30 protein-coding genes and 3 pseudogenes (1 of these 33 cut by a window edge) are annotated in these 40,649 nt (G+C 54.7%); 11 read left to right on the top strand and 22 right to left on the bottom strand.

What is annotated here, in order from left to right; translation table 11 throughout:
- Nucleotides 1-413 (bottom strand): Hcp family type VI secretion system effector (locus C7534_RS20435; protein ID WP_109786846.1); only part of this gene is annotated, 413 nt, incomplete at its 3' end.
- Nucleotides 414-1,206: 793 nt separating this feature from the next.
- Between C7534_RS20435 and C7534_RS20425 the strand changes: the two genes are divergently transcribed.
- The 3 genes from C7534_RS20425 to C7534_RS32620 all read left to right on the top strand — a co-directional run bounded on the left by C7534_RS20425 (nucleotide 1,207) and on the right by C7534_RS32620 (nucleotide 4,600).
- Nucleotides 1,207-2,466, top strand: a complete 1,260-nt coding sequence (locus C7534_RS20425) for a DUF1173 family protein (protein ID WP_109786841.1) — start codon at nucleotides 1,207-1,209, stop codon at nucleotides 2,464-2,466.
- Nucleotides 2,467-2,647: 181 nt separating this feature from the next.
- Nucleotides 2,648-3,790, top strand: coding sequence for a hypothetical protein (locus tag C7534_RS32625; protein ID WP_177412255.1), 1,143 nt, complete (start codon nucleotides 2,648-2,650; stop codon nucleotides 3,788-3,790).
- A 33-nt stretch (nucleotides 3,791-3,823) separates the two neighbouring features.
- Nucleotides 3,824-4,600: a hypothetical protein gene (locus tag C7534_RS32620; RefSeq protein WP_177412254.1), complete on the top strand. Its 777-nt coding sequence runs from the start codon at nucleotides 3,824-3,826 to the stop codon at nucleotides 4,598-4,600.
- Nucleotides 4,601-4,899: 299 nt separating this feature from the next.
- Here the strand turns inward: C7534_RS32620 and C7534_RS20410 are convergent, their stop codons facing one another.
- From C7534_RS20410 to C7534_RS20365, 7 genes are all read right to left on the bottom strand, one after another.
- Nucleotides 4,900-5,463 carry a hypothetical protein gene (locus C7534_RS20410; protein WP_109786839.1) on the bottom strand — a complete coding sequence of 188 codons (564 nt, stop codon included), beginning with the start codon at nucleotides 5,461-5,463 and terminating at the stop codon, nucleotides 4,900-4,902.
- Nucleotides 5,464-6,045: 582 nt separating this feature from the next.
- Nucleotides 6,046-6,648, bottom strand: a complete 603-nt coding sequence (locus tag C7534_RS20400; RefSeq protein ID WP_146206180.1) for a hypothetical protein — start codon at nucleotides 6,646-6,648, stop codon at nucleotides 6,046-6,048.
- 178 nt (nucleotides 6,649-6,826) lie between these two features.
- Nucleotides 6,827-7,693 (bottom strand): prohibitin family protein, encoded by an 867-nt coding sequence (locus C7534_RS20395; RefSeq protein WP_109786836.1) that lies wholly within the window; start codon nucleotides 7,691-7,693, stop codon nucleotides 6,827-6,829.
- Nucleotides 7,694-9,441: 1,748 nt separating this feature from the next.
- Nucleotides 9,442-10,413, bottom strand: coding sequence for an XdhC family protein (locus C7534_RS20380; protein WP_109786835.1), 972 nt, complete (start codon nucleotides 10,411-10,413; stop codon nucleotides 9,442-9,444).
- A gap of 2 nt (nucleotides 10,414-10,415) precedes the next feature.
- Nucleotides 10,416-11,660, bottom strand: a complete 1,245-nt coding sequence (locus C7534_RS20375; RefSeq protein ID WP_109786834.1) for a cytochrome c — start codon at nucleotides 11,658-11,660, stop codon at nucleotides 10,416-10,418.
- Between the two features lie 2 nt (nucleotides 11,661-11,662).
- On the bottom strand, nucleotides 11,663-12,202 hold the full coding sequence (locus C7534_RS20370; RefSeq protein ID WP_109786833.1) for a (2Fe-2S)-binding protein: 540 nt from the start codon (nucleotides 12,200-12,202) through the stop codon (nucleotides 11,663-11,665).
- Nucleotides 12,195-15,026 carry a xanthine dehydrogenase family protein molybdopterin-binding subunit gene (locus C7534_RS20365; RefSeq protein WP_109786832.1) on the bottom strand — a complete coding sequence of 944 codons (2,832 nt, stop codon included), beginning with the start codon at nucleotides 15,024-15,026 and terminating at the stop codon, nucleotides 12,195-12,197. Before C7534_RS20365 ends, C7534_RS20370 begins: the two co-directional genes overlap by 8 nt.
- Nucleotides 15,027-15,947: 921 nt before the next feature.
- Between C7534_RS20365 and C7534_RS20360 the strand changes: the two genes are divergently transcribed.
- Complete coding sequence (locus C7534_RS20360; protein ID WP_109786831.1) at nucleotides 15,948-16,538, top strand: DedA family protein; 591 nt, start codon at nucleotides 15,948-15,950, stop codon at nucleotides 16,536-16,538.
- 320 nt (nucleotides 16,539-16,858) lie between these two features.
- On the opposite strand, the gene C7534_RS20355 is transcribed toward C7534_RS20360, so the two are convergent.
- The 9 genes and pseudogenes from C7534_RS20355 to C7534_RS33320 all read right to left on the bottom strand — a co-directional run.
- The gene (locus tag C7534_RS20355) at nucleotides 16,859-17,500 is read right to left on the bottom strand and encodes a MarC family protein (protein WP_218278083.1); all 642 of its coding nucleotides are present in this window, start codon (nucleotides 17,498-17,500) and stop codon (nucleotides 16,859-16,861) included.
- A gap of 399 nt (nucleotides 17,501-17,899) precedes the next feature.
- The gene (locus C7534_RS20350; protein ID WP_109786830.1) at nucleotides 17,900-18,571 is read right to left on the bottom strand and encodes a Bax inhibitor-1/YccA family protein; all 672 of its coding nucleotides are present in this window, start codon (nucleotides 18,569-18,571) and stop codon (nucleotides 17,900-17,902) included.
- A gap of 318 nt (nucleotides 18,572-18,889) precedes the next feature.
- Nucleotides 18,890-19,345: a glycine zipper 2TM domain-containing protein gene (locus C7534_RS20345; protein ID WP_109786829.1), complete on the bottom strand. Its 456-nt coding sequence runs from the start codon at nucleotides 19,343-19,345 to the stop codon at nucleotides 18,890-18,892.
- A gap of 657 nt (nucleotides 19,346-20,002) precedes the next feature.
- Nucleotides 20,003-21,142 carry an HlyD family secretion protein gene (locus C7534_RS20340; protein ID WP_109786828.1) on the bottom strand — a complete coding sequence of 380 codons (1,140 nt, stop codon included), beginning with the start codon at nucleotides 21,140-21,142 and terminating at the stop codon, nucleotides 20,003-20,005.
- A complete protein-coding gene (locus tag C7534_RS20335; RefSeq protein ID WP_109786827.1) occupies nucleotides 21,139-22,803 on the bottom strand; it encodes an MFS transporter in 1,665 nt (554 codons plus the stop codon). The genes C7534_RS20340 and C7534_RS20335 overlap by 4 nt, the downstream gene beginning before the upstream one ends.
- 122 nt (nucleotides 22,804-22,925) lie before the next feature.
- Nucleotides 22,926-23,093, bottom strand: a pseudogene (locus C7534_RS33325) (hypothetical protein); the annotation flags it as partial.
- Nucleotides 23,094-23,111: 18 nt separating this feature from the next.
- The gene (locus C7534_RS20330; RefSeq protein WP_109786826.1) at nucleotides 23,112-24,776 is read right to left on the bottom strand and encodes an acetolactate synthase large subunit; all 1,665 of its coding nucleotides are present in this window, start codon (nucleotides 24,774-24,776) and stop codon (nucleotides 23,112-23,114) included.
- A 52-nt stretch (nucleotides 24,777-24,828) separates the two neighbouring features.
- Nucleotides 24,829-25,773 (bottom strand): AEC family transporter, encoded by a 945-nt coding sequence (locus C7534_RS20325; protein ID WP_109786825.1) that lies wholly within the window; start codon nucleotides 25,771-25,773, stop codon nucleotides 24,829-24,831.
- Nucleotides 25,774-26,016: 243 nt separating this feature from the next.
- Nucleotides 26,017-26,134, bottom strand: a pseudogene (locus C7534_RS33320) (IS5/IS1182 family transposase); the annotation flags it as partial.
- Nucleotides 26,135-26,840: 706 nt separating this feature from the next.
- Between C7534_RS33320 and C7534_RS20320 the strand changes: the two are divergent.
- The 4 genes and pseudogenes from C7534_RS20320 to C7534_RS20305 form a co-directional block, all read left to right on the top strand.
- A pseudogene (locus tag C7534_RS20320) lies at nucleotides 26,841-27,034 on the top strand (transposase domain-containing protein); the annotation flags it as partial.
- A gap of 383 nt (nucleotides 27,035-27,417) precedes the next feature.
- Complete coding sequence (locus C7534_RS20315) at nucleotides 27,418-27,894, top strand: hypothetical protein (RefSeq protein WP_177412253.1); 477 nt, start codon at nucleotides 27,418-27,420, stop codon at nucleotides 27,892-27,894.
- Between the two features lie 301 nt (nucleotides 27,895-28,195).
- Nucleotides 28,196-28,867, top strand: a complete 672-nt coding sequence (locus C7534_RS20310; protein WP_109786824.1) for a hypothetical protein — start codon at nucleotides 28,196-28,198, stop codon at nucleotides 28,865-28,867.
- Nucleotides 28,860-29,066, top strand: coding sequence for an AbrB/MazE/SpoVT family DNA-binding domain-containing protein (locus C7534_RS20305; RefSeq protein ID WP_109786823.1), 207 nt, complete (start codon nucleotides 28,860-28,862; stop codon nucleotides 29,064-29,066). The genes C7534_RS20310 and C7534_RS20305 overlap by 8 nt, the downstream gene beginning before the upstream one ends.
- A 440-nt stretch (nucleotides 29,067-29,506) precedes the next feature.
- Here C7534_RS20305 and C7534_RS20300 read toward each other — a convergent pair whose 3' ends face one another.
- Nucleotides 29,507-29,956 carry an antitoxin Xre/MbcA/ParS toxin-binding domain-containing protein gene (locus C7534_RS20300; RefSeq protein WP_109786844.1) on the bottom strand — a complete coding sequence of 150 codons (450 nt, stop codon included), beginning with the start codon at nucleotides 29,954-29,956 and terminating at the stop codon, nucleotides 29,507-29,509.
- 387 nt (nucleotides 29,957-30,343) lie between these two features.
- A complete protein-coding gene (locus C7534_RS20295; protein WP_158283929.1) occupies nucleotides 30,344-31,951 on the bottom strand; it encodes a TnsD family Tn7-like transposition protein in 1,608 nt (535 codons plus the stop codon).
- A gap of 684 nt (nucleotides 31,952-32,635) precedes the next feature.
- On the opposite strand from C7534_RS20295, the gene C7534_RS20290 reads away from it, so the two are divergent.
- From C7534_RS20290 to C7534_RS20280, 3 genes are read left to right on the top strand one after another with little or no spacing between them, the layout of a single operon-like run.
- Nucleotides 32,636-33,598, top strand: a complete 963-nt coding sequence (locus C7534_RS20290) for a transposase (RefSeq protein WP_109786821.1) — start codon at nucleotides 32,636-32,638, stop codon at nucleotides 33,596-33,598.
- Nucleotides 33,595-35,604, top strand: a complete 2,010-nt coding sequence (locus C7534_RS32875) for a transposase (protein WP_109786820.1) — start codon at nucleotides 33,595-33,597, stop codon at nucleotides 35,602-35,604. Before C7534_RS20290 ends, C7534_RS32875 begins: the two co-directional genes overlap by 4 nt.
- Entirely contained in the window at nucleotides 35,601-36,953 is a 1,353-nt protein-coding gene (locus C7534_RS20280; RefSeq protein WP_109786819.1) for a transposase, read from the top strand. The genes C7534_RS32875 and C7534_RS20280 overlap by 4 nt, the downstream gene beginning before the upstream one ends.
- 404 nt (nucleotides 36,954-37,357) lie before the next feature.
- On the opposite strand, the gene C7534_RS20275 is transcribed toward C7534_RS20280, so the two are convergent.
- The 3 genes in view from C7534_RS20275 to C7534_RS20265 are tightly spaced (at most 6 nt apart) and all read right to left on the bottom strand, a layout consistent with a single transcriptional unit that may run on beyond the window.
- Nucleotides 37,358-38,686 (bottom strand): TolC family outer membrane protein, encoded by a 1,329-nt coding sequence (locus C7534_RS20275; protein WP_109786818.1) that lies wholly within the window; start codon nucleotides 38,684-38,686, stop codon nucleotides 37,358-37,360.
- 1 nt (nucleotide 38,687) lies between these two features.
- On the bottom strand, nucleotides 38,688-40,028 hold the full coding sequence (locus tag C7534_RS20270) for an HlyD family type I secretion periplasmic adaptor subunit (RefSeq protein ID WP_109786817.1): 1,341 nt from the start codon (nucleotides 40,026-40,028) through the stop codon (nucleotides 38,688-38,690).
- 6 nt (nucleotides 40,029-40,034) lie between these two features.
- A protein-coding gene (locus C7534_RS20265; RefSeq protein WP_046030880.1) for a type I secretion system permease/ATPase crosses the window boundary here: on the bottom strand, nucleotides 40,035-40,649 show its 3' portion. The gene runs 1,122 nt beyond the window's last position; 615 of the gene's 1,737 nt are visible here — the last part of the coding sequence; the start codon falls outside the window, past its right edge; it ends in the stop codon at nucleotides 40,035-40,037.

Here is a 40,649-nt window from a genome sequence, read left to right as displayed (position 1 = left end):
AAGTGCGAGTTCGACGGGTCCTGGCAGTTGTGCATTTTGTTGTTGATGGCGACGATGATCGCGTCTTCCAGTTTGGTGGTGTAGTAGTGCTCTTGGGTACCTTGAGCCGAAGTGCGGTACCACTGGATAACGATTTCGCTCATGCGCTCGCCGGAAGTCAGTGCGGCTTGCAGCAGTGGCGAGGCTTTGTCGTAGACCTTGGTGATGACCACTGGCTTGTGAACGCGCTGACCGGTTGGCTGGCCGGATTGCGGGTCACGCGGGATGATCACGTCGTGGCTGAAAGCCTGAACCATGACCTGGTCTTCGTGGCCTTCCTGGTAGGTGTTGCCAACCGAGTCGGCAGTGAATGCGCCGGCGGTGATCAGACCTTGTTTTTCGCCCATGACGGACATGTACGCTGGTGTAGCCATGGATGTGCTCCTTGCTAAAAGTTAAGGGTGCCCGGGAGGCGGTATCGCCCGGTGGGTACCTGACTGTTATCAAGGTTCATGCCATGGATTTATTTATCTATATAAATCAGCGAGTTGATTAGAATTTTCGCTAGGGAGGACGGATTTTTGAGGATGGGAGCCGCGTAAAGTGCGCAAGAAGTTGCGCAGTGGTGCGCAACTTCTTGCGCACTGGGCTAGAGGCCTTTGGTTGTAAGGTCTGTAGCGCTTTTCGAGGGTTTTAGGAGAATCAACTGCGCAACTTCTTGCGCATAATGGCTATTCGATATCTATAGCGACTTAATTCCGGACCAAGCGGTATAGGCAAGTATCGAAAGCCACCGGTACGACCGGCTTAAGAAACTCAGGTCTGGTGGGTTTCCCCATTCAAGCCTGCTCATACATTCTGACAAACTATCGTTCCATTCTCGCTCGGCACGTACCCGGACCCTACGAGCGCCGGACCTGCGTGATTCGCGCCACCGACGACACCTGGCACCGCCCCTTCACCACTCTAGAAATGGCCCACTCGCAGAGCCCGCCCGACCTTAGCGCCTGGAGTGGTCGTTGCGCCCACAAGGCCGTGGTATCTGGTTAGACTTCCCGGATTCCAAAGTGGTCCGGTGCTGAAGCTCCGATGCCAAGGCCAGCGTGCATCAACGCAACCGAACCAAGTGCGTTGAGAAAGCTGCTCCCCTGTTCTTTATAAGTTGCTCGTTTAGGAACTGGAGGCCCGGCCAGACCACTACAGAGGACGGTGAATCGAGGATGCATCATGCGTAACTACTCAATCAAGATCGCTAATACGGGCGAGATTTTCCCGCCCTCTAAGCAATTCGGCAAAGCATGGTTAGAGGCACTTGAGAAAGCTCACCGGAACACACATGGCCTTTGTCTGTGCTTGGACGATCACCATGAACGACCTGTGTCCATCAGGCGTAAGGGGCAAAACCTGCACCTAGCCCGTTTCCGCGATACGAGCCATCGCCATCACAAAAAATGCCGGTTCTACGCACCCAGCAATCAACAGAATGGACTGCAAGGGTATACCAGGGAAGCGGTTCAAGATCGCGAGGACGGCGGCTTGAGTATCCGTTTGGCACGGTCATTGACACCTCCCCGAGAGGCGGCTGGCGAGAACCCGAACCATCCCGCTGCACCCAAAGTTCGCGCTCCCGGAGAGCGCCGCAACACGATGAGTTTGGGGGCCTTGCTAGACTTGCTATGGACCGAAGCAGACCTGAACACTTGGCATGGCGACCAGCCCAGCAAGCGCTGGGATCAGAAAGTCGGTAATGCACTCCTGCGCCAGGCAGAGAGGTTTCATATCGGCCATCGGACGCTGGACGAGGCGCTGCTGCTGCCCGCGAAGAAGGACGAACACGAACATCAGCGCAACCAATCCGTGGTCAACAATGCCTACCAGAGCGGCTTACGTTTGGTGGCCATCGGGCCACTGGCTCGTTTCGATCCTGCGCGGGACGAGGAACTGTCTCAGTTGCGCCTCGGGGCTCCCTTTGGCATACCCAGGCTCCTGTTGGACGAGGCAACAAGCGTGTCGCTCCGACGCAGCTATGCCAATGAGCTTGGCGCTTGGCAGCGCGGGGACAAGGTGTACGCCATCGTCCAAATGGCACTGCAGGCCAAAAATCCGAAATCGTTCGCCGACACCGCTGATGTACTCAGTGTCAGCCTTTTACGCCTGAGCGCTCGGTTCATTCCTCTGGACTCAAGCTACGAAGGAGTGTTGGAGCAGCAGTTAGTTGACTCCGGGCGCAGCTTCACCAAGCCGATGAAGTTCGACCACGACGATTCAGTCTTTCCGGACTTCTGGCTGCTGGACATGGGGTGCGACTACCCCGTCGAAGTGTTCGGCATGAACACCCCGGAATACCTGCAGCGTAAGGTCGCCAAGTTCGACCATTACGAAAACTCCCAGAAATACCCGAAAGGTTGGTGGTACTGGGATGTATTTGAGCATGGCGAAACTCCACCGCTACCTATCCCCGAGTTGGACGGGGACCAGCTTAACTGACATAGCCGGGTCGCGAACTCAATCTGCTCCGTCCCCTTGCCGAGTTTGATTCCTATAAAAGATTCGATGGAAAGTCCTGAGCTGGTCGCAAACGGAAACCGGGCCGCCGCGTGCTACCGGTCGTCTAATGGCACTCCGATAATTCCTGTGCTAATACCCTTAACGGATAAGGAGCAAGGACATGGCTATTTACGAGGAAGTGCTGGCATGGGCAGACAGGCTGCCACCATGGCGTCAAGACGCCTTGCGGCGCCTGTGTATTCAAGGAGCCTGGAATGAAGCGGATCTTGGAGAGATTCTAGAACTTGCCAAACAACATCATGGAATCCGCAGCGCAATCGAGCCTACACCGCAGCCGATCAGGTTCGCCGCAGACCATTTTCCAACAGAGGCGAATCAGGGCAGGACTGTCGTTCTCACGTCGCTACATACGCTTCTTCATGTCGGGAAAATTCCGAGCGACCAGGCACTGGAGTTTCAGTCGCAGGGGCTCACGATCGCGTACGGTGGCAATGGCACTGGCAAGTCCGGGTATGCGCGCGTGCTGAAACAAGCGTGCCGAGCCAGGAGCCCCGGCACGGTATACGCGAATGCCTATGACCCGAACTTCCAGCGGCTTACACCGAGCGCCACCATCAACTTCGAGTTGGACGACGTCCCCGATCAGACGCTCTGGAGCGGTCAACGCGGTCACGTCCCGCGGCCCGAACTCAGAGGTATCTCCGTCTTTGATGGTGAGTGCGCGCGTCACTACCTTCAGGCAAGGGAAGCGGCAACCTTTCAGCCGGTCGCCTTAACCTACCTCCAGCAACTGGCCAATGGTCTCAATCAGGCGCTACGTCCAGGGCTACAGGCAGAAATCACTGGTCTAGCTGTAGACATTACACCGTTTAACGTCATCCCCACCGATACAGAGGCCGGCCGGACGGTGCATCCGATTAGCGCGGCCACGGATCTGACGCGGGCGCGCCAACTAGCGACGCTGACTCAGGGTGAGCAAATAGAACTCGCTCGCCTGCCTCAGGAAATCAGTGAGACTGACCCGGCGGCCAAGGCGACGAACCTGGACAACGCCGCGACGAAGGTTGATGAGTTAGCTAATAACATCGCGGCCGTCGCCAACGTCGTGTCTGATGATGCGATCAACACCACGCAGTCGGTGCATCGAAGGCTGGTGGAGGTCGAGGTGGCTGAGCTTGCCGCATCCGCCCTGCTGCAGGCGGAAGATGTCACGCAGCTGCTTCCGGGCACGGGCCAAGGCCCTTGGGCGCTTCTGTTCAACGCCGCACGCGAGTACTCGACCAGCTCGGCGTATCAGGAATAAGATTTCCCTGTCACCGACGAGGGCACAGTCTGCGTGCTCTGCCAGCAAGAGCTGAGTCCTGCCGCGAAGGATCGTTTGCAGCGCTTTGATCGGTATGTCCGAGACACGGCGTCCGAAGCTGCCCGGGACGCGCGCAACGACTGGCAACAGATTGTACGCGACGTGGGCCAGGCGATCGTCACCCTCACCGTCTCCCAAGTCATGTTGGATAACTTGGGCGGTCGAATAGCAACGCTGCCGGGCGACACCCAAACCTTCCAGGAAGAATTGCTCTCACGGCTTCAGTGGCTCAGAACAGCCGTTGCGAATGGGGACTGGCTAAACAGGCCAGCATATCGCGGCGCGAATCCGACTGCTTCGATCCGCCAGATCGCGGATATTCTGCGCGCCGAGGCAGTCGGATTGCGCGCCAACCTTGATGCGGAAGCCCTGGCAGCTAAGAGGCTTCGTCTGAAGGAATTGGAAGCACGGCGGCTGCTTTCCGTGCATATCGAAAGCGTTGCGCAAGTAATTGAGAATCTCGCCCACAGGGCGAAGCTTCAAAGCTGCCTTGAGGATATCGGCAACACGCGCCCAATTAGCTTGCTTGCTGGTCATCTCTCTAGGACGTACGTCAGCGAAGCGCTTGCCGCGAGGATGAACGATGAACTCAGTAGGCTGGATCTTTACCACATTCGGGCCGGGGTCAGTTCAACCGGTGATGCGGGATCAGTACGCCTTGGGATCCTACTTCACGAATGCCAACTCGATCCGCATCTTGTACTAAGTGAGGCAGAGCAGCGCATCTGTGCGCTCGCGAACGCCGACTGAAGCGATTCCCCCAATCCATCGTAGCCCCGCGCATACACGACCAAAGTTAGGTGCCATAGCTCTCTTCACCTCCACGAGCGATGCTAGTCCCCAGCAAATGACGAAATAGATGAAAAAGTCGAGCAGCAACGGGACAACGGCTATCGTGTAAGCCAGCGACGTGGCCAGACTCGGGGTGTACCAGGGAAGAGGAAAGCCATAGCTCATCGTCGAGGGTTCGCCATCCCAGGACGTCACGGTGCGCATGGTCACACAGGCAAACAGCATCACGGCGGAGAGCAGGCTTTTGCTGAGCCTACTCATGGCGATTCGGCAAAGGATTGGGTGAGCGTCCACGTCGTAATATCCAAGGCTAACGCGTCGACTACCGCGTCGATCATGCTGCATTCCGTCGAATCAGCGGTGATTTCAGACCACTTTAAGCTCCCTTCGCGAAGGGCACGATAGTGCGCTGTCGGTTGTCCAGGTTGTTCGAACTCGGCATCGGCCATCACGATGGTGGGGCCACCAATACTGATGGTCACCACGTCTACGATGGTTAGTTTTAGCCGAGCAGTCTTCGGGCTGGCATCACGCGCGGAAGGCATGAGTTTAAATCGCCTCTCCAACCGATCGTAGACGGCTGAATACAACAAGTTGAGCACCCCGCACGCGTCATCGGCTTCCGATAGCTGATCACCTTGAGGTGAAACACCGTACACAACGGCAGGCAGCAGCAACGTGATGTCTTGCGCGGGTACAACCGTTGGCTTCGCAAACGTGCTGTCAGCCGCAGATACTGATGGGGTGGAGATCAGTATCTGCGGCGAGCTGCAAGCCGTCAAAAATAAAATCATGGCTATCGTGATGTAAGCACTGCGCATCAAATGTCATCCCTAGGGTGTATTGCAGTGCGTAGCCACTCCGCATAGCGCCGTACATGAGCGAACTCGCTCGACGCCGCGCGAACGCAGGCGGCAGAGGTTTGCTTCAGGTCGAGGTGAATCGCTAAGCGAAGCTGGTCTTTGAACTGCTCGGAGAATTCCCCAGATTGGAGGCGCTGCAGAATGCAAACCAAGAGCTTGGTTTGGTTTGTTCGACTCAATGCGCAGTGCTTCAAACGGCGAGACATCAGGGCCCTTATCCTGCCGTGTCCATTACTTTTGGTTTCGGCTACAACGAATTCGACGCAGCAATCTATGGTCACCGATTCTTGCGCGATCATCCTGTCCGCGAGTCCTCGGAGTTCCTGCTTAGAAAATAAGGAGAACTCGGCGGGACCAACGGGAGTCCTCAGCATGTGATCTTCCAGGTTCTGATGTCTAGAGGGCCAGGGATCGGCTGGGTCGCAAAGCCATGGATTTGCGCAGTACGGTTGAGAGCAATGGAAAGGGGCTCCCCCTGCTTTAAATTCCGAATTCTGAGGCGCCGCCCCTAGTTTCAATCTGAAACAGAGGCGCGTGCTTTCAGCCAGCAATTGTTTGAAGCTTGAGCCAGAGGAGGACGACGATGGCAGCCCCGGACAACAAGACCGAACCTATGATGATCGGAAGGTGTCGGCGGGCGCTTGCGAAATCATCAGCCCTAAAAAGCTTAAAATCCGTGTCATCTTTAAATCCATATAAGCGGCATACTCCGCGGAAGTCGTCTGCGGAAAATCCAGTCCAGCCGTACTCTCTGACAATCCGCCCCGTTTCTCTATTCAGAATAGCGATAGATAATGATGCCTTTTCCTCTAAAAAAGGAGCATTTATGGTTTTGTGCAAGCGAGGCATAAGGCTAAATTGTTGCAGGTCAAACCTCTTACTGAAACCAAATAATGTTCGAATAACAATTTCTTGCGGGGTGAATTTAAATTCCGATATAAAAATATAATCTTTACGAAACAGAATAACTATTCCAAACCCTAAAACTAATGTCGCAATATAAAAAAATGACGAGTTAATTGTACTGTCGAATAAAAATCGGTAGCCATAATTAAAACCTACAGAGGCAAGACCGACCATTAATATCAATATTACAGCATGATAAATAAAACACTTCAGTCTTTGTGACACTAGAACAATCACTGCCATATCCTTCTTTAATTAAGTTGGTAATATTTTTAATATGGGGGTGTAAGCCGAGACCCAGAAAAACTTCATCGTTTACGTACACGTTTTGTCCCTGAAAGGGTGCCGTTTTCGCGCGTGATTCAGCAGTGTCGGAAATCACTTGTGGGTTTGGGCGTACAACGCCTAAATGCACTTACTGTCTTTTCACGTCAAGATAGGGCACCACAGAGTTGGGAAGCATCGTCGTTGGTAGTTTTCCATCCCAACGCTCGGCTTTGGTTAATTCCACCAGGTTCTGATTACTGGACAATGCCGCCGCTCGCGCCTTAATCGCATCAGCCTCTGCATCACCGCGCAAACGCGTCGCTTCAGCTTCCGCCTTGGCCTGAGCCAGAACGGAGTCTGCCCCCGCCTGGGCCATGGTGGTCTGAATTTGAGCTTGAATTTTTTCTGTCGCAAGCATTTGCTCGCGAGTTTTCACTTGGACTTCAGCATTCATGCGCTCCTCAATGGATCGCTCATAGGCATCGGAAAAATCGATGTTCTCGATCTGGACACTATCGATGATTACCGGTGCATCAATTGAAGACTTCAGCGCTTCCGCAACGTCGGTCACAAACTGCCCTCTGTCTTGAACGGCACGAATAGCGGTGTAACGACCAAATATATTTTCTACCTGGGTAGGAACTTGGCGGCTGATGACGCGTGAAACCATGTTCTCAACATCGCCATACCCCCGGTACAAATCTGCTACTTGACTTGGCTCGACATGCCATGACACCGAAACGTTCAGTGTGGCCGCCTGCTGATCCATGGAATAGGCCGTCAACGATTCATAACGCGTAGTTTGATTCTGAACACTGATTAGCTTTACAACTTCGATTAACGGAATTTTGAATGCCAAGCCTGGCTCAGCGGTGCCGACCAACGCGCCATTTCGCAGAACCACCCCTCGTTCTTTTTCATCAATGGTGTAGAGCGCGGAGGAAGCGGCGAACACGGTTAATAACATGGCTGTTGCTATTGTTGGATATTTTAAAGAATTTATGCTGATCGACATATTGGAAAATACTCAATGATTCGGTGGTGTACACTTCGAACAGTGCAAGTAATCTGCTGGTTAAGTAGAAGACTTCGCCGAACGCTTACGCCCGTCCCTACACTGATAAGCTTTATTAGCTTATCTAATGATGTTGGCCTTCCCAGCAGCTATGACTGGTCAGCATAAAAGATCGCTTTCTGAGACGCGCGACGGCTTGCGCCAAGCGACACACTGATTGTGCCAAACGTTCCTCCAAGAGAGAGCGCCCGAGCTCGCTCAGGCGCTAAGCCTCAGTAGATTCACTGTTCCGTTGGTCTTTGGGGGGGGCATGATCGATCTGGATGCGATTGTGGCTAGGGTCTATCGCTGACTAAATTTTGGAGGTTCCGGCTTACCCTCCTATTGCAGCGATGTGGCATTGGATAAGGCAGTACATGAACTACTGGCCGATATCAGCCAAGAGGCCCTGATGCGCAATTGTTCCATTGAGGCGGATGCCTGGGAAGAAGGCCCTGAGCGGCGGTGGTAGGGCTTACATTGGTTTTTGGTTCCATTGCTCCCCAAACCCCAGGTTGCATGCGCCGCTGATCGCCCACGTGATGGCGCAAAGTGTCCAGTCTTCTGAAAAATCATTCTTTAGACTTGGCAGGCGATGCCGAACGTCATCGATGGGGTTGGGGGCTCAATGGAACAGCCAGTGCACTTAGGGTGTCATTTCGCCCCCAGCCAGAATTGTCCCGAGGAAGGTTATGCTCGATTTAAAAACACCAACCATGCTTACCGCCCAGAAACGGATCATCTGTACAACATGCAATGGCTTCATTGAGCCAGGCCAACAGTACCAACTCCTTTCTGGAAGTCGGGAAGGTTACCTAACTTCGTTAAAAACCTGCCTGCCCTGCCTTAAGGGTAAGCGTCCGATCAACACTCCTTGATGAACTGAGAGGTCTTTGGGGGACGTCACGGTATGAAGTTCGGTTTGCGGTCTGCACCGGTACAGACGGCTTGCCAAAGCCAAAGCAAGAAACGCATCGCCTACCGAGTTAGGGCCTTGATGTCATCTCCAAACTCACAAACGTAAAGTTGCAAATCGTAGTAACCACCTCGATCGTGGCACTGGTCGACCATAACGGACAAAAAGATGCAGAGTCCAGTCCAGCATACAACTGCCAAAAGTCCGGCCACCAAAATGAATTTGACAAAAAGCCCCAAGGCTTTCTTGCGCCGCGTCCCAGCTCCGTTAATCGCAGACATGCGACGCGACCCTCACTTCATCGTTGCGGAACGAGGTGGTCCACTGTTGCAACAGTACGTTCATTGCGTCTTCTGGCCTTTGTCACGTGAGATTGGTTTACGGCGTCCCCGGCGACCGAACCGGAGAGGTGCATGACTTGCGGCATCGGTTCGCCATTCGCACGCCGGTGAGCTGGCAACGCCAATGCCGAAGCGTTGATCCGCACGGCCAAGTAGTGGGGGCGCAACGGAACAGAAAATGCACTTAAGCCCAGTCCCAGCCCGCAAACTCGTATGCTGTCAGGGTGGTCAGATAAAACGACCGTTTTATGAAACCGCTTTAGAGATGTCCTGGAATGGACGTAAATACCCGAAAAGAGGTGTCGAAAACTAGTTTCACTAATGAAAGTTCGCCAATTCACAGTTTTGAATGATTAAGTCGTACTTTAATCAGGGCTTACGTTTGTTTCGGGTCCATTGCTCCCGGGCCCCCGAATTTAATCCGCCTCGACCGATCGCAACTTGCGCGGCGTTCAAAGGTGCTCGCGGATAATTCCGCTGCGGATGCGCAAGATATCGGCCAGTACCGCCAGGGCGATTTCGGCGGGGGTCTTGCTGCCCAGATTGAGGCCGATCGGGGCGTGGATGCGCGCCAGTTCCGGTTCGCTCAAACCACCGATGCGACGCAACCGTTCGAAGCGTTTCTGTGAGGTCTGCATCGAGCCCATCACACCAATATAGAAGGCATCGGTGCGCACGGCTTCCATCATCGCCAGATCATCGATGCGCGGGTCGTGGGTCAGCGCCACCACCGCTGTATCGCTGTGGCAACCGCCTCGGGCGATGAACAGTGATGGCAGCTCGCGGCGAATCTCCACGTTTTCCAGCACCACGCCGTCCAGCGCCTCTTCACGTGGGTCACAGAGAATCACTTCGAAGCCCAGGCCCACCGCGAACTCAGCGCACACCTGGGCCACGCTCGAATAGCCGGCGAGCACCAGCCGCTGGGCGGCACCGATGCGCAGACGGACTTGGCTGGCATTGCGTTCGACTCGAGGGCCGTGTTCCCGGTCTGCGATCAGTTGCCGAGTACCGTTGGCCAGGTCAACTTGGCGGATCAACCGACGCTGACCCAGCAAGGCAGACTCCAGCTCGCGCAGGTGCGCCTGCACCTCGCAGTTCGGGTCGAGCTTTTCTACGAGCACATCCAGTATGCCGCCGCAGGGCAAGCGCACTTGGCTGCGCGGGTCATCGCCTTCGCCATAGCGCACCACGGCGACGGCATCGGCGAAGGTACCTTCGGCCACCCGGGCAAGGAAGTCGTCCTCCACGCAACCGCCGGAGAGGGAGCCGATGCACTGCCCGGCGGCGTTCACCGCCAGCAGCGAGCCCGGCGCACGTGGCGCCGAGCCGTAGGTGCACAACACCGTGCAGAACCACACACGCTGGCCGGCGGCGGCCCATGCCAGCGCGCGGCGTATTACTTGCAGATCCAGATGCTGCATGGTCAGTGTGCCTTGTGCTCGGTCGTGACCTTCGCCTGTAACTGCTGTACCAGGCTGGTGGACAGCGCACCCGGTTGACCGCCCCAAGCTTGTTGCAAGTAGTTGAGCAGATCAGTCAGCTGTTCGGCATTGAGTTTGTCGGCGAAGCCCGGCATCGGTTGCATGCGTTCGAAGCCTGCGAATTTCTGTTCGCCAATGCCATCTTCAATCACCCGGACCAGGTTGCGAGGGTCTTCCAGGCGCAGGGTGGTATTACCCTGCATGGCCACGGCAACATGCTGCTTACCTTGGCCATTGTCGGCGTGGCAGCCAGCACACAGGTTCAGGTAGTGTTGGCGACCCCGCTGGGCGCTGGCGTTGAGCTTGTCCATCGAGACCTCGACCAGGGGGCGGGGCTGAGGTGGCGGGTCGCCGAGGAGGAAGGTCGCCATGGCGGCCAGGTCCTGGTCGTTCAGGCCCACGGTGCTGTTGTGAAACACCGGGAACATCTCGTTGAACATGGTGCCCTGGGCGCTCATGCCGTGCTTGAGGAAGGTGCTCAGGTCCTGGTGAGTCCAGCCGCGCGCCGCCAGGTCGTTGGCCAGCAGGCTTGGCGCCTGGTAGCCGTTGAGCAAGCTGCCGGTCAGTCGTTTGTCCTGCCGCATTGCCTCGGTCACGTTGCGCGGGGTGTGGCATTCACCGCAGTGGCCGAGCACATCGACCATGTATTGGCCGCGTATCCAGGCGTCGCTCTTGCCGTCGGCCGGTGCCAACTGCACGTCCTTGGCATAGAGCAGGTTCCAGCCGGTGAGGCCCAGGCGCACGTTAAACGGGAAGCTCAGACTGGTAACCGGTACTGCGCGGTTGATCGGTTCGACGGTCTGCAGGTACGCATGAATGGCGTCGGAGTCTGCGCGCGACATCAGGTGGTAGGAGGTGTAAGGCATTGCCGGGTACAGGTTGGCACCATCACGGCGCTTGCCTTCGGTCAGCGCGGCGAAGAACTCGTCATCGCTGTACAAGCCGATGCCGTGTTCCTTGTCCGAAGTGATGTTGGTGCCATAGATGGTGCCGAACGGCGACACAATCGGCAGGCCGCCCGCATACGGCGCGCCACCCGGTGCGGTATGGCAGGCCATGCAGTCGGCGGCGCGGGCGAGATATGCACCGCGTTCGATTTGCTGCGAGTCGGCGGCCTGGGCCAGAAGTGTCGGCACGGCAACGGCAACGCCGACCGCCAGGGCCAGGCGGGATACGAGGGACTTCATGCTCAACCCTCCTTGACCAAGCCGAGATCGAGCAGCACATCGCGTGTGGCGCTGTAGTAGCGCACATAGCCGGTGCAGCGGCAGATATGGTGCCCGAGGCTGTCTTCGATCACCTGTTCCAGCTGACTCTTAATGATCGGCTGACGCTGCAGCTTTTCCACCAGGACAGTGGCCGCGTTGACGAAACCGGGGGCGCAATAGCTGCACTGGAAGGCGAACTTGTCGACGAACTTCTGCTGGATAGGCGTCAGCTCGGTGACCTTACCGCTTTCGTCACGATGGGCATGGCCTTCAATGGTGCGGACTTTTTTGCCCTCGAAAAAGTGCGCACCGGTAATGCAGGTACGCACTTCTTCGCTGGTGCCGTCAGGATTGTCGACGATTACCACGCAGGCGTGGCAAATGCCCTGCCCGCAACCCAGGCGCGAGCCGGTCAGGTTGCGGTACTCGTGGAGGAAATCGATCATCGGCAGATCATCGGGGACCTCCACTGGACCGACGGATTGACCGTTGAGGGTAAGTTGCAGCGGACGATTAGCCATTGAGGGCCTCCTTGATGCGTGCAGACGTGATGGGCAGATCGCGAACTCGCTTGCCGATGGCATGCGCCACCGCGTTGCCAATGGCGGCGGCCACCGGGATCATCACCACTTCGGCGATGCCCTTGGAGGGGTCACTCGGCGACAGTGGAGGGAGGATTTCCGAGGTCTGCTTCCAGACCGCGACATCCCGAGCGAGGGGTAAACGGTAGCGGTTGAAGTTCCAGTCACCTTCGCCTGGGCCTCCTTCATATAGCGGCATTTCTTCAAGCAACGCATGGCCGATGCCCATGGCCACGCCGCCTTCGATCTGGCCGTTGACCAATTCAGGCACCAGCACCCGACCACATTCGGCCCAGGTGTGGTGGTCGAGCACTTTGACTTCGCCCGAACCTTTGTTCACTTTCACTTCGACCAATGTTGCCAGCGCGGTGTAGTTCGTCACTGCTGCATTGTTCAATTTCGTGGGTGGATAGGCCACGTTCTGGCGGTCGAGCAGGTGAAAGCCCGCGCTGGTCATTTGTGCCAGCTTCACCTTTGGTGCGCCATCGCCGTACTTCACGGCAAGACCATCGAGCGGCAGGCGCTCGCGCACGCCTTCAATGGTGAACTCCGATTCCGCCCAGCTCCAGCGGTTGAAGGTGTGCACAGTGGCGCCGGTCACCAGGCCGCGCTCATGAGCGCGTTTGGCGAGCATGGCCAGAGGTAGGGGTTCCATGCCGTTGGCGGTAAGTCTGCCATCGACCCAGTGGGCGTCTTCACGGCGCACCACATACGGGTTGGCCTGGCCTCCGTACGGGCCTTGCCGCCAGATTTCCAGGGCTACCGGCCACAGGCCGTGGTTGAACAGCACGCGCGCTGCTTCACGGGTAGCATGACTGAAGTAGAAGGACGAGTTGGAGGCCGAGGAGGCCGACGCGAGCTTGCCGACCCAGCGCGGATTGCGCAGTACGGTGTCCTGCTCGGCCTGGCTCATGAGGTAGGGGTTACCGCTGGTGATCAGTTGCAGCTCGGCCCACTCGGTTACGCCAGTTTCCACTTCGTTGGCAGCGGTGCCGAGGAAGTCGGCCACGACCAAGGCCTGGGAGGTGGACATGCCGGTACCGAGCTCAATGCCGACATGGCGCAGGGTGATGTGCCCCTCGGCGTTGAATTCGACGCTGGCCATGGGCGCCTCGGAGCCGGTACCGAAGTCTTTATGGCAGATGGCAAATCCCACACCGTACCAGTTGTCCGAATCCTGGGCGTCGAACTGCCGTTTCCGGGCATCGCGGTTTTTCCAGACCTCATTGGTACTGGCCTTGTCGAGAATTTCGTGCATGCGCAAGCCGCCGGCGGGTACCGCACCCTGGGTGTTTTTCATGCCCGACAGCAGGACGTTTTTCTTGCGCAACTCGATGGCGTCGACGCCCAGGCGGTTGGCGATTTCATCCACCATCATCTCTGTGGAGGCCATGGTTTGCAGGGTGCCATAGCCGCGCATGGAGCCGGCTTCGACCCCACGCGATGGGTAGGCGGTGGCCTGCAGGTCGCTTTGCGGAATGTAATAAATCGACTGTGCGGCGCTGGCGCCGACCGCAGCCACCGAAGCGCTGTAGTTGATGCGGCCGCCGCCATCGAGTGCTATTTCAGCGCGGAATATCTTGAAGCTGTTGTCGTTCTTGTCCACAGAGAGCTGGTAGTGGATGTCGAAGCTGTGGCGCTTGATGCCGCTCTGGAACTGCTCGTAGCGATCGTTGGCCAGGCGGATCGGCACACCGGCGCCATACAACGCGGCCAGGGCGGCGTAGTAGACGAAAATGTTGTGGTCCTTGGAGCCGTAGCCGACGGTGTAGCCGGGGTGCATGTTGAGCTTGGTCAGGCCGAAACGCGACGGCGCGATCATCTTCGCGGTTTCCGTGGCCACTTCCGTTGGGCACTGGGTGGCGACGACAAAGTGCAGAGTCTTGCTCGCCGGGTCGTACCAGCCGTTGCCGTTGTCCGGCTCCATCGCGGCAGGTTCAATCGATGGGGTTTTGTAATGTTCGTCGAACACCAGCCAGTTGTCTGGCGGTGTATCGATCTGCTGTTTCATGCGGTCAGCGTAGAACAATCCGCGCTCGGTCAGATTACCGTGCAGGTTCGGCTGGGAATTCCACACCGGGCGACGGTTGCGGATCATCGGGAACAGAATCGAGTCCTTCAGGCTAGCGAATTCGTCTTCGTCTGCCGAGGTCGCACCTCCCACACGCACATAGCGGAAGCTGCCGTAGGGATCGCCTTCGTAGAACGGCACTTGAGCACCGTAACGAATCGCTTTGTCATTGAACTTGAGTTTGCCCTTGGCCTGACGGAAACGCTCGAAATCGTTCCAGATCAGGATCGCCACCGGGTGACCGATGAACATCGGCACTTTGCCTTCCGGCAGCAGTGGGTCCGGTGCGTGATCTTCCGGGAAGGCAATATTGTCTTTCACCAGGTCGGCGGCGGTGACGATACGGTCAGGCTGCAACTCGGCGCCTAGCCACGACAGGTCCATGCCCGCGTAGATGCGGTCGGCCTTGATGGTTTTCAGCAGCATGGCGTGGCCTTGCTGCTGCGGCCAGCCCGGCATGTCCTTGGCGCGGATATCGCGGGCAAAGACTTTGCTGCCGCAGACTTTGGACAGGGCATCGTTGCGAAAGCGAGCGTGTCCATTGTTGGACAGCCATTGCTCCGAGGGGACGGTCACGCTGCTTTCCATCAGCGCCGCCATTGCCTGGCTGCTCAGAGGGGCCAGCGTCACGCTGACACCCGCTACCAGTCCGCCTTGGAGAAAGGAACGACGGGATATATCTCGGTTGGACATGTATCACCCTCAGACGGTGTAGAAATCCGCCCCATACTTAGTTGTGTGCTTGGAAATTTCGGGGCATGCGGGGGCCCTTCCCGGCGGTGCAAAGGGCGCTATTTTTTAACGCATAAAACTGGCCGATGATAAAAGATAGCCCCTCAAGACACGCGACTGCTTATGCCAATCGCGCCCCCCATTGTGTCAAACGCAGTATTTTTCGAACGGTGAGTGCATTCGCTCGCTCAGGCATTACGCCCGAATAGGTTCGCAGTTCGGGTTGTTCGGCCGCCATCCTTGGGCCCCGATAATCGAAGGGTGAAAGCATCGATTTTGAGATTTTTGGCGTGTCAGGTTGCATGTGTCGCTGATCGCCCAGGTTGATGGCGCAAAGTGTCCAGTCTTCTGAAAGATCATTATTTAGACTTGGCCAGCGATGCGGAAAGTCATCGATGTATTTGCGGGCGGAATAGAACCGTCAGTGCACTTAGGGTGTCATTTCGCCCCCTGCCGGAACCGAACCGTAGTAGCCCCCCCAAAAAAAGAAAAAGGATTCACACATGAATAACGACATTCAAGAAATCAGTAAAATTCGGAGTCAACTAAAGAAGCACGCTGGGCTCACCCTGCTAGTGCTTGGCCTCGGAATCGGCTTCTGGCTGCTGTCCTGGTGCATCCGATAAGCCGCTGTTTCTGGTCGAAGGGCATTCATAGTTCACCTCACGAAGTTCTAGGAATCGGCGGCGGATCTACCGCCCAGGAACACCACGAGCCCAGCCGTCAAACTGCTGGGCTGAGGACGTAGAGGGATGCGGTTTTCGCGTCCGCGAAACTGAGGCAACACAATGAAGCGCATCAAGTCCTTGGTCTGGTCTGGCCTGGCAGGTGGCCGAGGCCCTAAGGATGCTGCCATTGCCTCCACCGGATCTGGAAATGCCCATGCTCGAACATCTCGACCTTAACGCGCTGATTGTCTCCTACGGATACTGGGCAATCTTCATCGGCTGCCTACTGGAAGGCGAAACAGTTCTGATCCTCAGCGGTATGGCTGCGCACCAGGGCACCCTGCAGATGCTGCATGTGATCGGCTGGGCCACCCTGGGCGGCATACTTGGCGATCAGTTGCTATTCTGGACAGGACGTTATTTCGGGGCGCGCTTGCTACCCAAGCTTAAACGTCACCAGTCTGCGATCGAACGGGTCGAGGGTATGATCCATCGCTACCCTACGCACTCTGTATTCGCCGTGCGCTTTCTCTACGGAATGCGCCTGGTGGGGCCCATTGTGATAGGTGCAAGCGGTCTAGCTCCCTTGCGTTACACCCTGATCAATGTGCTGAGCGCTGCGATCTGGGCAACCCTCTTTGTCAGCGCCGGCTATTGGACTGGCGAAGCATTACAGCATTTCCTTGGCGATCTGAAGCCCTATCGCCTGCTGATATTCCTCGCGGTGGTAGCAATAGTGACCCTTGCGGCACTGGTGCTGTATTTGCGTGGACGTCACAAGGCATCGCGCCGCTGTAGCAGATAACGTTCCCCCGCATTTGAAACAGGTCTGAAATTCAAGGAAAAGGATTGGTTCGGACATCTGGTTGGCGCACCAGAAATTGCGGTCGTACATTGGCCTCCACTTCCATCAACTGGTTATCCGTTTTCTGGTCTGAAGTACTAAGGCGGGCATAAAGAAAGGTCTAGTCAAACACCATCAACTGTTCAAGGGGGGGCTACCTTGGTCGAAACCGACATTCATTACCCTTCCTAACAGGGAGTGTGGGTGGTGTGCTCCCATGATAACGCAGAAGCTGCAGGCCACTACGACCGGATCGCAGATATCGATGACGACCAGTTGATTTAAATTATTTTTGGAAAGGCGCCCGTAATTCCGGTCAAGACAAATTGAATTCCCAGTGCTAAGGTGATCAAGCCAAAAATTTTGGTGAATACATCAAGGCCGGTTGTATCTAGAAGTTTAACAATCTTCGGCGCATATTTGAATGCAAGGTAGATGATGGCAGTCATTGTTAAAATGGCCGCCATTAGAGCGAAGTTCATATAAGGCTTTCCCTCTGACGCCTCGGAAAATAGGACGATAGTCGTCATGGTTCCCGCACCGGTCGTCATGGGAATACCAATCGGTATTACCGCTGTCGAAATAATTTTCGACAAGGATAGCGGAGTCGCTGAAATTGGATTTGGTTCGGAGTTCAGCATCGCAAACCCGGTATTTATCAATAGCAGTCCGCCAGCTATACGGAAGGCAGGGATGCTGATTTCAAAAAAATCGAGTATGCCAAGGCCTGCAAACATAGCGACAAACATGGTTAGAAAAGCGGTTAATGTGGCAGTGCCACAGATTTTGTTACGGTGTTCTGGGTTAACATCTTGGATGATGTGGAGATATAAGGGGATGGCAGATATATTGTTTGCTACCGCAAATAACCCCAGCAAATAATGTTGGTAGGAGGCTGAGTTTATTATCATCATGAGATCCATGTTGTAAGCGTGAAAACGTATTGTAATTAGCGTCATACACACATGATTGGACTTATTACCATCCCTCGATGGAGCGTAAGGGGAAGCAACGCCATACTCCCGAGGCAAGGCTTGATTGGATCGGGGCTGTTTTAATGAGGCGCTTCGCATGCGGCGTCGTTCGCCGCGACAGTGAGGCGGTCATATCGATGCCCTGAGCACGCTTCACGGCCAACATGATTTTGAGGTTGGGTTCCCTTGAAGGGGTAAAGCTGCTCACGGGAAAGGCCTGTTTCATGGGGTTGGGGAGTACGGGAAGCAAAAACCAACGTGAGCACGTGAGGGGCGCATTTCGCCCCCGCCCGAAACCGCCCCCTTTCACACAGTCTGTGCAGCCGGTCTTTTACTCATGACTCGCGATTAATTATTGCGACTTACGAGGCCGAACAGCTGCAACAAGCTGATGAACAGGTTGTAGATCGATACATACAGGCTGATGGTCGCCATGATGTAGTTGCGCTCGCCGCCCTGAATGATGGCGCTGGTCTGGAACAAAATGCAGACCGAGGAGAACAGCACGAAACCTGCGCTGATCGCTAGTTGCAGACCGCTGACCTGGAAGAAGAAGTTGACCAGCGTTGCCCCCAGCAGGACGAAGAAACCAGCGGTGATAAAACCACCCAAGAAGCTCATGTCTTTGCGAGTAATCAGCACATACGCAGACAGCCCGCCGAACACCAGCGCCGTCATTGCGAACGCTGAGCTGACCACTTCAGCGCCGCCTTGCATACCCAGGTAGCGATTGAGGATCGGGCCGAGCAGGAATCCCATGAAGCCGGTCAGGGCAAATGCCGCCACCAAGCCCCAGGCAGAATCGCGTAGCTTGCTGGTGAGAAAAAACAGCCCGTAGAAGCCGATCAGCACCACGAACACGTTCGGATAACCGACACGCATCTGCTGGGCAACGAATGCCATCACACCGCTGAATGCGAGGGTGAGAGCGAGTAAGCCGTAAGTGTTGCGCAGGACGCGGCTAATCTCTAGCTGCTCAGCCTGTACGCTGTTAGTAATTGTGTAATCCTGTTCGCGCATGGCGACACTCCTATTGGTTTGAAACGTTGAGTTGCAAAGATGGGGTATGGGGAGCAATGGAATAGTAAACGCACTTAAGCTCAGCCCTTCCCCGAAAACCGTGTGCCGCCTGGGCGGTTTCATAAAACCGCCGTTTATGAAGCCGTTTCCTCTATCACTAGAAAAGTTCCCCAATACCCTTAAAATCGGTGTAATAAACACGTCTCACGAATCAAAGTTTGTTAATTCTCAGTTGCTGTCGAGTAAAAGAACCCTTATTCAACTTTCGTTAGTTCTCGATGCCATGGCACCAAAAACTCCATCTTTTTCGGGATTTCCTTAGCTCTGCGGCACAACCCGGGCTTCGTTTCCGCTGCCTTCGATATAAACGTTCATGCCGTTGACCAGCGCAGGATTGATAGTTTGAGTCACCGACACCAGCACGCCACTTTTGGTGCGCACGATGACTTGCTGAGCTTCCTGAGGTTGGTCATATTTTGTCTTTTCCGCATAGTTGCCGCCTGCCGCACCCGCAAGGGCGCTGGCCACCATCGCCACGTCCCGCCCTGTGCCACTACCGATCAAACTACCGAGGCCTACGCCGGCGATCCCGCCAAGAATGGCGCCGACGCCGCTGTCGTGATTAGTCTGCATTTGCGTAAGCGTGATCTGTTCAATCTTGCCCGAGCGGATTTCCATTTCACCCGCGCCGCCGCTCCCGGCCCCGACGGCTGCACAAGCGCTTAGCAACAGGCTGGCTAGTGTGATCGTTAGCCAAGAACCAGTGTTTTTCATCTTCGAACTCCTACTTTCAGTGTGAGTGGTTTATCCAAACGGCGGTCTCAAGGACCAAGTGCAACAGTCAGTTAATGGTTTCGAGCTTGTTGCTCGTGGATAACTGAAGGGGGTGTACGCCCAAAGCCGCAGTGGCGAACGACACCATAATTAAGAGAGTACGAACGCCTGGAAAACGTGAACGCAGATCCATCGCATGACTTGAAGTTCCATTAAGGAGCTAGTTTTTCGGGAGTTGAGCCTGACCGTGTCCCGTCAGAATAAAAGACGGTCTCGTGCGACGCGCGACCGAATGCGCCAGGTGGAATGGGGTGGTTCCGGCAGGGGGCGAAATGACACGCTAAGCGGTTTCCAGCTCAGGCTAGGGCATCTGTGTTTGGCTTGGTGTACTTTGAAATCCCTTTTCTGAGGTGACCCCTACTCGCGCAAGGGCACTTCGACTTTTACCAAAGAAGACCAGGTAGCAATAAAAGCAATGTTCCAGGCAGCATGGCAAGCCGAGCGTAATGGATGAACCACTGGATAGCGTTTCGGCAATCAGGAGCCCCATGGAGGCCTGATGCGGGTTGGTCAGATGATTAGGAAAGGCAAAAGCCCAGTCGTTGACCAGGCTTTTGCAAAGTCGCTCGCGGGTGCGAGTTCCAAGTACCTTGAAGGTTACGGTGCAACCCTTTGCGTAGTCGTATCAATGCTCACTACCACTGACATCCCTGGCCGCAGCCGCTCGCTCTCTTCCTGATCCGGATCAACGGTGATACGCACCGGCACCCTCTGGGCAATCTTGACGAAGTTGCCAGTGGCATTGTCCGCTTGCAACAGGTTGAATTCTGAGCCTGTCGCCGGGGAAATCTGGTGCACCCGGCCATGAAATTCACGGTGGTTCAGTGCATCAACGGTGAAGCTTGCCGGCTGGTCGATCCTTACGTTGTCCATCTGCGTTTCCTTCATGTTAGCGATCACCCACAACTGGCTTGGCACTAACGCCATCAATTGCGCACCAGAGTTGACATAGGCGCCAAGACGCACGCCGATTTGCCCAAGCTGGCCGTCTCGCGGTGCAATGACACGGGTGTTGGACAAGTCGATCCGTGCCAGCTGCACCACCGCTTCTGCGTTGGCTACCGCTGCTTCCAGGGAATCGCGATTGACTATCACCGTTTTCAGATCCTGTCGAGCGATTTCCAGACTGGCCTGGGCTTGGGCTACTGCCGCTTTGGTCTGAGCGTTAGCCGCCAGAGTGACGTCCAGATCGCGCTTGGACACCGAGCCGTCGTTGACCAGCGCTTCGTTACGTCGTAAATCGGCTTCACTTTTCCGCGCTTGGGCCTGACTGTCAGCAATGACGGCCTGGCGCAATTTGATAGTTGCCTCGGCGCTGTTGCGTTGTTGCACCACATTGGCCAGCGCCGCTTTTTGCACTTCCAGTTGCGCCAAAGATTGATCGAGGTGCTGGTTGTAGATCCGGTCATCAAGGCGCACCAGAAGGTCGCCGGCCTTCACAAATTGAAAATCCTGAACAGGTACTTCGTATACGTAACCACTGAGTTGCGGTCCAATGATCGTCACCTGACCGCGCACCAAGGCGTTCTCCGTAGACTCGACCGCGCTGCCGAACGGCGGCAGTTGCCAGGCATACAACACCACCAGTACGCCGACCAAGGCAATTGTCGCGAAGCCCACGGAGGAAATTACCCGCACCCGCAACGAGCGAGGCTCGGTGACGGGAGTGGATTGTGGCGCCACGCCTTCAGGGGTCGCAGCAATGGCGTTGGTCGTGGTGATGGTTGGTTCGGTCATGAAGAGGAGACGCCGTTGGGTTGTACGGAAGGAGTGGCAGGTGTTGGGGCGATGGCTTTGAGGGGGCTCATCAGCCATAGGGTGCGAAGGGAGATCCAGATCATGGTCAGCACGGCAATCACTGCGATCAGCATAAACACATCGTTATAGGCGAGCACATTGGCCTCACGGGTAGCGGCCATGGCCAAGCTGCGAATGCCCTGAAGATTACGTAGGCTAGGGTCGGCGATCAGTGAGCCGACGGCCGAACCGCCGCTCTGCACCCGCGCTGCGACGCGGGGATCGAGCAAGGTCAGGTGTTCAACGATATTATTGGAGTGAAACTTCTCACGCACGATCTGAAACGTCCCCAGTAGCGCTGCACCAATCAAACCACCAAGGTTCTGGCAGATCCCGAACAGTACCGAGAAGCTCACCAGATTGCGCGGATTGGTCACCACGTTGCGCGTACCCAGGACCATGGTCGGACCGAGGAAAAATGTCCCGCCGAAAGCCAGTAAAAACTGACTGAAGTAAAGGTTTTCCGGTGGGGTCACGTTGTTCGAATGGCTGTCCATCACTGAACCGATGGCCATCAGGGCAAGGGAGATGATCAGCGGCATGAGCAGGTGCTTGGGGTCGATAGTCAGCGCGCTGGTGACAAGGCCGGTGATGCTGCCAATCAACATCACCACATACAGACTGTGCAACTGCTGATAGCTCATGTTCAGTGTTTGCATGAACGCCACGGCCCCCGTGGACTGTTCCGACGTCACCATGCGAATCAAAATCACCGCCAGGGCAAGGCGAATCATCGCACCGCTGCCGAGCCAGCGGGTCATCAACATCGGATTGCTTCGGTTGTGTTCGATGGCGAGTCCGGTGAGGACCAGCCCAATGGACGCCACCAATGCGACACCGATCCACGGTGCTTCCAGCCACCAGTCGATCCTACCGAGTGATAGTACGGCACAGAGCAACGCCACACCGGTGGCGAGAACGACGAAGGTCAGAAAGTCCAGTTTTTCGAAGGTTTTGAAACGGTCTCCCGGTGGCAGTTTAAGTAGAAAAACACAACCCAGCGACAGCAACGCCATGCCGAGCTCAAACAGATACAGCCCTCGCCACTCGGCGATTTGCAACAGATCTTCGGAAAACAGCCGGGCCAGCGGTAATGCCAATTGTGACGTGCCAAGCCCCAGTACCAGCGCTTTCATCCGCCATTTCGCCGGAAATGCCTGAATCATGTAATACAAACCCAGCGAACTCAGCGCCGCGCCGACCATGCCGTGCGCGGCCCTTACGGCAATTGCCGAATTCAAATCGTTGACGAACAAATGGCCGAAGGTCACTAGCGCGTACAGCACCAGGAACACTCCGGCGAACGCGTGTAGGCCATACTGCTGGCGAAATTTCACCAGCAGCAAGTTCATCGAAACGTTGGTCATCACATACGCCACTGGCAACCAGGCGATCTCGGCAGTGGTTGCACCTAGCGCACCCTGCAAATAAGGCAGGTTGGCAATCACCAGCGAGTTGCCCAAACCGCCAGTCAGTGCGACCAACAATCCGACCAGTCCATAGGCCCAGCGCTTGGGATTCGAATGCAGTGGCGTCGAGGGGGACCCGGGCAAGCTGGGCCGTTCGTGTGGCTGCCAGTCGCGTAGGACATAGTGATCCATTTAGAAGCCTAGTGAGAGACGAAACCCGAGTATTACTTGTGGGGGTGCTACAGACTTCGGAAAAAATCGAACGGTAGGCCCTTGGCTGTCAGGTTGAGGTCTTAGAAATTGAAAGTGTGCCGTCAGGACTTGCAGAAAACGGCTCTAGAGAAGTTGTGATCGGCCTGCCCCATCTCATCGATGGGGCTTAACGGCATTGACCAGACGATCTTGCGTGCGGCCAGGCCGATCGCGCTGATCGTGCCGTAAGAGGGCTCCCGGCAAGGAACGCCCACCATCGACCAGAGACGCTGCCGCTCTAGGGCGGGCTACAGACTGATGGTGAGCTCGCCCAGCTTTTTCACGAGCGCCATATTAGCGCTGTAATCAACAGGGCAAGCGATGATGGAGACACCAGGTTCGCTCAACGCGGCTTTCAGCGTTGGTTCAAGCATGTCGGCGCATGTGACCTGATGACCTTTGGCGCCGAAGCTTTCCGCGTACTTTACGAAATCCGGATTGCCGAAGTCCACGGAGTCATGCGCGCCTTCTTCCATGTCCATCTTCCATTTGATCAAGCCATAGCTACCATCGACCCATACGAGCACTTTCAGGTTGATCTTCTCGCGCACAGCGGTCTCGATTTCCTGGGAGTTCATCAGAAAGCTGCCGTCGCCCATGACCGCCAGCACCTTGCGCTTCGGTTCAGCCAGGATGGCCCCCAGTGCGCCCGGCAACGCAAAGGACATGGTTGACAAGCCGTTGGAAATTAGACAGGTAAGCGGCTCGTAGGTGGGATATAGACGAGCCATCCACATCTTGATGGCACCGGTATCCGCCAGCACGATGTCCTCTGGCGCAAGTGCTGAGCGTATGGCGGTGACCAGGCGCTGGGGAGACGGGGGAAAGCCTATGTCCCGTCGACCTTTCTCCCTCTCCTCGTCCAGCAGCGAACGGATCTTGATACTGTCGCGCAAGCCTGACAGCGCCTGCTCGCCAAGTTCGTGGTCCAGAGCATCCAGGCTATAGCCGATATCGGCGACGACATTCAACGCAACGTTGTAGTGGGTATCGATGTCGATATCGAAGGTGTTGATATGGATGATGCCCTTGTCGCCATCGGGATTGATACGTGCAGGCGCGAACTCCTGAAGCTCGTAACCGACGGAAAGAATCAGGTCGGCTTCGTCGAAGGCAAAGTTCTCGTAGTCGTGTCGCATGAAACCGATCACGCCCAGGGACAAATGGCTCTCGTCGCTGATCGCGCCCTTGGCCATGAAGGTCGTGGCGGCCGGAATCTGGTGGTGCTCGACAAACTGCCGCAGCGCTGCGGTGTGACCGCCGCGGACAACACCATGACCTACCAGCAGCACCGGGCGCTTGGCTTTCTTGAGCAACCTAGCCGCCAGGCGAATGCTATCGGCATCAGGGCGCGATCTGGAGGCCCGGGTGATGGACAGTGGTTTCAGGTCCGCCGGCATGGCCTGAGCCTCGATGTCCTGGGGAATGGCCAGATAGGTTGCGCCAGGACGTTCACTTTGAGCAACGTGAAAGGCTTTACGGATCATTTCCGGTACCGATTCAGGCTTCAGAACGACGTCAGACCACTTGGTTACCGGCTTGAACATGGACACCAGATCGACGATCTGATGGGATTCTTTATAGATGCGGTCCAGTCCCACTTGCGCGCTCAAGGCCACCAGTGGGCTGGAGTCCGTTTGCGCATCTGCCACACCCAGGAGCAAATTGATGGCGCCGGGCCCCAGCGTCGCGGTGCAGACGCCGGCCCGGCCCGTCAGCCGGCCATAGATGTCTGCCATGAAGGAAGCACCCTGCTCGTGCCGAGTCAGGATGAAGCGTATTTTCTGGGATGCATGGATCGCCCTGACCAGCTTGATATTTTCTTCTCCGGGGATACCGAATACATATTCGACGCCTTCGGCTTCCAGGCAAGAAACGATGAATTCGGCAACATTCATGGGGGAATTATTCACAGGAAAACTTCCTTATCGTGAAACACGGAGGCGAGAATGGAATAGCTAGATGTCACGTCAGGCAGTACAGGAAGCCACCCATCGTGATGATGGAAAGTAGCGTACTGAAGAACAGAATGGAGGCTATTTCCTGCTCCGCAGTCTGATATTGAACTGCCAGAATCACGCAGATAGAAGCGGTAGGAATCGACAAGGTAATGACGGTAATGTTGAGCGCTTCGGTATGCATTCCGAGGGCCATGCCTAATAGCATTATCAATACCGGCATTGCGACGTTCTTGATTAAAATGGCAATGGCGACGGTCGGGTTGAGCGCGACTTTATATGAAAACAGAATCACGCCCGATGCAAACAAGGCTACACCACCAGTTGCACCACCCAGCAATTGCATGGATGAGCGAATGTCCTTCGGCAAGGAGAGGCCCAGCAATAGCAACACAAAACCCAAGATTGGCGCCCATACCACGGGCTCCTTCAGAGTATGGCGTATATTTTCCAGAACGCTGACTGACTGAGCGGGCGAGGTATTTTGCAGTGTCCGACCATGCCGGCTCAGGATAAATAGCGTAATCGGCACCTGGACCAAGTTCATCAAAATGCTGCATACCGCTATCGGAACGGAGCTTAAATCCTTGAACAGAAATCCTAGGACTGGTACTCCGACGAAGGGCACGGCGGGACCTGCTATGGCTAGCGCCAGCAAGGCCGCCTCTTGCACCGGGCGACGGAACACATAGCGTGCCAGCAGGAAAACCACCACGTATCCCAATATCATGCCGGTGGATAGCAGCGTGAGCATCGCGCCCTGCTCCAGCAGCAGGCCACGATCTATGCCCATCATGCCGGCGAATAAACTCAACGGCAGGGCATAGAGCATAACCATGCGGTTGAGAATAGCGCCTTGCTTGGCATCGAAATCATGATGCCAGCCAGCGAAAAAACCAAGGAAGAGAGTAACAACGATGGGGAGAAGCGCTGCAATAATAGTTTCAAACATACGGTCCGGCTCTCCTGACAGAAGAAATAATTAATAACAGCTATGCGTTGTTATTATTTTTTGCATGATTTCGGTAAAATACATAATTTAAGATCTGAGAAAGGTCTGAAGTAGCCAGCGATTTTTGATGTCCTCTTTGCTTGAGGTTCAAAAAATTTCAAGTCGGCCGAAAAACGCCCCCATCTTGTCTTTAATTCACGGTTCTTTCCTCTAATCGTGCTCTTGCAGGGCGATCAGCCTGCATTACAGATGCACCTCTCCCGCACCAACGACCATTTTCGCACCATCACAGATTCGATAATGCGAACAACGTCGTCTGCTGAGCGGTGTTTTTCGCCAAACCGCGAAAGCACACTCCGACAACTAATGTTTCTCCAGTAAACGCAGGAAGTTGAGGATCGTGGTTTCATCGGGAATCCGATTCAGATGCGGCCCGAAAAACTGGCGCAGTATCGTGGTCGTAGAGGGCCTCTTACATCTGCGAGCAACTCGCGGCGACAGGCGTACTGGCCATCGCGCACAGCTACCCTGCTGTAATTGCCAGCACGCAATTACACCCTCTCTAACAATCAGATGCCTGACACTGCTTTGATAGCCTCTCTACAACAAGGGAATGCGCCAAAAATATCCAGAAGCTTCCCCCACGCCCCAGAAACATCAATCTAGATGTAGCGGGGCGTAAAGCGTGAATACACCAAGAGCAATAAAATTGCGTCAGACCAAAAAGTTACTCCAGCGGCAATCGCATTAGAGCTCAACAAAAGAAAATTTAATAATAAGGTTATTGACCGCAAATGCGGAAAAAGCCCATTTTTTTCTATTACAAAAAACAAAATCAATTTGCGCGCAGCATGAAGAAAAATAAACGATGCACTCGAAACGCATTTGTAAATTATTTTTACACTTTATTTCCGCTAGGATAATGCCTAAACCAAAGCTTGATCTAGACAGTTCGCGCCAATCGCACAACCGATTACGCCATCCGTCGAATCTGCCGATGTTGGATGAGTATTGGGAATTGCTGCCCCCGTTGATCCGCAGATTACGGATTACATCAAGGCATCGGATGGCTGTTCAGCGACACGCCCAAGGGCGCCACCGCCAGTGCGCAATATACAGCCTGGGCGAAACCGCCAAAGCCAACGGACAGGAACCCTATACGTGGCTGCGCCACGTACTCGAGCGCTTGCCGCATGCGCAGTCGATTGAAGACTATGAAGCGCTGCTGCCATGGAACTGCTCACCAGAAATGCCACGGTAAACACGAAGCGCTTCTGGCGGTAGGTGTAGTTTATGGGGCGGATACGCGACAGCGGCAGCGAGAAATCGTAGGAAGCGAGGTTTAGGTAAACCGCAATTGGCTCGACGTTTCGGTGGTACAGCTCGATATTGGATGGATGAATAACTCGCTTACGTTGGTTTTCGGGTCCATTGCTCCCTGGACCTCTATTTCTTCGCAGAGCTCCACCAGTCGGGGTCCACTTCGGGGATCGTATTCGACGATCCGGTTTCGAGCCTTGACCACAATCATCGAACCGCCGTCGCGCGACGTATCGTTGAGGAGTCCGCCAGTCGACAAGTCATTTATTCACCCACGATGCGGTGTTTTTCGGAGAATTGATCACGCGCTGTGGGGATGCCCAGTTGATCCCTTCAGTAAAATCGATCAGCTATCGCGCCGAAGGACCTGGCTACATCGATACCGGATTGCCTTATGACATGCGAAGGCATCGTGATCGCATTACACAACATCGTGCCGACCAGCTGCGAATTGCAGCCAACTTCAATAACCCGCCGGGAGATGATGAGCGGCTTGCGGTCCGTAATGCCTACGATGATCTTCGCGTCACGATAGAAGTAGGAATCGAGGACACAATACTCAATGAAACCGTAGTACGGTTTCGAGACGGTATCTCGGTCGGCCGGCTTGATGGCGTGATGATTGTGCAGGAGGCCGAGTACCGCGAAGTACAACGTTTGCACGACAAGTGCTGCCGGAATGTGCGTGCTCATTCACATGCGGCCGGGCAGCAGCGTGCTGTTACGCAGCCGGACGAGCTCCTGCGGGACATTGAGGCTGTCAACACCTTGTTCCAGGATATCCGCAGGCGAAGAGGTTGAGCCGTCCGTATGACAGGGGTAGTTGCTACTTCACTACTAGCTCGGCTGCTTACGGGCCGGCAGTAGATCTTTGTAACAGGTAGGAATCGGTCAGAAGCGGGGGATCGAAACTTCATAGCGCCGAACGGTTTCCTCCATAACGGTTCAAGCGTGATTTTCGCTGGCCACCTCCATCAGCACGCCGCAGTCGGGCCCGGGAGGCACCATTAGAACGCCGAATGGTCATTGCGATAACCATACACCGGGGATAGTTTGGATATCTGCGAAATGAGATTACGCCCATAGCTATTGGGAGGTGGGTATGACTTTCAGTACTAATACGGTTGAAGTCGTTCGGGAATCCCCCTTGGTTGAGATTGAAATCCGATCTCAAGAAACGGACGGCTCTGGGCATAAGATTGTCATTACTGTGGATGCGAAGTCACGGGACATAGTCGACGCCTACTTCTGCTCAGTAGAAATGCTTACCCAGGCATTCCGCGCCCACCTGCATCCACTCCCCGCCGATACAATTTCTGCCATCGTCTCCCTGATGATTCCGAAGAGGCCGGTGCCGTCGACGTTACTGCGCGAAGCCCGGATGCTGATTCAGGCGAAAACCGAAATCCTTCAAAGTAACGACTGGTTGACGGCCAACGAAATCTCGAATCTCGCGCAATTCAGCTCTAGCAACCCCAGTTCGCAGCCCAACAAATGGAAGCGGGCAGGGAAAATTTTTGCTTTGCGCCATGAGGGCGTCGATTATTTCCCGATCTACGGACTCGACCCAGCACAAGGTTTTCGGCCGTTATCTGCGCTGGATAGTGTAATTTCGACGTTGACCACGATGAAGGATGGGTGGGCAATGGCGTTCTGGTTTGCATCGCCAAATTCCTTCCTCGGCGGGAAGCGGCCCAAGGAAGTGCTCTCAGCCAATCCCTCAGGTGTGCTCTCAGCGGCGAAGGAAGAAGTATCCGGTATCGTCCATGGATGACAATCCACCGAAGTTCGAACGTTGGACGGTCAAATGCCAGGCTACCGCAGATGGAAGTGGTGACGTCATCGTCGATTTGCCACCAGAGCTGCTTTTGAAGTTAGATTTAGGTATTGGGGACGAGTTGACCATCGAGGTGGTCGAAGGTGTGATCGTCCTGAAACCGAAGCACAGTAACCCCGATCTAACTGATATCTGACCTCACATTTTCAGGGCTTAAATTGCCAATAGATTTACTCGGACGTCAGTTTCTCGACGGTGACTTGGCGCGACCGGCGAATACTTGGCCGATTGCTGCCCGTTGTGAAGCTTGCAATCGACTCTAGGCTGCGTGCGCCCAACTTTGTCTAACCTTCGAGCTCAACGGTTGTCTCTATCGGCTTCGGTGTAGTCGTCGGCGTGGTGTGACGCCCATGGTTCATGCTTTATATCGTGCACAACAGCGTCTAGGAATCGATTTGAAGCCATTCGGGATCTTCTCGCCAAAACGCTTCGAGCTTCGTTCTCGAATTGACTTTTCAGAAGCCATTTTATCGTCTGAACCTTACGTTTTCCTTTCATCGCTACACCTCAAATTCAGGGGGATTTCAGTTGAGGCCAATGAAGACGTGTTCCGTTGAGGTATTCATGTGACTGCTGTTAAAAGGCGTATGCTTCTGCTAATTGGATCAACACGATCTCAACCTCCCGGATGCCCTGTGAAGTCGAGAGCATCTCATAGGGTCTCCTGCCAGCAAATCGACATATGGGCTTTGAAAGCCATCGCCTAGCCTTTGTCTCGTCCCCGAAAATCACCTCCGCCATGGCTGTGATGTGTATGTGCTGGAATAGTCGGTCACTCTCGTGTACCGAAAGTCGCTGCTTACGTGCCGCTCTTAGCCTCAATGTTTTGAGCGGAACAATCTGGTCATGCGCTAACGGCGCTATCACACCCAGGTCACAGAGTGAAATGACCATAAAAGGCGTGAAACCGTACTCGATCAATTCATGGATGTCTTGATCAGACGCGCAGCAGGGAATGCCCAGCAATTGTTGTAGGCGAATCCGGTAGGAGCGATGAGCATTTTCGCGCAAAAATTCTGGAAACATGACGTCACCTTTCTGCGTGTTGCGGAACAGCATCCAGCAAATTGATAATCCTGTGACGCCAGCTTGACGTAGGGGCCCGTACTGCTGATCAGTGGGGCCATTTCCATCGTACGAACATTCACCGTTAGGCGATGGTGCCGCGTCCTCCGTAGTGAAGCGGGCTGCTGGAGTAGTGTCAATATTTCCTTGCTAACCCATAGGCGGTGGTACTTCGCATTGGAACGAAGAGCCTCTAAAGCAGCGAGTGAAACTGATCTCAAGTCCCACTCTGTGTAACTGATTTTTGCGAAGCGGATTACTGGATCTGGAGGTGTTTATTAATTGGTAATCATAAAGCGGGATCCAACAAAAGTTTTGTTTTGCTTAAGAAATAATTCCTTTCCTCCTCTATATTATTTCAGATAAGAGCTTTCTAGTTTTTAAGTAGTAGCCACTTTTCTCCAATGAACGTGACAGCGAAGGTATAAGTGTAAATACAGCCACTTTGGGGACCTTCGTTTTTCTTTCTGTGCCGTAATTGCGATTCAATGTCTCGTTGACTAAATGTGCGAGTTCACAGTCACGCCCATGCCAATCAACGTTCGAGTAATTACCGCAACGACCGCTTGGTAAGTTATGTGTTTGCGCTAGCAGCCATTCGCGGTCATTTCTATACAACCATGCGTAGATGTTTGGGATCACAGAACGAATGCTCTTAGTGCTGGCGCCTGGTTGCGATGTAATAACAGCTATCCATTCTGTCCGATGTTCAAGGAGCACCGTCTCCTGTTGTTTTTCACTCCGTGATTTAAGCACCGCAGGTTCTGAACGGAGTAGTCGGTTTACAGTGCAAATCGAGAGCCCAAATTGGGAACAGATCAAATCCTTAGAGTCACCGTTCTGAAGGCATTCCAGAATCTCGATTCGAACCTGTGGCTTGAGCTTTTTGGGTTTCCGAAGGACCAGTATTTTGGCCATTTCGCCTTCCATCGGCTCATCCACCTTGACAGCCTTGGCACTGCTCTCGCGCTTGATTTTAGATATTTCGTGGGGCAAGCGACTCAGGCGATCGTAGGATTCGATGAACGGGCCAAGTCGGCCAAAAAGCCAGGTGATTAAGGTCAGGTGCTTGAGCGGATGGCAGTGGCCACGAGGGTTGCGGGTTAACTGATCGATGAACGCTTCTGCTCTCTGTGCTGTGATAGGCAGGGAGGTGAGCGGGGGGTACGGCTGAAGCTGCGACGCGTACTGAGCAAAAGAAACTGCAACCCTTACCCTCTCCAGTTTGGATTTGCCTAGTTGCATTAAGGCCTCCTTGTAGACAGATCTCACGATCGTCGGGTTGAAACATCTTGAAATTCCGCAAGTTGCAAGATCTTGCACTCCGGAACCTAACTGCTGAAGTGCATTGTTGGCTGTGGCGGAAGGCATTGGCGCCGTCGCCGCCGCAAGAAAACCCTCACTCGGCAAGGTCCATTGAAAACTCCCCGACCATTGGCGATTTATAGTGCTTTCTGTGAGCATCAAGCCATGAACGGGGCACAAAACCACTCCGGGGTACTGATGTGTTAAGTGCCAGTAAGCAGTTCCATGTCTGGCGCGATCAGTTGCCATACAGGCTGTGCAAGCTTTCAAAGGGTGTTCTGCGCCAAAGCGTCCCGTCAACAGACCTAAGCGGTACTTTATAGAACCAATCTGAACGTTTTTCATGGTCCGAACAACTGCTGCGATCTGCTGTTCCGATTGAAATGGAAAAAATAAAGGAAGAATCGTGTGCTCCCTGATGATCGATATTGGATCTCCCCATGCCGCTTGCGCTTGGCTATTCAGGGCGTCGAGGTTGCAAGGAAAATCGTGGGTGATGGCACAATGATCCGATCCAAAAAGCCAAGCTAAAGTCTCCGAAGTTTTCAGATGCGCCAAAAAGTGATGCTGACGGCAGCAGAGGCTGTAAAAAGTCTCATCCTCAAACCAGCGGAGGAAGATGTCCTGCGATTGGGCGGCTGAAGAGTTCATAGTCTTTGCCATAGTTAGCCAAAGTTATGATATGCGTCTTCTATAACTGCATAAAATTCTCTATAGATATAAAAACTAGTTTCTTAATTACCTATTTTTAATGGTTGGGTTGTTGTCCTCGTAACGTCCTGTTTAAGTTTGACTCTTAACTTTTAAGTCGGTCATTAAAGGCCTGTAACTGGGTGGAAAAAGTACGGTGGAGCGCCTCCTGAGGCGCTGAAGGGCAACTTTTTTTGGTTGTCAGCGGGTAATTTCAAGCGGTAACATGATTCGCTTAACCGAAACGGGAATAAACCACTCGATATCGAAGTGGGGATCCTATCGAATAGAGCTTATCGTGGTGCTCGCCCTTAGGCGGAGAAGCTGAGCGAGTGACACTTTGATTGAGGAATTCAGATGAAGTCTAGCTAACTGTAAAGCTGGAAGTCAGATAGACAAAGGCCCAAGTGCTACCTTGGGCCCCTGTGGATAAGTCAGATTAGGTCCCTGACAAATCCATTGTCTATTCCATACATGTGGGGCGTCAAGTCCCGCACGACTTCGTTCGTCCACAAGATGCTACGCGTTATCCACAGCGACGCGTGTGGTCGCCTGCCCGCAGGGTATGGGCTTCGTCTTGCACCACGGCTGTTATCCCCAGCCGAGGCGAGGAAGAGGTGCCTAAAAGACAATGGAATTACTTGGATGAAACTGCAGGATAAATTTGCCCTGATCATGAGCCGTCAGAGTCGGTTCGAATGGGGAAAGGATTACATTCCGGCCACGTTGGCGGTCCCCCGTGAAGCACCTAAGGGCTCACGTATTAGCAGGCTCAACAGTCAAAAGCTCGGTCGTACGTTGCACGTCCTCTCAACTCCTGAGCGTGTATTTACTCAACTTGCGCTTTGTCATCCTGATCTTCTCGATATCCATGAGCAAAAAATGCTATGGCCATTTAGCTCGGGGCATCCACTTCGTGGCCACCCGCTGACAAAAGGCACTTTTCCACGTCCCGTACGTGGAACCGTGGAGATAGCCAAGGAGATTGGTTTCAAGCACCACGAGATCGTGATTGAAGGTCCCGATGGCAACCGTCAGTGGATGCCCTTTCCCTACCAAGGCGACCTGCTTTTATACATGAAAGGTCATGACGGGGTCCCTTACGCGGTTAACTGGACCGTCAAAGACCGCGAGGAGGCATTTCTCGAGAGAAGAAGCTCGAGAGCAAAGACACCCTCTCAGCAGAGGAAGGATCGCGATCATGCCGAGCTGAGGACTGAATTGGAGAGAGTCTATTACGCTAGCGCTGGCATCAGAACGGTGCAGGTTTCACTGGATAGGGTTGAACCGGCAGTCATTGCAAACCTAGACATGCTCTTCGTCGTGCACGACCTCCCGCTAAGCCATGACGAAGCGTTGCTCGATGATTTCAGTGCAGATGTCAGAGAGGCGGCCCTAACAGGACATCCGGTGGCGTATGTAGCTATCAAATACGGGGCACAATGGGGTGGACGTGATCAGTTTATCGCGAGGATTTACCAAGATATTTGGAATCGAAAGCTGCCTGTGAATTTTTTCAAACCGATCCTCATCGACCACCCTTTTTCCACTGATGGTGGAGAGATGGTTTCGGTTTATGGCTCGCTCTTTGAGGAGTCAGCGTCATGATGACGGGATCGAGAATTGTTGCACCGGAGGGGTTTCACTGTCTCTCGAAGGGCATCATTTATCATTTCCTGAACAGCAACGGAAACCTGAACGTGGTCAGGCTCGTGATGTTTAGTGATGACGGCAAGGAATTAAGCGCCGATCTGATCACGCTGACCAGGATTGAGTTTGAAGAGGCACTGGAAAACGGCTGGGTGTTGGAAGACGGCTCAGCGGACAAACTTCCTCCTTGGCTTGCACCCATTGAGGGGGTGTCAGTCTCCCACTTGGAAGGCCGAAGGCACTCGGTAAAGGAGACCTACGACCAGAAGGTCAATCGTCGATTCGCGGCTATCTCGGCTCTTGTTGCTCGCAGGGAGGAAATTCTAGCCAGTGATAATCCAGACTCACTCATTAATGCTCATGCCAAAAGCCAACGTCCACAGCAAAATGCAGCGCGCCTACGATTATGGTTCTACACCTACATCATGTTCGGGCATAACAAATGGGCTTTGATGCCACCCCTACACCGCATTGGCGGTTGGAATCGGGAAGATTTGGCCCCTGCACGAAAATTAGGTAGGCCGTCCCGTAGGGGGAAAAAGTTTGGCTATCCATGTGACGCCATTATGAAGGGAATGATCCTTTCCGGTTTTTTGAAGTTTAAATCGCTAGATAAAACAATGAATGATATTTATCGCGAAGTTATTACCTCTGAGTTTGGCTGCGTCGCTTTTAAAAAAGGTGATGATAAGAAATTTCGGCAACCTGAGGGTAAGGCATACCCTTCACCCCATCAGTTCAAATATTGGATTCAAAAGCTGATTAGCCCGAAGGAACTCAAGCACGCATTGAAAGGGCAACACAAAACTCGAGCTATATCAGGATCTGAAGGAAGCTTCTCTGAGAAAATTATTAATGTAAATCAACGTGTTGAATTTGACGGATACTATATATCAGAGAAACTGACCGGCCTCACAGAGGGCAGCGCGGTGGAAAGCTTTTGCGTGGTTCGCGCTGCTTGCGGTTTATCGGGGGCCGTATTGGGTGTCGGATTCTCAGAGGGCAAAGAAAACATGGATGCCTACCGAATGGCCCTGTTCTGCATGGCTATTGGTAAGGTGAAATTTTGCGAGTTGTTTGGCATTGAAATCGAACCTGAGCTATGGCCAAGCGAAGGGCTGTCGGGCAGTATCGTGTTCGATCGAGGGCCGGGGGCCGGCTATACCAGTGAGCCCGACATTACCTGGCTCAAAGCTCTTGAACTGACTCCGGTCTATTCTGGGCAGTCCAAGGCGACCGTTGAGTCTTCTCATCCCAGGGATAAGAAGCCAATGGGCCAACCGACGCACTTCCAAAGTAAGTTGAACTTCGTTCTTATGGCCCGGCGTGAAATTTGGCAGGCTATCTCGGACAATCATACCTCCGACGCGGATGACCGAATGGACGAAGAAATGTATGTGGCGAGAATAAAACCGACACCTCACAGTATTTACAACTATTGGAGTAGCCGCGGTCGCGACTCGTCGATTGGTATGCAGTTTGATACTGCAGTCAGAACTTTTCTAAAGAGTTGCTCTGCGAGCATAAGGAAGGATGCGGTCTATTTGTATGGACGTAAATATCGGTCTCCAGATTTAATTGCAACAGGCATATTCGATATGGTCGCCAAGGACGGAGTTATTGAAACCTCCGCCTTTGTTTTAACAATGTGCGTTCGTCACATATGGATTGAGGTTCGTGGCGTCTTATATGAATTGGACGCCATGCGATCCGCTAGAACTTCTGCTGGCGACGTGGACATTTCTCTACGTGATCTGCAGGAAATTGACCAATTACGACGTGACGGAGCAGCAGCTCTTCGGGATGAAAGGCCAGCGGCTCATCAGTTTTTCAGGGACCAATTTAAGCGTGAAACAGGGGAGGATTGGGATGCTGGCGAGCGTAAGGTTGGGAGCCCAGCTAAGAGTGGAGCAGCCCAGCGAGACGCGGCTGACTACGATCGCTTCCGAGGAAAAGCCCAGTGAACAAGTTAATAAGAACTCGGTTCAACTGTTGCACGGACATTAATAAAATCAGAGAACGGGTGAGGGTTAAGCCTGAACCAGTTGGACTCTTGAGCGTCATCGATCCGCTCATCGCCGCGGAATCATTGGCGGATACTTTGATGCAAATCTATTTGCCGAACGAGTTCTCCCTGAACTTTATCAAGGAGATGGCGGGTCGAGCTTCTCTTCATAGCAGTAAGCTGTTTACAAGTGAAGCTGGATACGTTTCTCAGATTTATCACCCACCCGAAGTAGAAGTGTCGCCGGTGTGCTTGACGGGGTTAGCTGGGGTCGGAAAGAGTCAGACGATTGCAGCTTTGAGAAAAATCTTGCCACCGCCCATGGATTTTACCTGTGATCATTATCATGGTGCCGTTAAACTGATTTCACATTGGTATGCAAGTGCGCGGGGTAAGGCGGGCGGCAAGCAGCTACTTACCGACTTCGTGCTCGGGAGCGGGGAGCCCAGTGGGCGCTGGAATTTGTCAAAGCTGCTCGTTGAAAGCCGCCGACGAGCCAACCGTGATGGGGTCTCATTGGTTCTTCTTGAAGAAACTCAGCATATCAACACCGGTTTGGGTGCATCCAAGGTAACTGACATTCTGCTGACGATGGCCGCCATTGGACCACCCATGATCTTCGTATCCAATTACAGCCTCGTACATAAGCTGCTTCGGCGTAATAGTGAAGATAAGCAGAGGCTGCTCTCGGAACCTCGGATCATGTTGCCGGACCATCCTGAAAGCCAAGATTGGAAAGACTACGTCAGCGAGTGCATAAGGGTCAGCGGTGGCCACATTCAGGTGAACATCGATGACTTGGCGGCAGAGCTTTACCGTTCTACTTTTGGGATCAAGCGGCTCGCTGTGCAGATTTTAAAGCTGGCTTATATAGAGTGTCGCAATGCCGGCCGGGAATCTGTAAAGCTTGCTGATATCAATCGGGCATATCGTTCCACTGCGTATTCCAGCAATTCGAAAGAAGTCGAAGAGCTATATCTGCAGGCGCTTCACCCTCGTACGACTGGCACTCACCTAGATCTACGGTGTCCGTTTGACCTTCCCGCCGACAAGAATTCCAATGTGGTGAAATTCGCTCGTGCGGATCGGGACCATCGTGTGAACGCGACGGTCTTTGATTCCGCCCTCAGAAGTAACGAACGGGCGGCGATGAAGCACATCGACTTCATACCAGGCGATGCCTCAAGCCCTCCTAAGCCCGCCCGACGCTCGCCGGTACCGAGGGTGTCAGATGAAGAAACGGCGAAAACTTTCCATGAATTAATAGATTCGATAACGCCGCTACCGAGGCCAAAGAAGCCCAAATAAAAAGGACTCAACGGTCAGCAAGTTTGGAGTTGCTACCTTCAATGAATGTTTGAGCAAATAGAGGTTCACATCGATTAAAAATGAACGGCAACTCCTCTTTTCCAACTAGGATCGAACGGGTTGGGGGTGAAAGAGAGGAGTTTATGGCTAGTAAAACACATAAATATCAATAGGTTATAGATTTGCGACAGTTTTTATTCCCTAGCGCTTCATCCTCAGGCAGCTTTTTCAATGGTTGCGACTGTTTTGCGACTTTGTTTTTTGGTCTTGGAGCCCGCGGAATCCGGGGGCTTCTCGCGACAGTTTTTATTCTCTAAATTCAACGGCTGTTTTTGAACAACTGGTCACGCATCATCAGAACGCCGGTCAGCCATCGTTTGGCTCGACCGGCGGTCAGGTGCAAGTCAGTTGTTCACCAGCAGTTCCGGGCCGAGGTAGTCGTTGATCTGGTCGATATCGTCGTCGCCCAGACTGCCCACCGAAGAGGCCAGGCGCAGGCGGGACATCAAATAACGCAACTTCGCCTCGAACAGATCGTGGCGTGCAACGAAGAGCAATTCTTCGGCATTGAGCACGTCCGAGTTGGTACTGGTACCCCCCTCTTTGAAGCCCTTGCGGGTCGAAGCCAGTGAGCGCTCGTTGGATTCAACGGCTTTCTCCAGCGCGCGAACACGTTTGGCGCCGCTCTGTATGCCGTAATACTCACGAGTGGTTCCGGAGATGACTTCCTGTCGTGTGGCGTCGAGTTCGTCTATGGCCTTATCGCTATTGGCACTGGCCTGGCGTGTCAGCGCGCTGACGCCGCCACCACTGAACAGTGGGAAATTGACCTCCAGCCCGATCGAGCCGTATTGGTTGCGTTGATTCAACTCGGAGAGTGATTGGCTCTTGCCCGCGGTGTAGCCGGCAATGAAATCCAGTGTTGGCCAGTGGCCGGCCCTGGCGCGCTTCACTTCTTCTGCTGCGAGGTCACTGCTATAGCGGCGAGCATGAATCAATGGGCTATCGGCCTGGGCTTTGACTAACCAGTCCTGCAGGTTGCTCGGGAGCAGCGGTGGTGTATTGAAGCCCGGACGCAAGGTGGTCAGCGAATCGGGGGTTTCACCGATAAATTCCACCAGCTTGCGGCGCGCGTTGATCAAGTTGTCCTGTGCTTCGATCAGCTCGGCCTCGGCGAGGTCGCGGCGAGCGACCGATTCATCGATGTCGGTGACGGTGCCCGCCCCCAGTTCCATGCGCCGTTTTGCTGAGGCGAGTTGCTCATCGAAGGCGTTCAGCTTGGACTTGGCCAGGACGATGGTTTCGCTGGCCAGGAGCACGTCGAAATAGCTTTCGGCCAGGCGTACCGCGGCGTCCTGGCTCTTGGCATCGAACACCGCGACGCTGTAGTCGGCACGCTGTTGACCCTGGCGGTACTCGGCCATTTTCTGTTTGTTGAAGAGTGGCTGGCGCAGGCGCACGTTGGCGCCCTTGGAGTCGTAGTCGAGATCTCTGTCGAGGCCGTTCTGGCTTTGGGTGCCATTGACCTTGTTGTCATAGGCCGAGGCATTGATCTGCGGTAGCAGGCCGGACAGGCCGATGGCGCGGTTTTCGCCGCCGGCCTTTTTTTCATTGATGGCCGCCTGGTAGATAGGACCCTGGTACTGCAACAGATCCCAGGCTTGTTTCAGGTCCATGGCACAGGTTGGCAGAGACAGCCCCAGCAGGCAGAAGAACAGGCAATGACGGTCCATTTCATTGCTCCTTGAATGAGCTGTCCACACGTTCGAGCATGGGTTTGAGAAGATAGCTCATCAGGTTGCGCTCGCCAGTCTTGATGGTGACGCTGGCGGGCATGCCGGGGCGAATGTGATTGCTACCCAGCAGGCCCATGCCATCGGGCGTGACTTCCACCTGGGCCAGATAGAACGGTTGTTTGCTTTCTTCGTCCATCAGGCGGTCGGCGGAGATGGTTTTCACGCGGCCGGGGATGTTGGGCGTCCGGGCATGGTTGAAAGCCGGGAATGAAATGTCCACGGGCAAGCCGGGAACCATCTTGTCGATGGCCTGTACGGGAATCATCGCGTCGACCTGCAGCGGTTCGTTGACCGGAACGATTTCCATGATCTTGAAGCCGGGCTGAATGATCCCGCCGACCGTGGCGATGCTCAGGGACTGGACCATGCCATCGATGGGCGAGCGAATCACCGTGTGCGTCACTTCATAGTCCAGCGCGCGCAAGCGGTCGGCCAGGGTGGTGTTTTCCTTGGCGGTGTCGGTCAGCATCGATTCCACTTCCTTCAGGTAGTCGTGCTGGCGTTGCAGGATGCGCAGCTTGATTTCCGTGGTCTGGCTGCGTGTGCGAGCGATGTTGTTGAGGTTCTCGGCCTGTCCGGCGGAAAGGTCGGCATTGCTGCGTTCCAGCTCAAGCAGGCGGTTTCGCGGGATGTAGCCTTCGGCCGCCAGAATGCGTGTGCCTTGCAGTTCCTGGTTGAGGAAGTTGATCTGCGAGGCGCGGGCGCTATAGACCTGCTGCAAGCCCTTGAGCTGCACAGCCGACGCTGCCAGGTTTTCCTGCAGGATGCTGATTTCGCCGGCGAGACCGGCGCGGCGGGTGTCCAGCAGGCGCTGTTGCAGGTCCATGGCAGCCGTCAGGCGGTGGTCATTGCCGAAGCGCTTGAGCAACTCAGGGTCGTAGGCCACCACATCGCGGTTGTCCCGTTCCGCTTCAAGGCGGTTTTCCACGGTCTTGCTGACGATGTACTGGGCGCTGACCGCACCCTGTTCGGCAACGGCGCGCAACGAGTCGAGGCGGACCACTTCCTGGCCTTTGGTCACCAATTCGCCTTCGCGAACGAGAATGGCCTCCACGGTGCCGCCACTGAGATGCTGCACGGCTTTGCGATTGCTGGTGATTTTGACCGTGCCTGTCGCGACCACGCCAGCATCCAGCGGCGCCAGCCAGGACCACAGGAGAAAGCCGCCGAACCCGGCGAGTACCAGCCACATGCCCCAGTGCGCGGGTCTGCCGACGTCCAGATCGACCACGCTCTTGGATTCGTTGAGAATCATCTCGGTGTGTTGGCTCATTTGCATGATCGATCACTCCCGTGCTTTGACGGAGGCCAGCGGAGTCGGCGCGTTTGCAGGCATCACACTGGCCTTGCGCAACGCGGTGAATACTTCTTCGCGCGTGCCGAGCATTTGCACGCCTCCGTCACGCAGCATCAGCACCTTGTCGACGGCGCAGAGCACGTTGGGGCGGTGGGAAATCAGTATGACGGTGGCGCCACGGCCCTTGAGTTCGGCCAGCGCATCGACCAAGGCCTTTTCGCCGACGTCGTCGAGGTTGGCGTTCGGCTCATCCAGCACGATCAGATTGGGGTCGCCATACAGCGCGCGGGCCAAGGCGATGCGTTGCTTCTGTCCCCCGGAAAGCGGGCTGCCATCGGTGGCCAGGCGGGTGTCGTAACCCTGAGGGAAACGCAGGATCATCTCGTGCACCCCAGTGCTCTTGGCGGCACGGATGACCGCGTCGCTGTCCACTTCGCCAAAGCGCGCAATGTTGTCGGCGATGGTGCCTTCGAACAGCTCCACATCCTGTGGCAGGTAGCCAAGCCAGGGGCCCAGTTCGCCCTTGTTCCAGGTGAACATGTCCGCGCCGTCCAGGCGCACCTTGCCGGCCTGTGCCGGCCAGACGCCCACCAGCAGGCGGGC

This window comes from Pseudomonas sp. OV226 (genome assembly GCF_003148705.1).
In the GTDB taxonomy this organism is placed as follows: Bacteria; Pseudomonadota; Gammaproteobacteria; order Pseudomonadales; family Pseudomonadaceae; genus Aquipseudomonas.
Note: the sequence above shows the minus strand (reverse complement) of the source record. Positions and strands in the feature narration are given on the sequence as shown.

What these genes read in the sequence shown, in the direction of transcription:
- C7534_RS20295 (WP_158283929.1), bottom strand. Translation starts at nt 31,951, where the DNA reads ATGAACTCTTCAGCCGCCCAATCGCAGGACATCTTCCTCCGCTGGTTT.
- C7534_RS20275 (WP_109786818.1), bottom strand. Translation starts at nt 38,686, where the DNA reads ATGGACCGTCATTGCCTGTTCTTCTGCCTGCTGGGGCTGTCTCTGCCA.
- C7534_RS20410 (WP_109786839.1), bottom strand. Translation starts at nt 5,463, where the DNA reads ATGCGCAGTGCTTACATCACGATAGCCATGATTTTATTTTTGACGGCT.
- C7534_RS20300 (WP_109786844.1), bottom strand. Translation starts at nt 29,956, where the DNA reads ATGTTTCCAGAATTTTTGCGCGAAAATGCTCATCGCTCCTACCGGATT.
- C7534_RS20270 (WP_109786817.1), bottom strand. Translation starts at nt 40,028, where the DNA reads ATGCAAATGAGCCAACACACCGAGATGATTCTCAACGAATCCAAGAGC.
- C7534_RS20340 (WP_109786828.1), bottom strand. Translation starts at nt 21,142, where the DNA reads ATGACCGAACCAACCATCACCACGACCAACGCCATTGCTGCGACCCCT.
- C7534_RS20310 (WP_109786824.1), top strand. Translation starts at nt 28,196, where the DNA reads ATGACTTTCAGTACTAATACGGTTGAAGTCGTTCGGGAATCCCCCTTG.
- C7534_RS20345 (WP_109786829.1), bottom strand. Translation starts at nt 19,345, where the DNA reads ATGAAAAACACTGGTTCTTGGCTAACGATCACACTAGCCAGCCTGTTG.
- C7534_RS20375 (WP_109786834.1), bottom strand. Translation starts at nt 11,660, where the DNA reads ATGAAGTCCCTCGTATCCCGCCTGGCCCTGGCGGTCGGCGTTGCCGTT.
- C7534_RS20370 (WP_109786833.1), bottom strand. Translation starts at nt 12,202, where the DNA reads ATGGCTAATCGTCCGCTGCAACTTACCCTCAACGGTCAATCCGTCGGT.
- C7534_RS20325 (WP_109786825.1), bottom strand. Translation starts at nt 25,773, where the DNA reads ATGTTTGAAACTATTATTGCAGCGCTTCTCCCCATCGTTGTTACTCTC.
- C7534_RS32875 (WP_109786820.1), top strand. Translation starts at nt 33,595, where the DNA reads ATGATGACGGGATCGAGAATTGTTGCACCGGAGGGGTTTCACTGTCTC.
- C7534_RS20355 (WP_218278083.1), bottom strand. Translation starts at nt 17,500, where the DNA reads ATGGATCTCATGATGATAATAAACTCAGCCTCCTACCAACATTATTTG.
- C7534_RS20290 (WP_109786821.1), top strand. Translation starts at nt 32,636, where the DNA reads ATGAAACTGCAGGATAAATTTGCCCTGATCATGAGCCGTCAGAGTCGG.
- C7534_RS20360 (WP_109786831.1), top strand. Translation starts at nt 15,948, where the DNA reads ATGCTCGAACATCTCGACCTTAACGCGCTGATTGTCTCCTACGGATAC.
- C7534_RS20365 (WP_109786832.1), bottom strand. Translation starts at nt 15,026, where the DNA reads ATGTCCAACCGAGATATATCCCGTCGTTCCTTTCTCCAAGGCGGACTG.
- C7534_RS20380 (WP_109786835.1), bottom strand. Translation starts at nt 10,413, where the DNA reads ATGCAGCATCTGGATCTGCAAGTAATACGCCGCGCGCTGGCATGGGCC.
- C7534_RS32625 (WP_177412255.1), top strand. Translation starts at nt 2,648, where the DNA reads ATGGCTATTTACGAGGAAGTGCTGGCATGGGCAGACAGGCTGCCACCA.
- C7534_RS20395 (WP_109786836.1), bottom strand. Translation starts at nt 7,693, where the DNA reads ATGTCGATCAGCATAAATTCTTTAAAATATCCAACAATAGCAACAGCC.
- C7534_RS20335 (WP_109786827.1), bottom strand. Translation starts at nt 22,803, where the DNA reads ATGGATCACTATGTCCTACGCGACTGGCAGCCACACGAACGGCCCAGC.
- C7534_RS20350 (WP_109786830.1), bottom strand. Translation starts at nt 18,571, where the DNA reads ATGCGCGAACAGGATTACACAATTACTAACAGCGTACAGGCTGAGCAG.
- C7534_RS20305 (WP_109786823.1), top strand. Translation starts at nt 28,860, where the DNA reads ATGGATGACAATCCACCGAAGTTCGAACGTTGGACGGTCAAATGCCAG.
- C7534_RS20425 (WP_109786841.1), top strand. Translation starts at nt 1,207, where the DNA reads ATGCGTAACTACTCAATCAAGATCGCTAATACGGGCGAGATTTTCCCG.